Below are 57671 nucleotides of genomic sequence, written 5' to 3'. Positions count from 1 at the left end.
TTCGAAGTGAGTTTTGTTCGAAGTAATTCATGGAAGTGTATGCTTACAAAACTTTTAGGAGGCTGGTACACAATGGAACCGGATCTGCAGCTATATTCTGTGCGCACCGATTTGGCATTAGAGGCAAAGGAAATGGCTCAAGGCCCACAAAGAACGCCGATCCCTGGTGTGAACGAAGAAGTGGAAGAGTCTGATGGGATTAAAGTGACCCGTCTTGGTGTAGCTAATGCTGCCGGATCACAGGCAATAGGACGCGCAATTGGCAACTATGTAACCCTAGAGGTACCCGCTCTACGTGGCGGAGATACTGGCTTGCAGCAAAAGGTAGCTGAAGTTTTTGCCCGCGAATTTGAGGACTTTTTGATCAGAATTGGGATTGGCAAGGATGCATCTGTGTTGATTGTTGGTCTTGGTAACTGGAATGTTACACCGGATTCACTGGGTCCGTTGGTGGTGGAGAACTCACTCATTACGCGGCAGTTCTATGAGCTGGTTCCGGATCAGATCTCCCCTGGTTATCGTAAGGTGAGCGCTATTGCTCCTGGAGTGCTTGGGCTGACTGGGATTGAGTCGAGTGAAGTCGTGCAGGGAATCGTGGATCGGACGAAACCTGAGCTTATTATCGCCATAGATGCGTTGGCATCCCGGTCACTGGAGCGTATCAATACGACGATTCAAATTGCCGACATTGGGATCCATCCCGGTTCGGGGATTGGCAACAAGCGACGTGGATTAACCCAAGAAATTCTGGGTGTGCCTTGTATCGCAATCGGAGTGCCCACTGTCTGCTATGCCTCAACTATTGTAAATAATGTGCTGGAGATGATGAAAAATCACTTCGGGCAAGGAGCAAACCATACGAAGGAAATCATGGGGATGCTGGACGATATCTCTGAGCAGGAACGCTTGTCATTAGTGAAGGAAGTGCTTGAACCTCTGGGGCACGATTTGATCGTCACTCCCAAGGAAATCGATGAATTTATTGAAGGGATCGCGAATATTGTGGCCAGTGGTCTGAATGCGGCTTTACATGATGCGGTTGATCCTGAGAATGTTGGCGCGTATACCCACTAACTGAATTATGGTTTGTTTAGCCCGGCGGGATGCTGAATTAAGGTATCCTGTACGGGCTTTATGTCTATTCTCTCATTTTCGGTTCTAGTATTGCTCTTGCGCTCATAGATTTGGAGTATAAGAGATTACAGAGGGCTGGAGGAGGACATAACTACAATGAATAAAAAATGGTTTCAGCTTTGGAACATCGGCCGTTTAAGGGGAAAAATGCTGGATGTTTTATCGCTGGGGAGAACGATGCTGCTGTTAGCCGGAGGTTCGCTAGTATTTTTTATGCTGCTTGGAGCCGGTGGATTGGCCGGACAGAAGCTTAGCTCTTCACCCATTCCTTCAATGAAGGGGCTTGCTGCCTCACTGTCTAGTGGTTTTTTCATGGAGCTGCTGGGGATGGAGGTGCCGCATTTACCGCAGGGTAAAGAGCCTTCCGCTTTTTCAGGTGAAAAGGTAACTTCTTTCGTATTTCAGTTGCTAACCAGTGTGAATCCAGGTGACCCTAAGAGTCTAGTCTCTCGTGAAGTGCCGGGGATGGCGGCGGATGATCCATTTCTTTTGCGGAAAGGTTCAGGTGGATCTACAGGAGCACCAGTGGATTATCATCCTGGGACTGATGAACTGGCTGAGGGTGGTGAAGATGCAGAAACTTCTGTTCCGGACGAAGGGGACAAGCATGGAGATACTACAACACAGCAGCCTGAAGCGACGGTTGCACCATCCCCTGAACCATCAGCGGAGGAAGGGACGGATAAGAGTGATCCGCAAAGCGGCACAGACAGCACTAAGGATACCTCGATCAAACGGATTCTAATCTATCATTCACATCCTAGAGAGGCCTACAACCCTCTGTTAGGGGCAGCAAATGAAAATCCCAGCTCCGGAGTTTCAACTAAAAATGTAATGCTGGTAGGATCATATATTACGAAAAGACTGGAACAGCTCGGGATTGGTACGGTTCATGCCAAAGAAGATTTTCCAACCAAAATCACCGACTATAACTGGAACTTTTCCTATAAATATTCCCGGATCTTGGTTAAATCAGCACTCAGCGCAAATGAGGAAATGGATAGTTTTATCGACATTCACCGCGATTCGCAGCGTCATAGCAAAACAACAGCTGTTATTGACGGGAAAAGCTACGCACAGGTCTATTTTATTATTGGACATGCAAATAAAGACTGGAAGAAGAACGAAGAGTTTGCCAATAAGATTCATCAACAGCTTGAAAAGAATTACCCGGGAATATCTCGTGGGATATGGGGAAAAGCTGCGGGTAAAGGCAACAACGGAGAGTACAATCAGACCCTGTCTCCCAATAGTGTTTTGATTGAAGTGGGCGGAATTGATAACTCGGCTGAGGAATTAAAGCGTACGGCTGATATTTTGGCGGATGCTATCGCTGATGTTTACTGGAGCAGTCATGACGCTGAGAAGGTGAACGCACCTGAAAAAGTGGCGAATCCCACTACAACACCAAAGAAATCAAACGGAGCTTCTTAAAATAAATTACCAAGGATTAAAAAGGAGTGGTGTACATGTCGCGTTTCGGAAGAAAACTGGTTATGGTCGGGATTTGGGCAGGGATTGGCATCCTCTTAGGGATGCAGTTCGGCGGAAGCGGGGGGTCAACAGTCTCTAAGATTCTGCCCGGCTGGAATGCCAGTCCGACTACACCCACCAGTCAAGTAACAGGCATGCAGCCACAGCCACAACTGCAAAAGAATGGTGTGACACAGGGTGGGCAGACTTATGTATATGTGCCAATGGTGATCGATCCTGTCACAGGTGCCTATACGGCCGTCTCTCCTTTGCCTCAAAATAGCAATATAACGCCAGCCGATCCTCCTCAACAAGTTGTGGATGATTATAGTACGAAATCTCCGGAGCAAATTCTAATTCCTGAGGAGCAAAAGCCTACAGTCGATGTTCTGGCAGATAAGACGGCAGGTCTCTTGCAGCAGGCTTCCCAGAAGGGAATCCGCTGGGTAGTTTCATTGTTCGCTTCGGCAGAAAATTAACAGCAAATTTAGAAGAAACGGTTATTTCACGGGATCGTGTATAGCTGTTTCTTTTGTTTTGGGCCAGCGCGGGATTGATGGAGTAAGCTTGTACTGTTATAATAAGTGGATTAATATCAGGCTGTCTGTGGGGGTAAGGAATGACTGACGTTCAGAAAAGACAACAACAAATTCGCAATTTCTCGATTATTGCACATATAGACCATGGTAAATCGACACTAGCTGACCGCATTTTGGAATACACGGGGGCACTAACCACGCGTGAAATGCAGGAACAGGTACTCGATCAGATGGATCTGGAGCGCGAACGTGGTATCACAATAAAGCTGCAAGCCGTGCGTTTAACCTATCGTGCAGACGATGGTGTAGAGTATTATCTCAACTTGATTGATACACCGGGGCACGTCGATTTCACCTATGAAGTTTCCCGCAGTCTTGCAGCATGTGAAGGCGCACTGCTGGTTGTGGATGCGGCTCAAGGAATTGAAGCACAGACGCTGGCCAATGTGTATTTAGCACTGGATAATAACCTGGAAATCCTACCTGTGCTCAACAAAATTGATTTGCCAAACGCTGACCCTGACCGGGTAAAGCAGGAGATTGAGGATGTTATCGGGCTGGATACCAGTGAAGCGGTTATGGCATCTGCCAAAGCCGGTATCGGAATCAAGGAAATTCTGGAGCAGGTGGTGAAGCAGGTTCCTGCGCCATCCGGTAATTCAGAAGAGCCGCTTAAAGCATTGATCTTTGACTCTCACTACGATCCTTATAAAGGCGTTATCGTCTATGTGCGCGTAATGGACGGGAAGATCCGTGCAGGTTCGAAGATTAAGATGATGGCAACTGAGAAGACCTTCGAGGTCATTGAAGTTGGCGCATTTATGCCACGTATGACCATTGTCGATGAATTGAACATCGGTGATGTTGGCTTTATCGTAGCTGGGATCAAGCATGTTGGAGATACCCGTGTCGGTGATACTGTCACTGATGCAAAGAATCCTACTGCTGAGCCGCTTCCGGGTTACCGTAAGATCAACCCGATGGTATATTGCGGGTTGTATCCGATTGAGACCTCCGATTATAACGATCTTCGTGAGGCACTGGAGAAGCTCCAGCTAAATGATGCTTCGCTAAGCTTTGAGCCGGAAAGCTCAAGCGCACTTGGATTTGGTTTCCGTTGCGGTTTCCTTGGACTCTTGCATATGGAGATTATTCAAGAGCGGATTGAGCGCGAGTTCAATTTGCCGCTAATCACAACAGCGCCGAGTGTTATTTACCGAATTATGCTGACCAATGGCGAAATGATCCAAATCGACAACCCGTCACATTATCCGGAGATCGGTACGATTGACTATATTGAAGAGCCGTATGTTAAAGCAGCGATCATTGTGCCTAACGACTTCGTGGGTACTGTAATGGAACTGTGCCAGAACAAACGCGGCGAGTTCGTAAATATGGAATATCTAGATACTAATCGTGTAACAATTACGTACGAGATTCCGCTGTCAGAGATCGTTTATGATTTCTTTGATCAGTTGAAATCCGGTACAAAAGGATATGCTTCTTACGACTATGAAATTTGCGGATACCGCCGTTCTAATCTGGTCAAGATGGATATCTTGCTTAACAATGAGCAGGTCGATGCCTTGTCCTTTATCGTTCACCGCGATCGTGCCTACAACCGCGGACGTATCATTTGTGAGAAGCTGCGGGGGATTATCCCGCGTCAAATGTTCGAAGTGCCGATTCAAGCCTCAGTGGGTACGAAGGTGGTTGCGCGTGAAACCGTTAAGGCGATGCGCAAAAACGTACTTGCTAAATGTTACGGCGGCGATATTTCCCGTAAACGGAAGCTGCTGGAGAAGCAAAAAGAAGGTAAGAAACGCATGAAGCAAGTGGGTAGTGTAGAAGTACCACAAGAAGCGTTTATGGCAGTACTGAAGATCGATGAGTAGAAAATAGGTAGAGCCGGGAGAATATCCCGGCTCTATTTTTTTAAGCAGGAGCAGATTACAATAGGGGGAAGGATTGTAAGCACATACAAAGTGAGGGGAGTCCTCGTGAAGCGATTATATTTGAAACTTACGCCAAGTACCTTTAAGAATCGGATTTTGTTAGCTTTCTTGCTGTTGGTACTAACACCCATTGCCATACTCGTTCTATATAACTTTAAAGAGACAGAACAAATGCTGCAGGATAATGCGGAAACGAAGAACATAGAGCAGCTTATTGGTATTAAGAATGGTTTTGTTGATCTCATGAGTCTCGTGATGAAAACAGGGTCATTACTCGAACAAGATACGACGATTTTATCGATAATGAAGAATCCCGAGCAATCTGATGAAATCACGAGAAAAAAACTCGTTGAAAACAAGTTTGGAGCGATTGAAAATACATTCTTTATGAGTGGAGCGACGGTGTATTATACATTAATCGACCTTCATGGAAACGCATACACTTCCTTTATGCCAAAGGAAACCTTGAGCTACGACGAAATCCAATCAGAGGATTGGGTTCAAGCATTGAAGCGAGAAGGAACGAATCGATATATATGGAATCCGAATGACAAGAATAATGTGGTCCGGGAAAGTACAACAAGTAAGAAAATGCTTAGTCTTTATGAGGTTATGCGTGATAATGGTTTGAATATTTATGCCTATGCAAGATTAAGTATCGATTATGAGGAGTGGTTTACCAGATCAACGTTAGGGAGTAAACAGGAAGGGGCTTTATTTCTACTCGATGCCTTGGGGGGTGTGATGCTTAATCCGCTTAAGGATGAGACTTTTTCCCCTGATATTGCGCAGAGTATTGTGAAGAGTGCCAACCAGCGGCAGGCGGGGCGTGCTGCATCCATTGTCGACCCGAAGGAGGAGAGTTTATACACATACAGCTACATCGAGGAGTTAAATGGCTATGTAGTTAAAAAAGTGCAGCTAGCACAGCTATTTCTTGAGGTAGACAAGCAGAAACGACGGTTTTTTGGTGGATTTGGAATCATTCTGCTGCTATTTGTTCTATTAACTTTTTTCATATCATCGACGATTACAGTACCGCTTAAGAAGCTACAGAAGAAGATGGAAATGACCGCTAAGACGAATCTCAAAATGAAATTACCCGAGCAAGGGCGGGGAGAGATTCTTGCCCTGACTCAGAGTTTCAATATCATGATCCATGATTTAAATGAGCTGTTGCAGCGACTTCAGCTTGAAGAAAAACAGAAGCAATTCGTTCGATTTCAGGTATTACTTTCGCAGATGAACCCGCATTTTCTACTAAATACATTGAATACGATAAAGAGCATTGCCTTAGATAAAGATGATGATGAAATTTATGGAATTTGTGTTTCACTAGGAAAAATATTGGAGACAACCTTAAATACTGAAGTCGATTTGATCCTGTTAAAGGATGAAATCGTACTAATAGAATCTTACATGGAGATACAGCGGCAACGTTTTGGACATGGGATTGAAATTCAATATGATATCAACGAGGAACTGCAATACGCATTAATCCCTAAATTTTGTCTGCAGCCCTTAATTGAAAATAGCTTGATTCACGGCTTCGGTCAGTCTGTAAAACAAGGGAGAATTGATATCTCCGCTAAAGTGACTGAGCAACAGCTGTATCTGCAGGTTAGAGATAACGGCATGGGGATAGAAAGAGCACAGCTGAATAAGGCTACACGGAAACGTAAAGGAATCGGTGTTCAGAATATTAGGGAGAGCTTGGAGCTGTTGTTCAAGAATCAACGGACAGGTATGGACATTGTGTCATCAGACACAGGAACTGAAGTGATCATCCATTTTCCATTCCTTATTTCAAAACCTTACGATGGAGGTAAGCTCACATGTGGAGAACGTTAATTGTGGATGATGAACAACCTGCGGTTAAAAGTATACGGAAGCTATTCTTAAAGGCTGAAATTCCGTTTGAAATTATAGGTGAGGCGGAGAATGGAGAAGTAGGCTTGCAAATGATTCGTGAGCTGCAGCCTGATGTGGTAGTGACGGATATCAATATGCCGGTGATGGATGGGGTGAAGCTTCTTCAAATTGCGCGAGAGGAAGGCTTCGACTGCCGGTTTGTAATGTTGACCGCATTGAGTGAATTTGAATACGCCCGGCAGGCGCTCGTTTTTGGGGCTTCGGACTACATTCTGAAGTTATCTTTAGATCTCCAAGGTTTGAAGCAGACTATGGGTAAGGTTCAGGCCGAGCTGGAGCGAATGATGAAGATGAAGAAGGCCGATAAATGGTTTCCTGAGAAGCAACAAACGGGACCGACAGATCATGTGGAGATGAACAAAATTATAGCTTATATTGAAGAACATTATGCTGAGGACATCTCGCTCAAATCCATGTCAGAGTTGATCCGGATGGATGCCAGCTATATAAGTGACTTATTCAAGAAAAAGACAGGGAAAACGTTGACCAATTATATTCAAGAGCGTCGGATTCAGGCTGGGAAAATGCTGCTTGCAGAGACGAAGCTAACAATTAGCGAGATTGGGCAGCAAGTAGGCTTTGAGAACGATAATTATTTTATAAAAATCTTCAAAAAGTGGTGTGGTGTCACGCCAAATGAATTCCGTAAAGAACCAAAAAACGTTCTATAAGTTCCCAAATGTAGTTCATCCCCCAGAATCCGCTCTGATGATAAAGTTATAGATGTAGAGCACAACACATAATCCTTCCAAGGGGGAAGCTATCTATGAAGAAAAAGTGGTATCCTGCAGTGCTTTCTGTCTTATTAGCAGGTACGATGCTGGCTGGTTGTGGGAGTGGTGGAAGTAATGAATCGCAGGGCAGTGCAAATGGAGAACCAGCAAAGGAGAAAATAAAGCTTACGATGTGGGGGGCAGTTCCTGCAGAAGCCGGGCCTCAAGCTGTAGTTGATAACTGGAATAAAGATCATCCAGATATTCAAGTCGAGTATATCCGTAATGTAAATGACGATGCAGGCAACTTAAAGCTGGACACTGCTTTGATGACCAATCAAAACATAGACCTTTTCATGAACTACGATCTTGCTCATTTACAGAAACGTATGGATGCAGGCGTTGCCTTGGATCTAAGCACGAAAACAGATTATGATATCGACAGCCAGATCGGTGAGGACGCAGCGATGTGGAAAATCAATGATAAATACTATGGGATTCCTACAAAGAAAAACATGGCGTTTGTATGGTTGAACAAAGATATGCTGGATGCAGCAGGATTACCGATTCCTGCGGTGGACTGGACTTGGTCAGATCTTGAGGAGTATGCGAAGAAGCTAACGAAACCTGGTGTGTACGGATTATTGCAGGCAGATTCCTCCTTCGCAACAACGATGGACGGTACGCTTGCTGGAATGGGTGTGAAACAGGCGGATGGTACTTCAAACTTTGGAAATGATCTCTGGAAACAGCAACTGGAAATATTGCATAACATGATGTTCGTGGACAAATCCACACCGGAATATGGGGAGCAGCTGACCAGTAAAATGCCGGTTGACACCATGTTCCTGCAAGGCAAAGCGGCAATGCTGGCAGCAGGTGAGTTTATTTTCCGCAATGCGAACAACTTGAAGGACTATCCGCATGATTTCAAAACCGCGTTCGCCGCTATTCCAAAAGTGAATAAAGATCAAAAGGATTATAAATATTCGGGCGGTGTGGGCGACATGCTTGCTCTTAATGCAAAGTCCAAGAACCTGGATGCGGCTTGGGAGTTCGCAAAATGGTATGCGGATGGCGGTATGCTGCCAATGGCAAGCGGGGGGCGTATTCCAGCCTCTAAGAGTGTGGACAGTAAGGAAGCGATGAGCCTTCTCTTGAATGGTGTAGAAGACAAATATGATACAGATTCAATGAATAATATTGTATTCGGCAAATTCCCATCCTTCCAGCTAAATGTACCTCAACAAGCCATTGATGCACGTAAAGAAGAGTATGAAAAATACTTCTTAAATAAGCAAGATATTGATACCACGATGAAAAATATGCAAACCCGTTCGCAAGAGTTAATGAAATAAAGAAATAGCTGGCACAAAAGAGAAGGAGGAAGAATTCTTCGTTCTTCTCTTTCGTGTACCCATTTTTCAGCATACGAAAGGCGGCGATACCGTGAAGCGGAGAAGCTGGATGGACAGACAAGGCTGGATCGGCATGACTTTTATTCTCCCGAATATGATTGGTATTCTCTTATTCTTTGTGATTCCTGCAATCTTTTCCTTTGTCCTGATGTTTACGAATTATCAATTTTCAAATCCGAATTGGCAATTTACCGGGCTGGATAATCTCAAACGGTTGTTCCATGACGATAATTTCTATGCCTCGATCAAATATACGGTGATATTCCTGATATCGGTTCCAGTATCGATGGTGCTCGCTTTTATTGTGGCGCTATTTCTAAACCGCAGTGTGTATCTTAAAGGATTATTGCGTGGAATGTTTTTCCTGCCGTATATCTCTAGTGGAGTAGCCGTTGCATTTGTCTGGATGCTGCTATTTCAGCCTTCACAGGGACCCATCAATGAACTGCTTCGCTGGATTGGCATAACATCGCCGCCAGGGTGGTTTGCGGATACGGAAACCGCAATGTATGCCATTGATATCGTACAGATCTGGCTGATGCTTGGCTACAATATGATCATATATTTAGCAGCACTACAGGAAATTTCGACAGAACAGCTGGAAGCTGCCCGGATCGATGGTGCAAGCACATTCAAAACAACATGGAAAATTGTATGGCCTCTTGTTAGTCCAACAACTTTTTTATTAATGATTACCGGATTAATTATGACGATGAAATCGTTCTCGATTATTCAAGCCATTACGGCTGGAGGACCTAGCGGAAGTACGACGGTCTTATCACTATTCGTTTATAAAACAGCATTCAGTTATTACGATATGGGATACGCTTCAGTCATTTCATGGTTCTTGTTCGCCGTCATTCTCGTCATTACAGTCATTCAGTGGATCGGCCAAAAGCGCTGGGTTCATTACTAAATAACCCTACAAAGTGGTGCTTTGCGGGACCCCGAAACCATAAATTAAAGGAGCAGGCGGTATGAATGAAAAAGCAGGAAACATGAAGGTGAAGCTGCCAGTAACGATCATCATGTTTGTTCTAGGACTATTTATGATTGTGCCTTTTCTATGGATGCTCAGTACATCTTTTCAGACACCTGCCGAGGTGTTTAACGAATGGCTGCCTTCATCTCTCAACTGGAGCAATCATATTCGGGTGTGGACAGGAAGTTATGATTTTGTTCCGTATTATTTAAATTCACTTAAGATATCGATTATTGGAACTGCGGGAGCTGTGTTTCTATCTGCCCTTGCCGCTTACGGATTTTCACGTACTTCGTTTAAAGGGCGGGATGGCCTATTTGTCATATATCTATCCATGATGATGGTTCCACCGCAGGTGCTTTTTGTTCCTAAGTTTATCATGTTTAACTGGGTTGGGATTTACAATACGCATTTGGCCCTAATCCTTCCAGCCATGTTCTCGATCTTCGGTGTATTTATGCTTCGGCAGTTCTTTATGGGCATTCCTAAGGAAATTACGGAATCTGCTTTTCTGGATGGAGCCGGTCATTACAAAATATTTTTCCGCTTAATTCTGCCATTAGCGAAGCCGGCAATCGCTACGTTTGCTATTCTTGATTTCTCCTGGCAATGGAATGATTATGAGAATGCGCTTGTATTTTTGCAGAGCCCTAAGCTATATACCATTCCGCTTGGATTGCAGAATTTTATTCTTGAGAACAATGTGGATTACAACGGGATGATGGCCGCTTCGTCGGCTGCGATCATTCCAATGATTGTTATCTTCTTCATAGGTCAGAAATATATTATTCAAGGAATTTCTAGCTCGGCTGTGAAAGGCTAACTATAGGAGGGATACTGACATGAGAACAGAAACGGTTAAATCCGATGTGACAGTGGTCGGGGGTGGACTTGCAGGGATGAACGCGGCGATTGCTGCAGCACGTCTTGGGTTAAAGGTAGCACTGGTACAGAATCGTCCTGTACTTGGTGGTAACTCGAGTTCAGAGGTTCGGGTATGGGTATGCGGTGCAACAGGACATGGTGTAAATCGCTATGCACGTGAGACAGGCATTATGGGTGAGCTGTTCATCGAGAATCAATACCGGAACCCGGAAGGGAATCCATATCTATGGGATCTAACCTTGCTCGAAGCGGTGAAGGCAGAATCGAATATCAGCTTGTTCCTAAATACCGATGTACGTGAAGTGGAAGCGGAAGGTGAGGCAGAGGAGCGTACGATTCAGAGTGTGACCGGCTGGATGATGGGATCTGAGCGTTTAATCACGTTCGAGAGCGATGCTTTCATCGATTGTACGGGTGATGGTTTAGTGGGCTTCCTAGCAGGAGCGGATTTCCGATTAGGACGTGAAGCCCGTCATGAATTTAATGAGGAATGGGCACCAGAAGTGCCTGATAATATTACATTAGGCAGTACATTATTATTCTATACACAGGATACTGGAAAACCGGTACGTTATGTTGCACCCTCATTCGCGAAGGATATTACAACAACGTCTATCCCGATCCGCCGGGTCATTCGGAGTGGGGATTCAGGCTGTCACTACTGGTGGATTGAGTGGGGCGGCGAGCTTGATACGGTGGATGAGAATGAACGTATACGTGATGAACTATCCTCTGTTATTTATGGGATTTGGGATTATATCAAAAACTCAGGCCATTTTGATGCCGAGAATATGACGCTTGAGTGGGTTGGCTCGATTCCGGGTAAACGTGAATACAGACGATTTATTGGCGATACGATTCTAACGCAAAATGATATTCTCGCGCAGCGTGAATTTGCAGACCGTATTGGATTTGGTGGCTGGTCGATTGATCTACATCCCCCACAGGGGATGTACGCACAAGAGAGTGGCTCCAAGCATCTGCATGCGGACGGGATCTACCATATTCCATTTGGTTCGCTATATTCGAAGAATGTGCGGAATTTATTCTTCGCGGGTCGTAATATCAGTGCATCTCATGTGGCTTTTGGAACAACACGTGTTATGGCAACCTGTGCGATCATGGGTGAAGCAGCTGGAGCAGGTGCAGCTTTATCCGTCATCAAAGGTGTGACCCCACGTGAAATTCGCGAGCAGCATATGCATGAATTGCAACAGGTGATGTTAAAGCAAGATGCTTCGATTATTGGATTACGTAACGAAGATCCACTGGACCTCGCCAGAAAAAGCGAGATTCATGCATCCAGCACGTTGAATGGTATCCTGCTGGATCGTCCAGCCGAAGCTTATGAGCTTTCTCATGATGTAGGGATTTTGTTTCCGGTTGAAGGAAGTATCCGTGGGTTAAGGCTGCTTGTGTCAGCAAGTATTCAGACGCAGCTGACCGTGGAGATCTGGACGACTGGACGCGCGGAAAATTACGTGCCGGCGGAGTGCAAACAGGTTGATGTTATAACAGTACAGGCTGGAGAGCAGCAATGGATTGAAGTACCGATACAAGAGGAGAAATGTAGTCTTATCGGTGAATGTAATATCTTCGCTATTATTCGAGCTAATGAACACCTTCAATTGCATATTTCAGAAACCCCAATCACTGGTGTCATTACATTTGAGCGAGGTGCTAAATCCGTTGTTGATTCAGCGCTGGAGGATCATCAGCCAGATCAGCCGGTGATAGAGTGGAGCATGAAACAACTTGTACGCAGGCATTTCTGCTTTGCAGTAGAAACATCGGCATATGCTGCATCTAAAGTCATTGATGGGTATGTTCGACCTTTCGCGGGACCACATAGCTGGGTTTCTGAGCCGATGACCGCGGGTAGATCGGAGTGGGTAGAGGCGCGTCTCCCGGATGCTGCTCCAGTCTCCGAAATCCATTTCACCTTTAATGATGATGTCAATGAAGATCTCATCAACTTACATCACCATGAAACGCCATTTCTAGTGATTCCTGAACTGGTAAAGAACTATGATGTAGAGCTGCTCATTGATGGCGCGTGGCAAGTCATGCTCCGTGTCAAAGATAACCATCGCCGGAAGAATGTTCATCGATTAGAGAAGCCTGTCCTTACAGATGCTGTCCGGATCGTTATTCATGAAACTAACGGTGGAGTACATGCCGAACTTGTGGAAATGCGGATTTATCAAGAAGCAACGGCTTTGCCGTCCTTATAGGGACGGTATCCGTTTCTGCGGGAAATACAAAATATATAGGATAACGTAAAACTTATACTTTCTTATATTATAAAATAGAGTTCATTTATAAATGAACGCCCTCGGAGGGAAGCCGTCAGGCTTCCCTTTTCTTGTTTTTTAGATTACACTATTCAAACGATATTTTTATATAAAGGAGACAGCTAATGACAACGAAGACTAATGGCCGTCCCCCTGAGGCTGTATACATTCATATCCCTTTTTGTACCAATAAGTGCTTTTATTGTGATTTTAATTCCTATGTTCTCAAGGATCAGCCAGTTATGGATTATCTCGAAGCTTTGGATCGGGAGATGGAGCAGACCGTCAAGAACACCCCTCCGGGTGTTATCAAAACGATCTTCGTCGGCGGAGGCACACCCACTGTTTTAAAACCTGATGAAATGGCTTATTTCTTAAAGTCTGTTCGCACGCATTTCCCCAACTGGGATAAAGATATTGAATTCTCTATGGAAGCTAACCCTGGAACAACGGATCTGGACAAGCTGACGGTTATGAAAGAAGGCGGCGTGAACCGGGTGAGTTTTGGTGTTCAAGCATTTCAGAACGAGCTGCTCACAGGTATCGGCCGGATTCATAATGTAGATGATGTATACCGGAGCCTAGAGAATGCACGTGCAGTTGGACTAAATAATCTTTCGGTTGACCTGATGTTTGGGCTGCCTAATCAAACTGTTGAGATGTTGGGCGAAAGTATCCGCAAGGCGTTGGAGCTGGATCTACCCCACTATTCTATTTACAGCTTGAAGGTGGAGGAGAATACTCTTTTTCACACGCTGTTTAATAAGAACAAGCTTCCTCTTCCTAATGAAGAAGATGAATTGCAAATGTACCTCCTGTTGATGTCCTCTATGAAGGAAGCGGGTTACAATCAATACGAGATCAGTAACTTCGCGAAACCAGGAATGGAGAGCCGCCATAATATCACCTACTGGCGTAATGAAGATTATTATGGTCTAGGAGCAGGAGCACATGGATATGTGGGGCGTCAGCGGCATATTAATGTTAAGGGCGTAAATCCATATGTAGAAGCCACACGTAAAGGGCTGCCACGACTGGATGCATACCCAATCTCAGAAGCAGAAGCGATGGAAGACTTTATGATGGTCGGCTTGCGTATGCATGAGGGCGTCTCTAATGAAGCTTTTCAGGCGCAATTCGGGCGTTCAATAGAGGAAGTATTCGAGAAATCCTTGCATAAAATGCTGCATGCAGGGCTGTTGGAACAAGAAGCAGGGGTTTACCGACTCAGCAAGCAAGGAATCTTGTTTGGGAACGATGTTTTTGCTGAATTTGTAGGCGCCCTGACAGAAGTTTAATTTTAAAATACCCCTTGAATTGTAATTCACTCTGTTGTATATTTATTCATATTATCAACAGAGGGGTGAACCAAAGTGCTTGCCAAGACGGAAATGATTCGCCATTCGTCTCCAGCGGGAGACGCACAGGTGATTTGTAGAAATGCTGTGGTAGAAGACGTTGAGCCATTGTATCTAATGATAGAAGAGTATGCCCAGCGCGGCATCATGTTGCCCCGTTCCCGGCAGGCGCTGACACGCCAGATCGATCAATTCGTAGTTGCCGAAATCGAAGGCAGATTCGTAGGCTGTGGTTCACTTTTCAAGCTCGGGAATGATCTCGTAGAGATTCGTTCAATTGGATTGAATGATGAAGGCAAGGGTAAAGGCGTAGGCTCCATGATATTGGCGAAGCTGGTCGAGGAAGCTAGGAACCAGAAAATCCCAAAGGTAATGGCACTAACCTATGCTGTTGATTTTTTTCTTAGAAATGGATTTGAAGTCGTCCAGAAAGAGATTTTCCCTGAAAAAGTATGGACAGATTGCGTGAATTGTAAAAAGCAGCATGCCTGCGATGAAATAGCAGTGCTTAAGATACTGAACTGACTTGACAATGTCAATGTCAGTTTGGTATTTTTGTATTAGTGGTTAGCACTCATCTGAGTCGAGTGCTAACGAATCGGAGCCACAGCCGATAGGAGGGAATAACATGTTAACTGATCGCCAGAGAATGATACTAAATGCAATTGTGGATGATTATATTTCATCGGCAGAGCCAGTAGGATCTCGCAGCATTTCTAAACGGGGAGATGTAGGATACAGTCCGGCTACGATTCGAAATGAAATGGCTGACCTGGAGGATTTAGGTTATCTCGAGCAGCCTCATACATCGGCGGGAAGAATTCCTTCCCATAAAGGATACCGATATTATGTGGATCATTTGGTACCGTGGAATTCCGCCGAAACGGCAGAAATGGGCACGATCCGCGCTTTTTTTGCCGAGAAGCTAAATGCAATGGAGCAGGTAATCCAACATGCGGCGATGATTCTTTCCAATATGACGAATTATACTTCCATCCTGCTGGGACCGGAGGTTTTTCATACTTCATTGCGTCATTTTCAGTTGTTACCATTAGATGATACAACCGCTGTGGCCATTATCGTCACAAGTACGGGGCAAGTTGAGAATCGTACGGTGAACATTCCGCCGGAGATTTCTGTTTCCGAGATGGAGAAAGTGGTTAACCTACTGAATAGTAAACTGGTCAATGTACCACTCTATAAGCTGAAGACTCGGCTCTATTCCGAGCTTGGCGAAGAAATGCAGCGTCACATCTCACATTATGAAGAATTAATGCAGGTGCTGGACACCGCGCTGGAAAGCGATCAAGAGCAGCGCATCTATCTCAGCGGAGCAACGAATATGCTGACACAGCCTGAGTTCAAAGACGTAGACAAGGTGAAGAGTATTCTTGATCTGCTGGAAGAGACACCGACACTGCTCAAAATGCTGGCCCCTACAGTGGGTGGCACAGGTATTCAAGTACGAATAGGAACAGAAAACAATCACGAAGCGTTCGCTAACTGTAGTCTGATCACCGCCACTTATTCACTTGATGGGCAGGCACTAGGAAGCATTGGGATCCTTGGGCCGACCCGTATGGAATATGCAAGAGTGATGGGGATCTTGGGCATTTTATCCCGAGATTTGACAGCGATGCTGGCGCACTGGTATAAGTGAACAGAGTCAACATGATTTCGTGAATGATTTTAAGGAGGTGAAGACAACTTGAAAAAGGAACAAGTTCAAGATTCTAATGAATTCAAAGAGGAATTGATCAATGAGGAGCCTGTGGCTGAAGTAGTCTCAGATGCCGACTCATTTACAGCTGAAAACGTTAGTGAAGGTGCTTCAGATACAGGTGCTGAGGTGAAACGCCTACAGGATCTTGCTGATGAATATCAAGGTCGTGCATTGCGTGCACAAGCTGATTTTGATAACTTCCGTCGTCGTACCCAGAAGGAAAAAGAAGAGTTGGCTCAATATGCTACCTCCAAGCTCCTGACGGAATTGCTTTCCGTGCTGGACAATTTCGAGCGTGCGTTAGTCACTACTCCAGCTAATCCTGAATCCGAAGCTTTCGCGAAGGGCGTTAATATGATTTTCCGTCAGCTGGATGGGGTATTGAAGGCTGAGGGGCTTACAGCTATGGAAACAGTAGGACAGCCTTTTAATCCTGAATACCATCAGGCTATTATGCAGGTTGAGAGCGAGGAGTACGAAGAGGGTATCGTTACAGAAGAGGTTCAAAAGGGATATCTTCTGAAAGATAGAGTTCTTCGTCCGGCCATGGTCAAAGTCAGCATGTAGTCTGTCTATATAGGACGGGCAGTTTCTGCTCGCCATAAAGCAGCAGTGCGTTTGCCTACTATTTATCCGATTGCAGGCTGTTGCCCGGATAGTTTATTATCAATCGAATTTTTTTAATATTTTTATAAATTTATTGAGCTTAGGCTCCATATAACTTTAGAGGAGGCAAATTATTGTGAGTAAAGTTATCGGTATTGACTTAGGAACCACGAACTCTTGCGTTGCCGTTATGGAAGGCGGCGAAGCCGTAGTAATTCCAAATCCAGAAGGCGCGCGTACAACCCCTTCGGTTGTAGGCTTTAAGAAAGACGGCGAGCGTATCGTCGGTGAAACGGCTAAACGCCAAGCGATTACTAACCCTGATCGTACGATCAGCTCTGTTAAACGTCACATGGGTACTAACCACAAAGAAAGCATTGATGGTAAAGACTACTCCCCACAAGAAATTTCGGCAATGATTCTGCAAAAGCTGAAATCCGATGCAGAGGCTTATCTTGGCCAAACTGTTACTCAAGCAGTTATCACTGTTCCTGCTTATTTTAATGACAGCCAACGTCAAGCTACCAAAGATGCAGGTAAAATTGCAGGTTTGGAAGTTCTGCGTATTGTGAACGAGCCAACAGCAGCAGCTTTGGCATATGGTCTGGAGAAATCCGAAGATCAAACCATTCTAGTCTATGACCTTGGTGGCGGTACTTTTGACGTATCCATCCTTGAACTTGGTGATGGCTTTTTCGAAGTAAAAGCTACAAGCGGCGACAACAAGCTGGGTGGCGACGACTTTGACCAAGTGGTTATGGATTACCTGGTATCCGAATTCAAAAAAGAGCAAGGCATTGATCTGAGCAAAGATAAATCTGCTGTACAACGTTTGAAAGATGCAGCTGAAAAAGCGAAAAAAGAATTGTCGGGCGTACTGACAACAACTGTATCGCTTCCGTTCATCACTGTGGTTGACGGCGTACCTCAGCACTTAGAGATCAACTTGACTCGTGCAAAATTTGATGAATTGACTGCTGGTCTGGTAGAACGTACTTTGGGACCAACTCGTCAAGCATTGTCTGATGCTGGTATGACCCCTGCAGACCTTACTAGAATCGTTCTGGTTGGTGGTTCTACACGTATCCCAGCTGTACAAGATGCTATCAAAAAGCTTACTGGCAAAGAACCACACAAAGGTGTGAATCCGGATGAAGTAGTAGCTCTTGGTGCTGCTGTTCAAGCGGGTGTATTGACTGGTGATGTTAAAGACGTTGTATTGCTTGACGTAACTCCGCTTTCCCTGGGTATCGAAACTGCAGGTGGCGTGTTCACGAAGATGATCGAGCGTAATACTACGATTCCTACAAGCAAATCCCAAGTATTCTCAACCTTTGCTGACAACCAACCTAGCGTAGAGATTCACGTGCTGCAAGGTGAGCGTCAAATGGCAAATGGCAACAAGACACTGGGACGCTTCATGCTGAACGAGATTCCACCAGCACCACGTGGCGTGCCACAAATCGAAGTTTCTTTCGATATTGATGCCAATGGTATCGTAAATGTATCTGCAACAGATAAAGGCACGAACAAGAGCCAAAAAATCACTATCACTTCTTCCAGCGGCCTGAGCGACGCAGAAGTAGAACAAATGATGAAGGATGCCGAGCTTCACGCTGAGGAAGACCGTAAGCGTAAAGAACTGGTGGAAGCGAAGAACGGTGCTGACCAACTCGTGTATTCTACTGAAAAAGTAATTAAAGACCTTGGCGATAAAGCTGATGCTTCTGATGTTGAAAAAGCAAATGAAGCTAAAGATAAAGTTAAAGCAGCACTTGAAACTGACAATCTTGAAGAAATCAATGCAGCTACAGAAGCATTGACTGAGATTGTACAACAGTTGTCCATGAAGCTGTACGAACAAGCTGCTCAAGCTGAGCAAGGTGCTGAAGGTGGCGATGGAGCCGCTGAAGGCGCTCCTAAAAAAGATAATGTAGTTGACGCTGACTATGAGGTTGTTGACGAAGATAAGAATCAAGGGTAACCTTATACGATAAGTGTAATAGGAAACTGATAAATTCTTATATAGTTAAGAAGGGAAGGTCAAAACCGGGTCATCCCGTGTTTTGACTTTCCTTTTGTAATATCAGATTGCACACTCTTTGCGAATGCGCCTTCTGATATTGTAAGAATAAACATCGCTGAATCTGGATGGTCAGATCCTGAGGTTTTATCGTATAATGGTTTGTTTGACAGGTAATAAGGAATTTGAGTATGTATGCACGGAGGTGAAAGCAGTGGCAGATAAACGCGATTATTATGAAGTGCTTGGCCTTAGTAGAGATGCTTCAGACGATGAGGTGAAAAAAGCGTACCGGAAATTGGCGCGCCAATATCACCCAGACGTGAATAAAGCAGATGACGCTGAAGCTAAGTTTAAGGAAGTAAAAGAAGCTTATGATGTTCTTAGTGATGGACAACAGCGAGCTAGATATGACCAATATGGCCATATTGACCCTAACCAAGGTATGGGCGGCTTCGGAGGCGGCGGTGGTGGCGACTTCGGAGGGCTTGGCGATATCTTTGATATGTTCTTTGGAGGCGGCGGACGCCGTGATCCTAACGCACCGCAGCGCGGTGGGGATTTGCAGTATACCATGACCATTGAATTCAAGGAAGCGGTATTCGGCAAAGAAACCGATATTACTATTCCACGTACAGAAACTTGCGATACCTGCTACGGCTCCGGGGCTAAACCGGGCACTAAACCAGAGACTTGTTCCGTATGTCATGGTAGTGGACAACAGGAATTCGTACAGAATACACCGCTTGGACAGATGCGTAATCGTCGTCCTTGTTCACATTGCAGTGGTACAGGTAAGATTATTAAGGAAAAATGTACGACTTGCGCCGGACAGGGTAAGGTTAAAAAGCAACGCAAGATCCATGTGCGTATCCCGGCCGGTGTTGATGACGGTGCACAGCTGCGCATGACTGGCGAAGGCGAAGGCGGCTTACGCGGCGGTCCTGCTGGAGACTTGTATATTGTTATCCGTGTTAAATCGCATGATTTCTTCGTGCGTGAGAACGATGATATTATGTGCGAGGTTCCGCTTACGTTTGCACAGGCAGCACTTGGTGATGAGATTGAAATTCCAACCTTAACCGAAAAAGTGAAGCTGAAGATTCCTGCCGGAACGCAAACAGGCACTTTCTTCCGCCTCAAAGGTAAAGGTGTTCCACGTCTGCGTGGATCTGGCCAAGGTGATCAGCATGTACGGGTAATTGTTGTGACACCTAGCAAGCTCAATGAAGAGCAAAAAGAATTGCTACGCCAGTTCGCTTCTCTGAACGGAGAAAACACACATGAGCACGAGCAGTCCTTCTTTGATCGTGTGAAACGTGCGTTTCGCGGGGACTGATATCCTAACTCATTCATTCAGTAAATGAATAGAAAAAGACAGCAGAGCAGCGATCCTCCCGTTATTGGGGGATCGCTGCTCTGCGTTTTTGTTTAGCATGAGATTATGGCAGGGCCATTTAACTAACCTCATGCAATTCTTTGGATGAGCTGTGATGCTGGAACCTGCGGAATTCTGCGTGTTTGGCTAACTCGGCCAATCCCGTAACCCCGGTAAACCTGGTAACGCCGGTAAATTTGGTAACCCCGGTGACCCCGGTGACCCCGACAAGCCCGGCAACCCCGGCAACCGCGAACCGCGAACCGCGAACCGCGAACCCTGTAACCTTGAAACCCCCGACTGGTCTGCCAGCTTTTTTAACACACTATCTGTTTTGAATTATCTACGTGTGCTAACGGACCCAGTTGACGCTATTTGCAAATTAATCGCCTTTTGAGCGAAGTTTCGGACTTCAGTGCAGCTATTGCCCAGAAAAGCGCTCATATTTGGTGCTTTTCGTGCTAATAGCGACTATGGGGTCCGTTGGCATGGCAAATGTCGCATAATCCAGCGTTTAAGTGCAACAGTGTCCGATAGCGCCGAGAATAATCATCTGAGTGGATGGGACCCGGAGAAGCTGGAGGCATACGGACCCAGTTGACGCTATTTGCAAATTTATCGCCTTTTGAGCGAAGTTTCGGACTCCAGTGCAGCTATTGCCCAGAAAAGCGCTCATATTTGGTGCTTTTCGTGCTAATAGCGACTATGGGGTCCGTTGGCATGGCAAATATCGCATAATCCAGCGTTTAAGTGCAACAGTGTCCGATAGCGCCGAGAATAATCATCTGAGTGGATGGGACCCGGAGAAGCTGGAGGCATACGGACCCAGTTGACGCTATTTGCAAATTAATCGCCTTTTGAGCGAAGTTTCGGACTTCAGTGCAGCTATTGCCCAGAAAAGCGCTCATATTTGGTGCTTTTCGTGCTAATAGCGACTATGGGGTCCGTTGGCATGGCAAATGTCGCATAATCCAGCGTTTAAGTACAACAGTGTCCGATAGCGCCGAGAATAATCATTTGAGTGGATGGGACCCGGAGAAGCTGGAGGCATACGGACCCAGTTGACGCTATTTGCAAATTTATCGCCTTTTGAGCGAAGTTTCGGACTCCAGTGCAGCTATTGCCCAGAAAAGCGCTCATATTTGGTGCTTTTCGTGCTAATAGCGACTATGGGGTCCGTTGGCATGGCAAATAGCGCATAATCCAGCGTTTAAGTGCAACAGTGTCCGATAGCGCCGAGAATAATCATCCGAGTGGATAGGACCCGGAAGACGCTGGAGGCAAACGGACCCAGCTGACGCTATTTGCAAATTTATCGCCTTTTGAGCGAAGTTTCGGACTTCAGTGCAGCTATTGCCCAGAAAAGCGCTCATATTTGGTGTTTTTCGTGCTAATAGCGACTATGAGGTCCGTTGGCATGGCAAAAGTCGCATAAATCAGCGTTTAAGTGCAACGGTGTCCGATAGTGCCGAGCATAATCTTCTGCGTGGATAGGACCCGGAAGAGGCTGGAGGCATACGGACCCAGATGACGCTATTTGCACATTTTTCTCCTTTTGAGCGAAGTTTCGGACTCCAGTGCAGCTATTGCTCAGAAAAGCGCCCATGATTGGTGTTTTACGTGCTAATAGTGACTATGGGGTCCGTTGGCATGGCAAAAGTCGCATAAATCAGCGTTTAAGTGCAACTGTGTCCGATAGTTGCCTCGTATACGCCGCAGATGTGACCTTAAGACGAGAAAGCCCCAGCAGCCAAATGGCTGCTGGGGCTTTCTTTGAGAGTTCAACTAGATACTGGTTAAGAACGTAGGTCCTCAAACACACGGCTCAGAATGGTTGCTGCTTGTGCACGAGTCAGAGTGCCTTGTGGATTGAAGTTGTCCGCACCAACGCCCTTGAGATAACCTTTGCTTACAGCATAGGCTACGGCGTTTCGTGCTTCTGCAGCGATGTTATCGGCATCCTTAAAGCTCAAAGGAGTCTTAGCCACTGTAAGATCAGCGCCTAGGGCCTCAGCAATGATAAGGGCTGCTTCTTCGCGAGTCAGCACATCGCGTGAACCACTTTGTTTGATACGTGCATTCCAAGTGTCACCTTTTCCGAGTAGACGGTCGAAGAGCGTTAGCAGTTCCGCTTGATTTAAGGTGTCAGCAGGCTTGAAGCTGCCATCGGTTCCTTTGCCGGCAATGATGCCATGAGCAGCAAGAACTTCGATATCGCCTTTAGCCCAGTGTGTGCCGATATCCTTGAAGCTTACATTACGGGATGCCACGCTATAAGAGCCGTCACCAGTAACTGTAAACTGTAGAATACCTTCTTTAGAGAAAGATCCAGGTTGCAGATAGGACCATTTATGATCCTTTGTTTCTGCATAGGCGGCAGTTTTTCGAGCATCACGTAGACTGCTGTCTTTTAGATTAAGCTGAAGGGTAACCGGCTTTCCGGTTGTCCAACCATTTTTGATGGTAAGAATGGAAGAACCAATATTGATCGCAGCTGAGCTTCCTGATAACACTGCTGCATCACTAGCATCAGCCAGACTTATCGTAAGCAACAAACCACTGCTGCTAATGAAATCCGGAAGGGTTGCCGCTGGAATAAGAACATTGAACCCATTACCGTTAAGGCTGAGTGCATTCTCCGATTTCTTCAACTGTTCAGCTTGCGCCGGGGTAAGCGTAATAACAACTTGGCTATACTTATTGAAATTCACATCGCTAAGATCAAGTACAGAAGTCTTATCTTTTGCATTCTGAATCGAATTTGTTAATGCAGTATCTAAGATATTAAACACCGCTGAAGCTTTACCACCAGCTGGATCGGCTGTCTCTACTAGCTTCCCGGATTTCGAAGAAGGTCCAGGAGTGGGAGTGCTGGCTGCTGTAGGTACATACGACTCAGAAGATGGAGGCGATGTAGGCGATGGTGTCGGTGTTGGTGTTTCTGTTGGATCTGGCGTTGCTGATGGTGTTGGTGTTGGCGTTGGTGTAGGTTTTTCAGGTGTGTTTACAGTTACACTTACTGTTCTCAAACCAGATGGGATAGTTGATGTTGTGGCATCATTCCAAATCTGGACATCATATAGCTCAAAGGAATAATCTCCTGCTGTTGCTGGTTCGAAGGTTATTTGGGCTAGTGAGCCAGAGCCGTGATAAGCACCTCCTGACAGATTGACACTATATTGTGTCAGTTTGTGGCCGTCTCCAAGGTCATACGTTTGTGAATATTCTGTAAGTGGAACACTAGAGAAATGCTCCTCTTGATACGTAACCAGTTGTACGCTTGGCTGGATTACTGGTGTTTCAAGGGAATCATCGTATATGACACCGAATGAAGCCCCATAGACGCCATAAACCTCGTCTGTCACAGAATAATCTAAATCAACGGTCACAGATTGTCCTACTTCAATGGTGGATGCAGAAAGAGCCGGAGTTACTGTGAAAGTTCCGTCCCCTGTGCTATAAAGCAGCCGCTGAACGTAATCATCGTCGTCTGCACCATTGCCAACTTTATCGACCACATGGACTTTGTACTCATTTAGCCCCTCGTTAACAGGAACATCAATGGTAAAGGCACCGTTATTTGCAATCACACCGCCAAATTTATAAGCATTCCCATCATAATGTTTGCCTTCGGCATATACGGTAAACCAGTTTCCAATAGGGTTTGTATTAGAAATATAATAGGCCATTAGGTCATCATCAATGAAACCACTAATTTGTGCCACGCCAGGATCGGTTGGCGCTTCACGTTCATACTCCTCAATGGTGATGCCAGAAACTTGCGGCTTCTCGGTATCAATTGTGAACTCGGTCTTTTGTTTCTCAAGCAGTTGCCCATTGGGAAGCACAGGAATGATGTAGTAGTGACCATCTGCTAAAGTAGACTTGGCGGAGGTCTCCAGGTCTGTTAATGTTCCATCCCAATTTGGAACTTCGTATACACCACGATAGATCTTCTCATCGATCGCATAAACTTCACCTAAAACTGTTGCAGGAGCATCTTTTGAAGAGGCAACGAAACTTATGCCTTCCAACTCTTCATTGACAGAAAAGGAAAAGGTGGTGTCGTCGGAGCGACCATCACCATTAGGTGAAATTTGTGGACTTTCAAAAGAGAGCTGATTAATAGGTGCTACATTAAATTGGTCACCTACAACAACGTTAAATGGCAGACGAAGGGTTTCTGTATCAGAGGTAAGTAACAGGATGCCTTCATGTGCGCCCTCTTTTGCTGTTTTAGATACATTGAGTGTGAATTGTGCATATTGATCTGCCCCTGAGGTAACGCTGTTTGGTGCAAAATCAATACTAATATCAGTAGGAGCTTCTGTCAGCCATTTGGTGGACAGGGTGTATGTTTCTCCATTCCCTTTAAAGTCCTCTACATAGACAGCTTTCGTTACAGTAACACCCTTTGGCTGTAAGCCGAAGGATAAGGAACCTGTGTAATAAGGAATTTCAACAGTACCCGGAAGACCGCTGTTAAGGATCTCACCGACTTTAGCAATGGATTTAGCGTTTATCGACTTCTCCAGATTAATTAAACCTGCACCTTGTTGGTACAAGGAGTAAGAATTCCCATCACGGTTAAAAATAGGATCAGCATTGTTCATCAGCAGAGCTTTAATTTCATTTGGCTTCAGATCAGAGTTTTTACTCAGTAACAAAGCCACAGCTCCTACAACATGTGGGGTTGCCATGCTAGTGCCATTTTTTAAGCCGAAAGCATGGTCATAGTTCCCATCCCAGCTAGGGATCGTCGAGTTGATATTGACTCCGGGCGCTACAACATCAGGTTTTATTAGATAATCGGGCATCCCTGGACCCATAGAACTGAAGTTTGCTAACTGATTTACTTCAAGCGCTATATAGTAACTGATTATATCTTTAGCCGCAGCCATCTGAGTTTTTATTTTTTTGCCATCGGCTTGACTGATTCCGTAGGTAGGAATGTAATCCCCAGGCGCACCAAGGGTGGGGCTGATTTCACCAGGCTCATTATTGGCAATCAGCAGAAGCTTCGCACCAGCAGCTTTGGCATTAAGAGATTTGTCTGAGAAGCTCAGCGAGCCCCGATCAACAAGCACTACCTTATCTTTGACATCCAGATTTTTGTAATCGGAAGGACTCCCAAGACCAGCGAAAACGATCTTACTGCCAGCAATATTATCGATTAAATCTGGGGAGTAACTGGCTAATGTTCCGGGAATCTTTTTAACATCGCCAATATCAAAGAAAGGGGTATTTATCGGAGTAGTAGAAGCTCCAACACTAAGCGCGAGTTGGGCACCAGCGGGTTCGCCCAGTGTTCCTGCATCAGGACCAGCGTTACCGGCGGCAACAATAACGTTCACGCCCGATTTTACGGTATTGTCTATCGCGATTGAACTCGCGGAATAGCTTTGGTTGACACTAGAGCCTAGAGAAAGGTTAATAACATCTGCTCCGTCATCGACTGCTTTCTCAATACCCGCAATTACATCCGCTGTGGAACCAGATCCATAGGGACCAAGTACGCGATACGCATACAATTCTACCTCAGGTGCCACATCTAAAATTGTCCCGGCAACGTGTGTACCATGCGAGGTTTCGTAAGGAGTACCTGCTCTTGGAGGGAAGTTAGCATCAGGGGCTGTTTCAGCCGGATCATCATCCTGATCATATACATCATAGCCACCCTTATAATTATCTTTTAACAAAGGGTGATTCTTATCAATACCAGTATCGACAACAGCTACCTGTATATCTTTGCCTGTGTACCCTAAATCATGTAGTTTGTCCGCGCCTATTAGCTTGCCGCTGTCTGAATAGGAACGTGTAACAGGTAATGTCGCTACTTCAACACTGTCTGCTAGTGCATGTACTTCTTCATTTGGATAGATAGCCGCAACGCCTGGAAGCTCTAACAGCTTGTTTACTTGATTGGCTGGCAGCGTAATGGAATACCCGTTAAAAATCTCACTGTATTCAAAACCGATATCGGCATCGATTTTCTGTGTTGAGGAAATAAAGCTTTTATGCTCTGAGATAATTTTACTGCGTTGTGAGGAGACTGAGGATCGTAAAGAATAAGTTTTTGCCTCATTTACATACACACTGACTGGTTTATTAGTCAATTCCACAATTACTGAAACTGGTGCTGAACCTTTGAGTATTCCAGCATAGTTATGAGGGGTTACACTTTGAGACTGTACATCCGTAACCAGGGTTGAAGATTCAAGGGATGAGTTCGCAAATGCAGCTGATGGAAAAAGAACAGACACAGCCAGTCCGAAGCTTGCCGCTCCAATACCAAATCTTTGAATAGAGTGTTTAAAGGTACGTTTCAAATAAGTTCATCCTCCCAAATGAATTTTTTGTATTGCAATGTGTCTGTGGTTCTCCTCCTCAATTTAAAATGTAAAAAATTATGAAAATTAAATTTATTCTACAGCTATAACTTCAAATCGAATATACAACTTTAGTACCATATTGCAGCGAAGCGTTGAAGAAAATGTCGAATTCCTAGTAGATAAGTGGAATATAAGAAAATCAGAGCATAAAACAAGTGAAATTAAGACAATATAAATGAATGCAACAGATATCTGAATTTCAAGCGAGAGCGGGGATAAGATGTCGGAAAGATATATTTTGGCGTATTTTAAAAGTCCAGAGGAAGCCGAAGGCGTCGCGCGCAAGCTTCGTGCACTTCGGGCCATTGAAGTTTCCATTGATCGCTTCAGTAGATATGGAGGTACCAGCTTTAGCTCAGGGGTAAATCCGGTGACAGGCAATGTGGCCAGAATGGACTCCATGACTGCTGAGCATGCACACACAGGCATACTTGCAGCTGCGGACACCAGCTCTAGCGGGATGAGTCATGGTGGTAACGGTGGTCCAACGGGGAGAGATATTTTGCTTACGGTTATTGTGCATACGGAGTCCTACGATCAGGCTCTGCGCTTAATTGAAGAAGCAGGCGGGATGGTCTGATCAGGCACTTCATTGAGTAAGAAGAAAGGAGACGAACAATGGATAGAGAGAACTCACAAATCTTCTCCAAGACGGAGAAATTGAAAATGTTATACGAAGCTAAAGCAGAGGATGTAGAATTCTCGGCGGCGGAAGCCGATCTTGATGATATTGAAGCTCAGGATCGCGCACAAGAAGCGGACAAACGTCAGCTGAATGAGATTATGAAGAAAGAATAGCAGCTAAAAAAGCTAAGGCGGATACCTCACTTTGTGGGGTATTTTTGCGTTTGGGCATGTATAATTAGGGCGAAGAGCTTAAGTGTGGGGGGAGAAGATGGATAACGTTATTTTGTGGACTGGGTTAGCCTTATTGATCGCATTATTAACCTATTTGAACCAGAAGCAGTTGTACTCTCCAAAAGTAAAACGCGCCTATCTTGAGTTGCGGGAGCTGACAGAGAAGGTTCGTATGGAGCGCTCTGAGGCGAGCGATTTGTATCGATGGGAAGCAGAATTAACCGAACTAGAGAATCATCCGAATGAACTGAATAAATTGGATGCCGAAATTAGGTTTCATCACGCATTTTTGTTATATCTTGAACGTCACTACCCTTCAGACCCAAGGATTATTGGTTTGAAGCAAGCTGCCGCATATCAGAAGGATATGGTTTTGGGGATTAAAATAAAAGATTATAAATCCAATTGAATCGGAGGAACTTCCATACTTTGCTACATGGGATTGAGAATGATAGGAATTTGAAAATGAAATTGAGAGTTTGAACCCTAGCTGATATTGCAGCTGGGGTTTTTGTTATTAGATCAGTAAAAATGAACTGAGTTAGGCAATTTTTTAGCTTATAAGTAAGGTTACCGCTAAGAAGAATTTGGGGGTCTCATAGTCGACGTAGCTGTAGCTATTTTTCTGTTGGAATCGGGTAACATTTTCGGCATGTTTGAGGTTGGAAAATGATTAATTAGGGAAAACCTCCCTAAAAAACGCTCGAAAAGATAGAAAAAGGCCTGATTTCATGAGTTTTTGGGGAGTATTTCCCTAAATGATAGATCAACCTTCGAATCTTGCACATCATTAGGGATGTTTTCCCTAATTATCATCATTTCGAGTATATTAACGTCTGCAGATGTTATAAATATTTTAAGTAAAATAGCTAATATCACACTACAGATTAAGGATGTATAATTGTTCGAATATACTAACTACGACCAATCAACTATTGAATTTTTTCAGGGGGAATTAGAATGGGGCTGGTACACTCTCAAGGAGTTACTGATGAGCTTGTTGTTAGATCTTTAGAAAGAAATTTAGCTATTATCCGGTTTGACCTTGATCGCCGGGTAGCTTATGTGAATGAAGTTTTTGCAAATTCCATGGGATATAAAAAAGATGAAATGTACGGAATGCATCATAAAGAGTTCTGTTTTCCACATTTCGCAGATAGCCCAGGTTACGAACGGTTTTGGCAGGATCTTTTTACAGGGAAGAGTTTTCAGGATAAGATCGAACGAATGGATTCGAAAGGAAATGCGGTTTGGCTTGAAGCTACCTACATGCCAGTATTTGATGAAAGCAATGAACAAGTCATCGGAGTATCTAAAATAGCAACTAATATTACCCAAAGACAAAGTAACATGAGTAATGTTGTGCAACGGATGCAAGAGATGGCAGACAGCTTGAATCAAAGAGCAGATTTAGGTATTGAACGCAGTCAAGAATTATTACGAAGCATCAACAAAATCGCCGAAGTATCGATAGAAAATACACATACTCTAGCTAATCTTGAAAAGCAAGCTGTATCGATTCATAGCATCGTGCAAACGATTCGCGATATTGCATCGCAAACGCAATTATTAGCCCTAAATGCAGCTATTGAAGCAGCGCATGCCGGGGAGTATGGGCGAGGTTTTGACGTAGTGGCAAAAGAAGTAAGGAAATTATCTTCCATGGTACAAGATTCGATCATAAAGGTACGGGATAGTGTGAATGCGATCACGCTGGAAATTGGAAAGATCTCTATAGGTACAAATCAAGTACAAGAAAGTATAGAAGATAGTCAGCAGCAGGTTCTGGTGGCGTTGGAGGATTTTTCGAAGATTGCTTCTTCTGCACAAAATCTCGACACACAAGCGCGCGAGGTTATGGATATTCTCTAGTTGCAGTATGTATGTTGATAGATTGAATATCGGCAAAAAAGGGTCGGTCTCCTACTTGAAAGAGATGGACCCTTTTATTGTTGGTATTATCCGATTTTGTTAACAATCAAGGTAGGAATCATATATCTATGATTTGTGATGACTCCGTCTACAGTAACACTAACCTTAGTAACTCCGGTGTCCCCAATCGCCCCATCAGAGCCAGTCCCACCTTTAGCCCCCCGTCACCCCAGTCGCTCCAGTTGCCCCAGTTGCCCCAGTTGCCCCAGTTGCCCCAGTTGCCCCATCATATCCAAGTAATTCTGCTGTAGCTAATCGATGCTGGGCTACTAATTTCTCTGCACTGTCTTTACCCCAAAATGAGATTTGGATTGGATGGTCTGGCAAACTAGCAGTTGTGAAAAAAAATTCGAAGGTATCAAAATCCGCAAAATAATTTTTAGTTATTACCTGATTTGGCATCACATCTAGCAGATCGCCTACATATTGAATTCTTTCTTCATTCATGTAGTAGCCTTCGATCAGAACTGTGGAAGCAATCTGACCGCTACCATTAGCAATTTTGACCGTGACCTGTTGTGTAAGTCTTGTGTTGTTTTCTGAGTTAACATTGTTTTCTATCGGACCAGTAGTTAAAAGAGTCATTGTCCTTCCTCCATTTGCTTCATTCAGATTATTAAGCCTGTTTGATTTTCTCTATGTCTTTAAGAGTAGCGATAGTTTATGCTCAGAAAAACGAACCTTTTCCAAGGATTGGTTGTCATATAGATATCTCAGTCAAGAAAGGAGGGCGTAAAATTTGGAGAGTAACCGGGAGTTATTTGAAACCTACAATAAAGATGTATACCGGACTTGCTACTATATGGTGCATGACGCGGCGGATGCAGAGGATTTGACTCAGGATGTCTTTATTACCGTATTTCGCAGTAATCGTGAGCACGTGGAGCATATCAAGGCTTGGATTATGAAAATAACGGTCAACCATTGCCTCAATCATTTGAAACGAAAACGGACTTTACAACAGAAGATTACGGACAACCTTCATTTCTTTAATAAAACGGCAGAAACAGCTGTGGAGCAGCAGATTGAGCAGCGTGAGACGGAGGTCGAGTGGGCGCAATATATGAGCCAGGTCCCTATCAAACTTAGGATGGTGCTCACACTTAGGTATATGCATGATTTCAGTCTGGCTGAAATTTCGGATCTGCTGTCCATTCCACTTGGAACGACCAAATCTAGGCTGCATAAAGGGCTAACGGTAATGAGGAGAATCCTGCAGGAGGCTGGGGTTCAACTTGAACTAAAGGAGGGCGAAGCTTTTGAAAAAGTTAGAAAATATGCTGGAGCATCGTTTAAATGAAGATAAAGGCGTGCCTTATCCAGATTTTGAGCGCATGTGGGGACGTTTAGAGCAAGAAAACAGTACAATGACTCCCCTACAACTTCGTATGGCGAATGGTAGCGGGAACAGAGGGAGAAACTGGAGTAAAATAGCTGTGGTGGCTTCATTTTCAGTGCTTATTGCAGCGGCACCCGTATATGCAGCAGTGCATTATGATTGGGATAATTTGCTCCATGGGAGAGGAGGCGTTCAAGCAGCGCTGGCCCAAAATCTCGGACAACAACTGAACCAGTCAGTGACGCAGGATGGAGTAACTCTGAAGCTACATACAGCGATTGTGGATGAGAATCGGACGGTTATCTTATTCACTTTGGATGTAGGAAAACGCTTGGAAAATGAAAATTGGAATGTTAATGGAATGACTTTGAAGGGCGCAGATGGGGCGAATGGTCCTAGTGAGTTCAGTTATGTGTTATGGGATGAGAAAAATCAACATTACAACGGATATTTCGAGAGTGATTGGACACCGAAAAAGGATACTGTGAATGTGCAACTAGTTGCAGATAATCTGCAAGCCTTTAGCACACAGGAGTTAGATTTACCGCTGGATATCCAATCGCAGGAGACACAAAATTTTCCTATTGGACAGGAAGGAATGCGCAGCATAGAGGTGAAACCTTTTACCCAAGGACAAGAAAAAATATTATTCTCTTCAGCGATCATTTTTGATCAGCCAGAAACAAAAGAATGGGTCTTTCCAAATATAGTCGCTTACAAAAACGGAACGCTCATAAATTCGCTGGCTGGAGGTGCTTTCGGTACACCGGGAGAAAACGGGGAATATACGTCCCAGCAATATTTTAAGGCGGCTGATATTTCCAGCGGAGAAGTGAATTACAAGCTGCAGTACATGAAACAAGAGAAAAAGGTTGAGGGGCCCCTAGCTTTTGATCTTCAATTAAGCAAAAAGCAGATGGAGAGCGGAACCATAAATACTTCATTGAATCTGCCGCTAGAAGAGGGCGAACCTAATTACACGCTGGAGAAAATGGTAGTGACGCCTACTCAAATTCGAATCGCTATTAGAAGTAAAGAGAAAGGCAACAATTTCCCGTATCAAAAGTCTACTCTTGAAGTAGCAGGCAAGACGCTGGAGGGCAATTTCTGGAGATCTCCAGAAGGTGAGCCGGAATTAACAGTGCTTCGTTTTGAGCGGCCAGTTGACCTTGAAATCACAGAAGAGACGCCAATTACCTTTGTTGCTAAATACAAGGTGACTCAGCACGGCAGCTATAAAATTAACAAGGACGAAAAAACACCACTTCTGTTGACGAATATATCTGATAAGAAACAGACGCTTATCCAGCAGCTTAGCGGATATCCGGTAAAATGGACGTACTATATGCAGGGTGCCGATCTTTATGTAGAGACTGAAAGTGAAGATGCTCGCTTCGGTGGAATTAACCAGACCCATATCGGACTGGGGAAAGAGCGTATTTTAGGTAAACCTCTGACCGTTAATTTCACTGGGGATGGAAACAATAAGGCCATTGATGTTTACAAGGGTTTCAAAGGTACAGAAGCTTCTATTTATATATTCTTCTATACGACTGACGATCCGGATAAAGAAACAAGAGTGCAGCTGCGGCCATAGAAAATTTTTTTAGGGAGGAACCTTGTGTTCTTCCCTTTTTTTCGTTTACAGTGAGTAGATGCTGAGTGGACTCAGCAAGGATTAGCGTAAAGGAGAGAAAAGGATGGAAATCACTCGTTGTGCTTGGGTTAATGAGGATCCTTTATATATCGCATACCATGATGAAGAGTGGGGCAAACCTCTGTATGATGACCGGAAGCTGTTTGAATTACTTATGCTTGAAGGCATGCAGGCAGGGTTAAGCTGGTACACCGTCTTAAAAAAGCGGGCACATTACAGAGAGGTATTTGATGGATTTGATCCGGAAAAAATTGTGCATTATGATGAGCCGAAAATTGCTGAGCTGATGAACGATCCCGGGATTATTAGAAATCGCTTAAAGATTGATTCTATCATTCGTAATGCAAAAGTATATTTGCAAATTAGTGCGGAAACAGGCAGCTTTTCAGATTATCTCTGGAGTTTTGTGGGGGGCGCGCCTACGCTTAACCATTGGAAGACACGTGCGGATGTTCCTGCTTCGACGGCTCAGTCTGACGCAATGAGTAAAGCATTAAAAAAGCGAGGCATGAAGTTTGTCGGCTCTACCATATGTTATGCTTTTATGCAGGCATCGGGGATGGTAGATGATCATTCGCTCGATTGCTTTTGCAGGAGCAGCCCGGGCATGGCAGAGCGTTGATCTGTAGTTTGGCGTTACCCCAAGAAGAAATGTTATACTATGAAGCGAATGCTCACAAAACTAAGCCTATGCTTTCGAAGTAAGTTTTGCACGAAGTCAATCAATGAAGCTAACGCTCACAAAACTAAGTCTATGCTTACGAAGCCAGTTTTGCACGAAGTCAATCAATGAAGCTAACGCTCACAAAACTTTAGGAGGATCACATAAAGATGTTATGGCATGAAGTGACGATACATACAACAGAAGATGCACAAGAAATGATTTCGAATTTTTTATATGAAGCAGGAGCGGGTGGGGTTTCTATTGAAGAATCCGGAACACTCAGTAAAGAGCGGAATACGCGTTACGGTGAATTATACGACCAACCTTTGAATGATATCCCAGAAGGGGAAGCGGTAATCAAAGGTTATTATGCCGATTCCACGGATATGGATGCTGTTATAGAAGAGCTGACTCCACGGGTAGCAGAATTGCGTGAGTACGGCATTGATCCGGGCAAATCGCTGATTTCTTGGAAAACCGTAGATGAAGACGAATGGGCGCATGCTTGGAAGCAATATTTTAAACCGCTCAGGGTATCGGAGCGTCTCACGATTAAACCAACTTGGGAGGAATATACGCCTGAGAGCCCCGATGAAGCAATCATTGAGTTGGACCCTGGTATGGCATTTGGTACAGGGACTCACCCTACAACAGCTTTGTGCCTGCGTGCGCTCGAGAAGAATATTAGCGGCGGCGAAGAAGTAATCGATGTTGGTACGGGTTCAGGAATATTGGCTGTAGGTGCAATGCTGCTCGGTGCGAAATCCGTGCTGGCGTTAGATTTGGACCCTGTAGCTGTTGAAAGTGCGCGGGAGAATGTAGCACTGAATAAACTTGAAAAGTTCATTACGGTAAAAGAAAGCGACCTGCTCTCCTTGCTAGGCGGTGAAGGTGTAGCTGACACGGCTGCTGGAGAAATGTGGCCATCCGCTAGACCGGGTCACACTCTTGAGGGAACACCTGCGGAGCAAGTAACAGAGGATAGCCTCGGTGTTACACTCCCGGTGAAGATTGTAGTTGCGAATATTTTGGCAGAAATCATCGTATTGTTTACGGATGATGTGTATCGTGCACTTCAGCCAGGAGGCTTTTATATTACCTCTGGTATTTATAAGGATAAAGAAGGACTTGTGGCTAACGCACTACAAGAGTCCGGCTTTGAGATTATGGAAGTATCCCGTGAAGAAGATTGGGTGGCATTTACAGCCGGAAAGAGGTAAAAATGGATATATTGCAAAGTATAATACGTGTAGATCTGGATCAGCTTCCTTTTCTGCTCATTACGATTTTAATTGCTTTTACAGTACATGAATTCAGTCATGCTTATTTCGCAAATAAGTTCGGTGACCCTACCGCTAGATTATTAGGACGCATGACGCTTAACCCTGCTGTACACTTCGATTTTTTTGGTATTTTACTGCTGCTGGTTGCTGGTTTCGGGTGGGCACGTCCAGTTCCTGTAAACCGTGATAACTTTAGCCGCCCCCGTCTGATGGGAGTCATTGTGTCTGCTGCGGGCCCAATCAGTAACCTGTTACTAGGGATTATTGGTGCTTTAATATATGGGGTGCTTGCGGCAACCGGTGTATTAGAGTCGATCTCCAATGATCGCGTTTTAGAGGCAGTGTATCTGTTCTTTGGCACCTTTATTCAATGGAACTTCTTTTTATTCTTGTTCAATCTGATTCCATTGCCTCCGCTGGATGGCTACCGGATTGTGGAGGATATTGCTCCTCGCTCCATTCGGGGCAGATTACAGCAATTTGAGCAATGGGCTGTATTTATCTTTTTATTAATTCTGTTTATTCCAGGGTTACGAACCTATACCATCGATCCTCTTGGCCACTGGGCTAGTGAAATGTCGAGAACATTTGTGCAGCTATTCCTAAGAATGTTTGGCAGCTAAGGTAGGGACTGAAGTCTGGTCAACCCTGCTTAAACATTGTATTATGTAATTTGTTGAAAAATAGGATAGTTAAATTTCGCCTGATCCATAGTTATATTTCTCTAAGAAACGGGTGACGTCTTTATTAAGGCGTCTTTACCGTTTCTTCTTACTGAATTCATGAACAGGATGATGAAGAGATGCAGCGATATTTTGTTACACCAGAGCAGTTTGGTGCAGATAACGTTAGAATTGACGGGGAAGATGCAAGGCATATTGCCAAAGTCATGCGCGGTAAGGTTGGGGACAAGCTTATTGTCAGCGATGGCGTCTCCCGTGAAGCGTTAGTGGAGATTGCTCAGATCGAAATAGGGGAAGTGACAGTGAACATCCTGGAAACCCTGGAGATGACGCATGAACCGCGGATAAAAATCACAGTGGCTCAGAGCTTACCCAAGGCCGATAAGATGGAAACTGTCATTCAAAAGTGTACAGAAATTGGAGCCGTTGGTTTTATTCCTTTTCTGTCGGAGCGCACGATTGTACAATACGATGAACGCAAGGAAAGTAAGCGGCTGGACCGCTGGCGTAAAATTTGTAAAGAAGCTGCCGAGCAGGCACACCGGAACATCGTTCCGGCTGTAGGCTCACCGTTATCCTGGAAGCAGCTGCTACAGACTTTTAGTGAATATGATGCTGTTTATTTCTGTTATGAAAAAGAAGAAGGCTTGCAGCTTCGCAGCAGTGTTGCCCCTTGGTTATCCTCGCTTTCACCGCAGGCTGGTGGGAAGGTACTGATTGTGGTAGGTCCTGAAGGGGGCTTTACACCAGAGGAATGCCAAAAGGCAGAAGAAGCTGGTGCGGTTTCCGTAGGACTAGGACGGCGTATTCTGCGCTGTGAGACAGCGGGCATGGTTGCCGCTGCTTGTATTTTATATGAATCGGGAGAAATGGGAGGAGCTTAAGAGATGCCATCCGTAGCATTTTATACTTTAGGTTGTAAAGTGAATTTTTATGACACCGAAGCCATCTGGCAGCTATTCAAAAATGAAGGTTACGAGCAGGTCGATTTCGAGGGACCCGCCGATGTATATCTGATTAATACTTGTACTGTAACTAATACAGGTGACAAAAAAAGCCGTCAAATGATTCGTCGTGCCGTTCGCCGCAATCCGGAAGCTATCGTGGCGGTTACTGGCTGCTATGCGCAGACCTCTCCTGGTGAGATTCTTGATATTCCTGGTGTCGATCTTGTTATTGGTAACCAGGACCGCGATCAGATCATGACGCATGTAAAGAACATTGAAGCCTCACGTCAGCCGGTCAACGCTGTTCGTAATATTATGAAGACACGTGAATTCGAAGAGATGGATGTACCTGGCTTTGCGGATCGGACGCGTGCTTTTATGAAGATTCAGGATGGCTGCAACAACTTCTGCACATTCTGCATCATTCCATGGTCGCGTGGACTTTCCCGCAGCCGTGATCCCAAAAGTATCGTAACCCAGGCACATCAATTAGTAGAAGCAGGGTATAAGGAATTTGTGCTCACGGGTATTCATACCGGTGGTTACGGTGACGATCTTGATAATTACCGTCTAGCCGATTTGCTGTGGGATCTAGATAAGGTGGATGGACTGGAGCGGGTACGTATCAGTTCTATCGAAGCTAGCCAGATCGATGAGAAGCTGCTGGAGGTGCTGAACCGTTCCTCTAAAATGTGCCGTCATCTGCATATCCCGCTGCAAGCCGGACATAATGATGTGCTGAAAGTGATGCGCCGTAAATATACGACAGAAGAATATTACGCCAAAATGCAGCTGATCCGTCAGGCGATGCCAGATGTCGGGATTACTACGGATGTTATCGTTGGGTTCCCGGGGGAGACCGATGAAATGTTCCGTGCCGGCTACGACTTCATGAAGGCTATTAATTACTCCGAGATGCACGTATTCCCTTACTCCAAGCGGACGGGCACTCCGGCAGCGCGGATGGAGAATCAGATCGACGAAGAAATCAAAAATGTACGCGTGCAGGAACTGATTGATCTTTCGGAAGAAATGCAAATAGCTTATGCTCGCAAATTTGTAGGCCAGACATTAAGTGTTATTCCGGAAAGAGCTGCTAAAGGGGCGCCGGGGCGCAATATCCAGCATGGATTTAGCGACAACTATTTGCAGGTGTTCTTCGATGGTGAAGATTCACTCCAAGGAGAACTTTGTCAGGTGAAGATAACGGAAGCTGGCGTGAACGAATGCCGCGGTGAGTTGGTCGGGGTTAGTCAGACTGGGCTTCAGCAGGCTGTCCGTTAAGCAATTGATATCCGTTAAGCAATAGATAGTAGTAAAAAGACAACAGAGCAACCATTTTCCCGTTAGCGGGGAAGGGCTGCTCTGTTTTTAAGTTGTTGCTGTCTACACCACCAATTCATAACAATCTCATGATGCTTTCGGACCCAGCTGGCGTTATTTGCATTTTTTTTGCCTTTTATGCTTAGTTTCGGACTCCAGTGCAGCTATTCCTCAGAAAGTAGTTCATGATAGGTGTTTTTCATGACTATAGCGACTATGGTGTCCATTAGTGTTCCAAAAGTGGGATAATGCTGCGAATAAGGTCAACTGTGTCCGATAGTGACTTCATACGCGTAGAAGTGGATCAAAAAAACATCCGTAGAATCATGATTGAAACAATCCCCGCCAGTACAGTGCCAAGCAAGCTCCGGGTTTTTATCGCAACCAAAAAAGTAGGCAATGCCGCAAAAAGCTCAATGTTATTAGCTAAAGACGAAAATTTCCCATCATTCAAAAATATCTCCTGACCTATTAATGCTGCCATAACAGAGATAGGAACATAGTTTAACCAGCGCATTCCCCATTCTGGCAATTCAAACCGGCTAAGGATCATGAGCGGAACCACCCTGGGAATAAAGGTCACAAAAGCTGCTCCTAGAATGATCAGAAATACATCCCATCTCACTTCCATTTTTCAAACACCATCCCTATCGTTGACGCAATGACTGTTGCGATAATCACTCCAACACTGCTGGAGAATAGGAAGGAGCTTCCTACTGCTATGATCACGGCAAGGATTGCGACAACCAAATCTAGTTTGATTTTATTACGGTCAATCATGGAAATTACAAGAATGCCAATAAACATCGCAGGTAAGGCAAACTGTAAACCGAATTGATCAGGGTCTGAGATCCACTGGGCTAAAAAAGCTCCCGCTACATTCGCAAGAAACCAATTTAAATAAGCGGTGAGATTTAGACCGTGCATCCATTTTTCACTGATTTGCTGCTTATTCAAAGCTTGATTGATGGCAACTCCAAAGGTCTCATCAGTCAATAAAGAACCTACCAGCATATTTCTCAGTGGGGAAAGATGGCGGAAATAAGGTGAAAGAGCTGCACTAAGCAAAATATGGCGAAGATTCACGATAAATATCGTAATAATAATGGCCGCAGGCGAGCTGCTGACAGCTATCATTCCAGCAGCTATAAACTGAGCTGAGCCCGCGTAAAGAATCAAGCTGATTAAGGCAATCTCAGCAATGCTGAGCCCGGCTGTCTTTTGAACAACACCTGCTGCGAGTCCGATGCTTAAGTAGCCTAGTAGTGTGGGAATACAATCTTTTACCCCTTTAAGGAAGCTATCTTCCTGTTTAGGAGACGGGATTGCTTCTAGTTGGACGTTCTCTGCACTCATCGTAGCCCCCTTGTTTCAAGAAAGAATTTAGTAGTTAGCATATTACTTCCTAATATTTTGATCAACCTTTACCGTATTATCTAGTCTGAAAGTCCCGAATTTCGCTTTATAGAGCCAGGGGGTAAACACTTAGGGTACAATTGTCGATATAAGTAAAAGAGTGTGGGGATAAACCACCGAACGACATTATAGCCTAAGGGAGAGAACAAATGACTGTGTACAGGAAAATGACGAAAATGCTCCTCATCATGATATTGTTAGCTACTGCGGTTTTTCCGGTAAGTGTCTTTGCAGCGACCGGCGATATCAACTCGATTGAATTCGAAAGCTCCGCTAAAGTAGAGCTTACGGTTGGACAAACGCCAAAGCAACTTAAGGTATATGCGAATGTGGAAGGGTCCTCATCTAAAAGAGATGTGACAGGTGCAGTTGTATGGAATTCTTCTAACACAAACGCTGTAAAGGTAGTAAATGGCCTATTGACTCCGATTGACAGTGGAAAAGCTATTATTACAGCGACTTATAATCATGCACTTGCTACCATTGAAGTTGAGGTAGCCCATCCAGTTAAAGAACTGAAGCTCGAATATAGTTCTGAAGGGAACTACAAATTGGGTGATGATGAGGATAAACTGCTGGTCAAAGCCAATGCGATTGGTGGAGAAACAGCGACTTCTGCTAAGGATGTAACGGCTGATACTACTTGGAGCAGCTCCAACACAAGCGTGTTGACCATTGCAGAAGGTAAGATCACTTTGGCTGGTGAAGGTACAGCAACGATCACTGCCAAATACAAGACCTTAACAGCAACCTTTAAGGCTGTAGTGAAATTGCCTTATTCTGAAATTGAGCTTAAACATGACGACAAAATCGTTAAAGAACTAGAGATGCTAGTCGGAGATGCACCTTTGAAGTTGGTTGCAGAGACTAAAGAAACTACAAAATCCAGCGCAAATGATATTTCAGAGAAAGCGGAATGGTCCTCTTCTAGTGCTAGTGTAGCTACAGTAGACAAAGGCGAGATCAAAGTGTTGTCTGCTGGTAAAGCTGTAATTACAGTATCCTATCTAGGGATTACACAAACAGTAGACGTATATGTACGTGCTCCTTATGAAGCGCTACTACTTACTCCTACAGGAGATCAATTCCTGTTTATGGGCGAAACCCTGAACGTTAAAGCTGAGGTTCGCGATGCTGCGAATTCTACTCCGAACATTTCAGGCAGCGCAGTATGGACTTCGGATAACCAATTGGCGGCAACCGTTACGCCTGGTAGCGATACTGCGGCAGTGACTGCTAAAGCAGTGGGAACTTCGGTTATTAAAGCAGAGTACAGAGGAATTAATAAAAGCTTTAAGCTGACAGTGTATCCTACGATCACAGAACTGGCAGCCGACAAGACGGAATTGGAGCTTTACACAGATGACACCGTAAGCCTTCCAAAAGTAAATGGTACAAAGCTTGACGGAACAAAGCTAGATCTTAGCAGTGATATTGAGTGGACCTCTGCGGATGATGAGATTGCCACCATTAAAGACGGCAAGATTGTTGCTGAATCGGCAGGTATTGTGAAGGTTATCGGTAAAATAAAATCAGAAAACCCAACGACTTCAAAAACTGCTGTAAGAGAAAAAAGTGTTGAAGTAAAGGTTACAGTGAAAGATAAAGTCCTTGTCCTGCTTGGACCAGAAGAAAACCTGGTGATTGTTACTGGTGAAGAGAAGGCTGTTCCTGAAGTAAAAGCTGTGATGGAAAACGGCAGTGAACTTGATGCTACTGCAACTATGGAATGGGAGCTTACCGGTACGAATGCGATTATCAAGACAACAACTTCCGGTAAGGTAATCAAAGGACTGGTGAAGGGTTCTGCTACTTTAAAGGGAACTTACGCTAATAAAACCATCAGTATCCCAGTTACCATTGAACAAAAGGTTACTAAGCTAGTTGTAGAACCTACTGCTATCGAAATGAACATTAAAGGCTCTAAAGCGATAAAGGTAACGGCTTATTATTCTAATGGTAAGACAGGGAATGTCTCCAGCAGTATGAATTGGGAGTCCTCGAACGAAGCGGTTGCTACGGTTAAAGCTACAACCGTTAAAGCAGTAACAGAAGGTACTGCTACGTTGACAGGATCTTACCAAGGGATTGCTGCTAGTGTCAAAATTACTGTAGTTCCTAAATTAACAAAGCTGACCGTTAATGAGAGCAGACTGAAAATGGCTCCGGGAGCGGTTCAGAATGTAGTCGTGACTGCACAGTATGATACTGGTAAGACTGCTGTTGTTACTGGAAGTGCGGTATGGACCAGCTCCAAGCCTTCTGTAGCGAGAGTATCTGCAAGTGGTCAGATTGTAGCTGTGAGTAAAGGAACGACATCCATTAAAGGAAAGCTAGGCGGCAAAACAGTTACAGTATCAGTGACAGTGAAGTAATAGAGAATACGATCTGAATTATCAACTATGAATCTGCAAAGCCAACATTATGTTGCTTTGCAGATTTTTTTATTTGGATTCTATAGTAATTCCGACTATTCCGATGTATAATCACATAAAACATAATAGATGCGGTGGGGGAGATGAAAACATGGCAAAACAAAAGGTGTTGTCGATCAAGACGATAGTAGCGATTGGTATTGGTTCTGCTTTATTCGTTATATTGGGGAGATTCGGCTCGATTCCTTCGGGTATTCCAAACACTAACATCGAGACTACATACGCATTACTGGCATTGTTCTCTCTATTGTACGGCCCGTTTGCCGGATTATTTATAGGCCTGATCGGGCATACCCTGAAGGATACGATATCTTATGGATCGCCATGGTTCAGTTGGGTCATATCATCAGGAATTGTAGGGCTGGTTATTGGCTTGTTAGTAGCTAGAATCGCTATTCATGACGGGGAATTCGGACGGAAGGAAATAATACGCTTTAATCTGGCTCAGATTGCAGCGAATGCTGTAGCTTGGTTCCTTGTAGCCCCAGTGTTGGATATTCTGATCTATGCAGAACCCGCTAATAAAGTATTTACGCAAGGACTGACCGCAGGTGCATTAAATATAGCTTCGGTGGCAGTGATCGGATCTTTACTAGCCATTGCGTATGCTAAGACAAGAACGAAACAGGGCAGCTTGACTAGAGAAGCTTGAGTGGAATACATATCCAAGCTAAAAAGCCGGTGGAAATCACCGGCTTTTTTCTCTTCACATTAACCCAGAGGAAGGTCTCAGATGAAAAAAGTAATGATTGAATTTAAGGATTTCAGCTTTCAATATCGGGCGCAGCAGGAACCCACACTACAGGGGATTAACTTAACGATTGTTGAAGGGGAGAAGGTGCTTATCGTGGGACCCTCAGGTTCTGGGAAAAGTACACTGGCTCATTGCATTAATGGTCTCATCCCTTTTGCTTACAGAGGGGAAATATCAGGTTCATTACGGGTTATAGGCCAGGAGCAGAAGGATCTGAGTATCGCAGAGCTGTCCAATCAGGTAGGTACCGTATTGCAGGACCCGGATGGACAATTTGTAGGATTAACGGTTGGTGAGGATATCGCCTTCAGTTTAGAGAACCATGTGGTTCAACAGACAGAAATGAAGAGCAAAGTGGCGGCTGCCGCAAGAGCGGTGGATATCCACGAATTTCTGGCCTCTTCTCCTCAGGAGTTATCGGGTGGACAAAAGCAAAAAACGTCCTTGGCAGGTGTTCTGGTAGGTGATGTGGACATCCTGCTCTTTGATGAACCGCTGGCAAGCTTAGATCCTTATACAGGTACAAAAGCGATTGAGCTTATTGATCGAGTGCATAAAGAGACAGGTAAAACCGTTATTATGATCGAGCATCGTCTTGAAGAGGTGCTGCATCGGGCGGTGGATCGTATTATTGTGATCCATGAAGGACGTATTGCGGCGGATATGCCGGCTGCAGAACTGTTGAGCACAACGTTGCTTTCAGAAGTTGGCATTCGGGAACCTCTCTATTTAACGGCTTTGAAGTATGCCGGATGTTCGATTACAGCAAATATGAATCCGCAGCATGTGAACGATATAGAGTTGGAGGCGTGTTCTAATAAACTTAAGATCTGGTATGAGTGCAATCAGTCACGCCAGGATAAGCTGGAGAACCCACCCATCCTTGAGCTAAGAGATATTTCTTTTGGATACGAAAAAAATCAGCAGGTGCTGGATAAGCTCAATCTCTGTATTCATAAAGGAGAGATGGTCTGTATAGCGGGGCGAAATGGGGCTGGGAAATCTACAGTTTCTAAGCTTATTTGTGGCTTCTATAAGCCTTCTTCCGGATCGATACGGATGCATGGGCGTGATATTGCTCAGGACACGATTAAGGAGCGGGCAGAGCGGATTGGTTTTGTTATGCAAAATCCCAATCATATGATTTCTAAGACACTTTTATATGATGAGGTTGCTCTAGGACTAAGACTCCGAGGTTGCCCTGAGGAGCTCGTTCGTGAACGCGTCCATCAAGTCTTGAAGGTGTGCGGACTTTATGTTTTTCGCAGCTGGCCGATCTCGGCGCTCAGTTACGGCCAGAAGAAACGGGTCACGATTGCCTCCATTCTGGTACTGGAGCCGGAAGTGATCATTTTGGATGAACCGACTGCTGCTCAGGATTACAGGCATTATAACGAAATGATGGAGTTTCTCTTGACGCTGCGGGGGCAGGGGATGACGGTCATTATGATTACGCATGATATGCACTTGATGCTGGAATATGCCGATAGAGCTATAGTGTTAGCTGATGGCGTGAAGCTTGCGGATGATAGCCCTGAGCGAATATTAACGAATACTGATGTGGTGAAAAAAGCGAACTTGAAAGAAACCTCGCTTTTTGCCCTAGCTATAAAAGCTGGATTGAAACAACCGGAGGAGTTCGTTAGAAGGTTTATTGCGTATGATAGGAGGAGCCGAGGCGGATGAAGGCCAAAATGTTAACTTTTACGAAGCAGGATTCACCTATTCACCGTCTTACCGGCGCTACGAAGTTGATTTTATTTGTAGTGTGGTCTGTGACGGGGATGATTACATATGATACAAGATGTCTAATTGTGATGCTGTTATTTAGTTTGCTTGCCTTTAGAATTTCCAAAGTTCAATTTCAGGATTATGCTTTCGTATTATATTTTATCTTGATTTTCTTTTTGCTTAATCATATAGCTATCTTTATCTTTTCTCCTTTGGAGGGCGTACGTGTTTACGGGACACGTCATGATATTATGCATATTGCAGGCCGGTATACGGTAACTTGGGAGCAGCTATTTTATCAATTCAATATTGCCCTGAAATATGCGGTGGTCATTCCTATGGCATTATTATTTCTTCTAACGACCAATCCCAGTGAATTTGCAGCATCCTTAAATAGAGTTGGAGTGAACTATAAAATTGCATATTCTGTATCGCTGGCACTGCGGTACATTCCGGATATTCAACGAGATTATGAGAATATATCGTTTTCTGCTCAAGCAAGGGGAATAGATATTTCTAGAAAAGAAAAGCTGCCTAAGCGGCTAAAAAATATCATTTCGATTCTGATGCCCCTAATTCTGACTAGTATCGAGCGGATTGAAAATATCAGTACCGCTATGGAGCTGCGCGGCTTTGGCACTGAGACCAAACGAACTTGGTATAGCCGTCGCCCGTTCACGAGAGACGATTATTTTGCATTGGCTTTGTTTGCGCTGATTGGAATTTTCTCGACGGTGATCACTTTTTACGACGGTTCGCGGTTTTATAATATTTTCGATTGAAGTATAATAGTACAGTTGTGGAAAGCTGGGATTATAATAAACGGCACCTTTTTGTTAAGACTGAAGACGTTTCTCCAGTTTTGACCATATAGGCAGGTAGCATAATGGCAGTGCTAGAAGTGAGCAGACTACGTTGAAAATGGTCTGGGCGTGGGCGATTTGTGAAGCAGGGCCTCCACCAATCCATGCAGCACTTGCTTGTAGCAGCCCGATCATGGGCAAGAATAGTAGTGCACCACCTACATTAAGCGCAACATGGGACCAAGCGACGAAGACGCCGGATGGCGTGCCGCCGATGGAAGCGATGACTGCTGTAACACAGGTGCCCACGTTGGCGCCCAGCACTATGGCTATACCTAGCTCAGGCGGCATGGCACCCGAGGCGGCAATGCTCATAGCCATAGCTATGACAGCAGCGCTGCTATGGAGCATGGCTGTTAGGCACGCTCCAGCGGCGAGCCCCCATAAGGCACTAGTAGCGGCATGGTTTAGGAACCAGAGGAATAAGCCACTTTCCTGAAGTATTCCGCCGATAGACTGCATGACAGCGATGCCCCATAGGACGAGGGCGAAGCCTGATACAGCCAGACTGATAAATTGCAGCGGCGGGGATATTTTGTGGCAGAGCTCTGCCACTCGCGATGTAGGCGGCAGTTCGCCTGCAATAACTGCCGCTGCCCACAGACTGAGCGAGGCTGCCAGCAAGGGCGTGGCCATGGTATTGATCTGAAGTCCGATCAATTCTGTAGTTAATGTGGTGCCGATGTTGCTGCCCAAGATAATGCCAAGTGTGCGGGCATAGGTAAGCAGGCCGGCATTGACCATGCCGATAGTCAACACCGTTACAGCAGTACTGCTCTGGAGTAAGGCGGACAACAGGCTGCTGGCAATCATTCCTTTAATAGGGGTTGAGGTAGCTCTATTTAGGCTTGTAGTTAATAGAGGGCCTGCTAGCTTGGACAACGCCGTTTCCATCAGCTTCATGCCGGCTAGAAAGATAACAAGACCATATATGATAGGGAACAGCAAATCACTGAACATAGGGCATACTCCTTTGGACGAGGGTTGTACACCAATATATGAATGTATTGCATGGGACATGTATAAAAACATTTTTAGAAAAACAGGGAGTTGAAGTCATTGCCATCGGTTATTTTAGAACGCAATCGCAAAAAAAGACTGGAACAGGGCCATCCGTGGGTCTATGCAGGTGAAGTCGCATCGGTAGAAGGAAATCCGGAAGCGGGGGGATTAGTAGATGTCCTTAATCATCAGGGCCGATTTTTGGCCGTGGGATATTACAATCCAGCGTCACAGATTCGGGTAAGAATTGTATCGCAGGGACCCCTTGCGATCATGGATACAGCCTTTTTTGCAGAACGGTTTGCGAATTGTCTGCAACACAGAAACCGGTTCCTTCCGGGTGCGGATGCTTATCGCTTGGTTTATGGTGAAGCGGACTTTTTGCCGGGGCTTATTGTAGATCGATTCGGAGATATTTTGGTTGTGCAGCTGCTTACCCTCGGAATGGACAAGCGGCGTGCAGAAATCGTCGAAGCATTGGTGCAGGTTATGGCACCGCGCGGAATCTATGAGCGCAGTGATGTTAGTGTGCGCGAGCTTGAAGGTATGGAGCAGACAACGGGTGTGCTGTACGGGGAATGTCCAAGGCATGTAACCGTGAGCGAGAATGGCCTGAAGCTGGTCGTTGATATTGAAGAGGGCCAGAAGACAGGTTACTTCTTTGACCAACGTGAGAATAGAGCTTCCATTGCTCCGCTCATGAAAGGCTGGGGAGGACGAAGCGGCATTACGCTTCAGGAAATTGAAACTGAGGATGGTTCACTACAGACCTTACCAGTTAATAAGAGCGGCAAACATGTAACGTTCCCTTATTGGGACGGTGCGACAGTGCTGGAATGCTTCTCGCATACGGGCAGCTTCACGCTGCATGCCTGCAAGTATGGCGCGAAAAAAGTAACCTGCCTTGACGTTTCAGCACACGCCATTGAGAGTGCCAAAGTGAATGTGGAGCTGAACGGCTTTAGCGATCGTGTTGAATTCGTAGTGGATGATGCTTTTGCATATCTACGGAATCAGGTTAAAGGACTAGAGGAACGTTCTGAACGGGCGACAGTTGCCAGTGGAACAGAGACGGCAGCAGCTGCTACAAATCCTAAATCCGGAGGCAAAACAGCCAAAACCGACACATCCAAGCCGATGACGGCAGGTGGAGGAAGAACTTGGGATGTAGTCATCCTAGACCCTCCGGCGTTTGCCAAAACCAAAAGTGCAGTAGCTGGCGCTTGCCGTGGTTACAAGGATATCAATCTGCACGGGATGAAGCTGGTGAACGAAGGCGGCTATTTGGTTACCGCAAGCTGTTCTTACCATATGCAGCCAGATCTGTTCCTCGAAACGATTGCCGATGCTGCTAAAGATGCTGGCAAGGTGTTGAGACTTGTAGAATGGCGGGCCGCAGGCAAAGACCACCCACAAATACTTGGCGTTAACGAAGGACACTATCTGAAGTTTGCGATTTTTGAAGTGCGGAGTAAAAAATAAGCCTGAAGATCAAAAGGTCTACAGTGCCAAGTAACAAATAAGATAAAAGGGCTGGTCGTAGGGTGGCCGTGAGTCGGCTGTAAGGCAAGTAGTGGCCAACGGACTCAGATGACTCTATTTAGCGTAAACAGCCCATTAATGAATTCTTACGGACCCTAAAGGCGCTATTGCCCCAATAACACCCGTAATGCAGCACATTTTCGAAGAATAGCGTCAGTGGGGTCCGAAAAGTTGCCATAACAGCACTGAATCCACGAATAACGGCTCCTGGGTCCCTAAGTAATTAATGAAACAAGCCTAGCCGAAATGTTGAGTGTTAAATTCGGAATACTAAATAGTAAACAACGAATGATGCTTATTGAATTATGATATGCGGAATGCGGATTACAAAACGATCGGCGTAGAGTGCTAATGTTGAGTGCGGGGTGTTGAGTATTGAACGCTGGATGCTGAACGCCGAACGCTGAACAGTCTAACATTGACCCTATGCTCCGACATTGGCAGCTCCTATCTAACGTTGCACAACTGGCATTAAAAACAAACTAAACACTCTAAAAAGCAAGCCGCCAAAATCCGGAGGTTTGCTTTTTTTATTTGTACTCATAGCTGTTTATCCTTTGTAAAACATTAGAAAATACTAGCAAACACATGTTCCGATTAGTGTGGTTATGATATACTGAGGGGACGAGGAATCACTGAACTTTTTTAAATGGAGTGTAATCAATGGGTGGATATTTCACCCTGTATTCTATATATTTTCTCCGCTACGGAAGGAGTCTATCATTTATGCCGGTAACCTTTTTACTAGGCCGCTCGGGCAGTGGCAAGACAACAAAAATATGGGAATCTATCTCTTCTTCCTTAGAAAAGGAACCGCTTGGTGCGCCGATTATTATTCTTGTGCCAGAGCAAGGTTCTTTTGGAGCAGAACGGGGGCTTCTGACCGTAGGGAATGTGAAGGGAAGCCTTCGGGCGCAGACACTGAGTTTTTCGCGGCTTGCCTATCGTGTGAAGCAGGAAACTGGTGGCAGTGCAAGTCTGCCAATCAGTGAAGAAGGTAAGAAAATGTTAATTTACAAAATCATCAGTCGCCGCAAAGAGGAACTGAAATTATTCGGTGCCTCAGCAGACAGACCGGGTTTTGTGGAACGTCTGAACCAACTGCACACGGAGATGAAACGTTGCTGTTTGGGTTCCACTGATTTAGAGGAACAGCTGTCCGCTATGCGAGGATCTATTGCAAGAAGTCCTATTCTTGAGGGTAAGCTGGATGATTTGCAGCTGGTTTTTAGCGATTTAGAGAATGAAATGTCCCGTCTTTATATCGATGAAGAGGATCGTTTAGCAGAACTGGCTGAGCATATTCCAGATTCCTCTTACATTCGCGGGGCAGAGATTTGGGTAGATGGGTTCCATGGATTTACTCCGCAGGAATTCGTAGTGCTTCGAGAATTGATGCAGCAAGCTTCGAGGCTGACGGTTTCGCTTACAATTGATCGTCCTTACCCCTATGGAGATCAGTTGAATGAGCTTGAATTGTTTCACCCAACTGCGGTTACTTACATTAAACTGCGTGGAATTGCTGAAGAGCTGGGCATTGATGTATGGGACGAGCTGCTGGAGCCAACGGTTCTTCCGCGTTTTGAAGAAAGTCCAGTACTTGCTCACCTTGAACGGGGATATGATCGCCGGAAGGCTTGGATAGATGCGGATGAACTGGCAAGAGAGGCTATATCCATAGGCGCCGCAGTTTCGCACAGAGCAGAGGTTGAGGGAGCCCTGCGCGAAATGACTAGACTGGCGCGGGATGAAGGTGCAAAATATGGCGAAATGGCCGTATTGATGCGCAATATTGGCGATTACGAGCAGCTGGTTCAGCCGTTGTTCCAAGATTATGGAGTGCCATTTTTTCTGGACCAGAAGGTGAATGAGCTGCATCATCCGCTAGTGGAGTTTATACGTTCCGCATTGGATGTAGTGCGTCGTCGCTGGCGTTATGAGGATGTATTCCGTTGCGTAAAGACGGAGCTTCTGCTTCCGCTAGACGGTAGTATTACGCGTGAAGATATGGATGCTTTAGAAAACTATGTGCTGGCTTGTGGGATTCAGGGGTACCGCTGGACAGATGGCCGCTCCTGGAAAGGTATTCCTAGCTTGTCGCTGGAAGGCGGCAGACAGATGGATGATGAACTGCTTGCTACTATGGAACGATGCCGTGCTAGTATAACAGGTCCATTATTTGCTTTTGAGAAAAGAATCCAGAAAAGTCGTAGCGGTCTTGAACTTTGTACGGCATTGTACAAGCTGCTTGAAGAGACGGATGTTGCGCGAAAGCTGGAGAAACTCAGTGTTAAGTCTATGGAGAAGGGCCAACCCGAGAAGGCTAGGGAACATAGCCAGTTGTGGGGTGCGGTACTTGATCTTCTAGATCAGATAGTAGAAATGATGGGCAATGAAAGACTTGAGTTTGAAGTGTTCACTGGAGTTCTAGAGACAGGTCTTGCTGAACTTAAAATGGGACTAGTTCCGCCCGCACTGGATCAAGTATTGGTCGGCAATATGGATCGGACTCGCCCAACGGGGGTTAAATACGCTTTTTTGCTTGGATTTAATGAAGGTGTTGTGCCTGCGCAGTTTAAGGAAGATGGAATTCTCTCGGAAGGTGAACGCTCCGTACTAGAGAATGCTGGAATGGAGCTTGCTCCCGGCGCTTCTCGTAAACTGCTGGACGAGCGGTTTCTGATCTATAATGCACTAACGACAGGAAGCCGAAAGCTCTGGATTAGCTACGCTACAGCGGATGATGAGGGCAAAGCTCTCCTTCCCTCTGAGGTTATCCGGCATTTGCATAGAATGTTCCCAAGGGTTCAAGAGCACAGCTTGTCAGCACTTCCCCCTTCGGGACTACCTATAGAAGTCGGAAATCCTATCCATCTCGGTTTCATTGGTCAACCAGAACAGAGTCTTCGCGCATTGATTATGCAGCTGCGGCAGTGGCGCCAAGGAACAGAAATTCCGGAGCTATGGTGGGATGTGTATAACTGGTTTACTAAGAACGAAGATCGTAAATTTCAACTGGAACGTTTGCTAAGTTCACTGTTCTATCGTAATGAGGGAACGAAGCTAAAGCGTGGCACAAGCCTCAGATTGTATGGTGGCTCAACACTGCGGGGCAGTGTGTCCCGGATGGAGAAATTTGTTGCGTGCTCATTTTCCCATTTTGCGTCCTACGGACTAAGACTGAAAGAGCGCCAGTTATATAAGCTGCAAGCACCTGATATTGGACAGCTGTTCCATGCTGCGTTAAGTGATATGGCGATAAGACTGAAACAAGAGGGACGGGGCTGGGGCAGCTTATCTCCGGATGAATGTCGGCGTGAGGCCAGTGAGACAGTAGAACGGCTATCTCCGATGTTGCAGGGTGAAATTCTAATGAGCTCCAAACGTTACGGGTACATCTCCCGTAAGCTTAAGAATATTGTTGGACGTGCTTCTGTGATTCTGGGCGAGCACGCCCGCCGGGGCAGCTTTGAGCCAGTAGGGCTGGAGCTGGATTTTGGACCGGATAAGGAGTTGCCGCCTTTAAGAATTACGCTGCCGAATGGCTGTGTGATGGAGGTCGTTGGCCGGATTGACCGTGTAGACATGGCTCGTGGAGAGAACGGTATTCTTCTGCGGGTAATTGATTATAAATCGAGCCAAAAGGATCTCAAGCTGCATGAGGTGTATTATGGATTGTCGCTGCAAATGCTGACTTATTTGGATGTGCTGCTGACATATTCGGAGCAATGGCTGGGGCAGCCGGCACTTCCAGCAGGCACGCTTTATTTCCATGTGCATGATCCGTTGTTAACCTCATCCAACGGGATGAACAAGGAACAGGCTGAGCAAGAGCTGTTGAAACGCTTCAAGATGAAAGGACTGCTTACAGCTGATCGTGAGGTTGTCTCCCTGATGGATACCACTTTAGACAAAGGGTATTCTTCTATCGTGCCTGTAGCAGTAAAAGCTGACGGCAGCTTTTATAGCAGTGCCTCAGTAGCTACACCAGAGCAGTGGAGCCATCTATTATCCTCCGTTAGAGGGACGATCTCGGATATCGGGACACGGATTACAGAGGGTGATGTGGCGATTGAGCCGTACCGAATTGGGCAGGAGACCGCCTGCACATTCTGTTCCTTTAGACCTGTCTGCCAGTTCGATGAAGCTGTGGAAGGCAACAGCTATAACAATCTGGGTAAGCCAGGGAAGGATGTTATATGGGATCTGCTGTCCCGCAAAGGAGGAACTACACCTTGAGTATGAAGGCTGAAATAGAAGCGAAACCGGAAGGAAGTATATGGAGTGATGACCAGTGGCGCGCCATTGCGGAGAGCGGTGATGACATCCTCGTTGCTGCGGCAGCAGGTTCCGGCAAGACGGCGGTGCTGGTAGAACGGATTATTCGAAAGATCAGTAAGGAAGAGAACGGCTTCAGTGTAGACAGGCTACTAGTAGCCACGTTTACCAAAGCTGCGGCTGCCGAAATGCGGCAGCGGATCAGGGAAGCCCTTGATCGGGAGCTGGAGGAGAACGGGGAGAACGACCATTTGCGCCGTCAGCTATCCCTGCTGGGCAAAGCTTCGATTACAACGTTGCACTCCTTCTGTCTGGAAGTGATCCGGCGTTATTATCAAATGATTCCGATTGATCCGGGTTTCCGCATATTAAATGAGCATGAAGCGGAGATGATGCGGCAGGAGCTGCTTGAAGAGTTGCTGGAGGAAAAGTACGGTGAGGTAGGTGCGGATGGCGAGGATAGCATATTTGTGCAGCTCGCTGATTGGTTCAGTGGTGAACGCAGTGATGATGCAGTGCATGCGCTCATACAGCGATTGCATGATTACGCCCGCAGCCATCCTTGGCCAGCGCAATGGCTCCGTGATACTGCAGCTGATTTCTCATTGCCAGACACCGAAAGTCTGGGTGGAACGCCATGGGTGCTGAGCATTCTTGAAGAAGCGAAGCTGACACTTGCGGGTGCAGCCAGTCAGCTGATGCAAGGCCGGGAGATTGCACTACAACCGGGTGGTCCGGCACCCTATGCTGAGAATTTAACCACTGATCTTGAGATGGTAAATGCACTGCAGGATGCCGTTAACGAACGACCTTGGGCAGAATTATATGATATTTTTATGGAAGTATATTTTGGAAAATTAAAGGCTTGTAAGAAGGATTCGACAGATCCTGGACTGCAGGAGATGGTGAAGGAACTGCGCGACAGTGTGAAGAAGAGTATTTTAGATCTTCAGAAAGCATTGTTTGGCCGTCCGCCTGAGGTTTTTTTGAAAGAGCTGAACGAAGCGGCTCCACTGATGGCAGAGCTTGCAGAGACAGTGATAGCATTCGGTGAACGTTATAGAATTGAAAAAGCAGGAAGAGGTCTAGTCGACTTCAGTGATTTGGAGCATTATTGTCTGCAAATTCTACGCCATCCGGACTCTACGCCCGGTCATTCCCTGCCTTCTGATGCAGCTATGGAATACCGTGCTCAATTCGATGAGGTTCTGCTGGATGAGTATCAGGATACGAATAGTGTGCAAGAGGAGATTGTGCGGCTAATATCCCGTGAAACACCCGGTAACCGGTTTATGGTCGGAGATATGAAGCAAAGTATCTATCGATTCCGTCTGGCGGAGCCGGGGCTATTCCTGGATAAATACCGCAGCTTTGGCTCACACCCAATCGATGATCCATCTGAAATTACTAATGAATCGTCTAGCGGTTCGGTTATCGATCTGGCCCGTAATTTTCGCAGTCGCATGGAGGTTGTGAATGCCGTTAATATGATCTTCCGGCAGATTATGAATGAGACGGTAGCGGAGATTAATTATGACGAACGCGCTGAGCTTGTTTACGGAGCGAATTTCCCAGGTGCAGCAGAGAAGGGTCCTGATACCTTTTTTGCACCGGAGTTATTATTGATAGATCGTGGTTCAACAGCAGGGAAGTCAGAAGAGACTTCTGAAGACGGTGAGGCGCCACTTCAGGAGAGTGAAGCCATTGAGAGCGAGACGGCGCAGCTGGAAGCACGGGCAATTGCCCGGCGTATTTCACAAATGACGGGGATGACCGGTGGATCGCCGCTGCTTATCTACGATAAAGGACTCAAGATTATGCGCCCGGTTATTTACGGTGATATCGTAATCCTGCTTCGCTCGGCAAGAATCTGGACCCCTCTAATCATCGAAGAGCTTCGGATGGAAGGAATCCCTGCTTATGGTGATCTGAATAAAGGTTATTTTGAAGCTACAGAAGTGGAAATTGCACTCTCCCTCTTAAAAATAGTTGATAATCCTCAGCAGGACATTCCGCTGGCTGGCGTACTTCGTTCACCTGTGGTCGGATTAACGGAAGAAGAATTGGCTACGGTGCGTATGTGTAGTCAGGGTCCTTATTTTCAAGCAGTACAGATGGCGGTGGATATGCAAGATGCAAAAGAGGCTGAAGAAGAGTATGACCTCTTCTCGGCTCATGTGATTGAATCCGCAAGCACCGTCGAGAATAATGTTTTACCTGATAAAGATCTGCCGCAGATCAGTCCAGAACTGAAGCGCAAGCTTAGACATTTCCTAGAACAGCTGGAAAGCTGGAGAAATGCGGCTAGACAAGGTAGTCTCAGTGAGCTGATCTGGCGTATCTATGGGGAGAGCGGCTATCTGGAATGGGTTGGAGGACTGCCTGGAGGCTCGCAGCGCCAGAACAATCTTAAAGCTTTGTATGATCGGGCTGTGCAATTTGAGAATGACACCGCAGCGCGTGGATTGTTCCGTTTTCTGGTGTTCATTTCACGGCTTCGTGAGAACGGCGGAGATCTGGGTGTAGCTGGCGGTGGCGGTGAAGAAGGCAATGGCGTCAGAATCATGACCATCCATAAATCCAAAGGGCTGGAGTTCCCTGTTGTTTTTGTAGCCGGGATGGCAAAACAGTTCAATCGACAAGATTTGCATTCGCCATTTCTTATGCACAAAGAGCTTGGCTTTGGGCCGCGTTTTGTGGAACGGGAAACGCGAGTTAGCTACCCAACACTTCCTTATCTGGCTATTAACCGGCGTACACGGCTTGAATTATTAGCGGAGGAGATGCGTGTATTATATGTAGCGTTAACTCGTCCGAGAGATAAAATGATTCTAGTAGGCACTGTAAGAGATTTGCCGCGCAAAATCGCTAGCTGGAGCAGCGTACAGAACCGGGATGAGCTGCTGCTTGCAGATCATCTGCTGGCCCGAGGGCGCAGCTATTTGGACTGGGTTGGACCGGCATTGATCCGGCACCCTGCGGCGGCGATTCTTCGTAAGCTGGGCGGTTCAGAAGGTACCGTCTCCACGGTGCTGCACAACGATGTCTCCAACTGGAGCATCAGTGTGCAAAATGCTTCCGAACTTAATTCTGGGGCGTTCCTGCCAACGGATCAGACTGAAGAGAAGGTAGAGGAACGGCAAGCTGTACTCGAAGCACTGCATAAGGGTGAAGCTGTAAATATATATGAAACAGAGACTAGCGATGAAATTGCTAGAAGACTGGAATGGAATTATCCGTATGCGGCAGCCTCAGGTATTCCGGCTAAAACTTCTGTTACGGAGTTAAAAGCGTTGTTGTCGTTGCAGGAGCAGCCCTCTTTTGATCTGCTGGAAGAAGGCAATTCTACAACCTCAATAGAAACCGATAAACGTCCAAGTGTTGCAGGTGCGGACAGTCTTCATTTGCGGCGTCCAAAATTTATGGAAAAACGCAGTCTAACCCCAGCGGAACGCGGGACAGCATACCATACAGTCATGCAGCATATTCCGCTGGAGGGTTCAGTTGATCCTAGGGTTGTGGAAGAAACCTTAGCCCGACTTCAGAGAGTGGCTATTCTAACTGCTGAGCAGGTGGAGGCTGTAGCTCCCGATCAGATAGAAGCTTTTTATACTAATGAACTGGGACGTAGATTAATAGCTTCTTCTTGGAAGCTTAGAGAAATGCCGTTCAGTTATATGGTTCCCGCAGGTGAGGCTTATCGAGGGCTCGATTATATGAATGAAGCCGTCTCGGAGCTTTCCCCTGAGAACAATAAGGAAGGCTTTAGTGAGGCTGTACTGATTCAAGGGGTCATTGACTGCCTGTTCCGTGAAGAGGACCGGATTATTCTGCTAGACTATAAGACGGACTCTGTATTAGAACATCAGGGCGGCTTAGAGGCACTTAAGGAAAAATATCGTTTTCAGCTAGAGTTATACAGCAAGGCATTACATGATATTTTGGGAGAACCGATCAGCGAGATTTGGCTGTACTTTTTTGACGGCGATCATGCTGTGAAATTATAAATTATTCATTGCCGCATAGGAGCGGGGAAAGAGGACGAAGATGCGGATATTGCATACGGGGGATTGGCACTTGGGCCGTACGCTGGAGGGAAGAAGCCGCCAGAAGGAGCAAGAGCAGTTCATAGATGAATTGGTGGAGATCGCCGATTTTCATAAGGCGGATTTGATTATGATGGCGGGAGATGTGTACGATTCCGTTAATCCGCCAGCGGCTTCGGAGCAATTATTCTATGAGGCTGCTGCCAGGCTGACTTCAGGGGGCAGGCCCCTTGTGGTGATTGCCGGCAATCATGACCAACCGGAGCGCGTATCTTCAGTCTCCCCGCTTGTATTAAGGCAGGGGATTACCTTGGTAGGACTTCCAACCTCAGAGCCAGTGACAGTTCATGCTGCGCGGACAGGTGAGATTGCCAAAATCGCAGCCCTTCCCTATCCCTCTGAGGCACGTCTCGGTGAGTTGCTTGCTGGGGACAGCGGGGAAGAGGAGCTTCGACTAGCTTACAGCGCACGGGTAGGCAAACTTATGCAACTGTTGGGACGGGAATTTACGCCACAAACCGTGAATTTGGCGATGAGCCATATTTATGTGCTTGGAGGTGTAGAGAGTGATTCGGAACGCCCAATTCAGGTGGGCGGGGCTTACACTGTAGACCCTTCTGCTTTATCCTGTGGAGCGCAATATACTGCACTAGGCCATCTTCATCGCGCTCAGCGTGTAAAAGGGGAAGGGATGATCCGTTATAGCGGATCCCCGCTGGCATATAGCTTTTCGGAAGCAGGACAAGCCAAGTCGGTGACGCTGATTGATGTTGCGCCGGGCGGTGAGCCGACCTTCGAAGAAATCTATCTTCGCTGTGGGCGTCCACTTGTAAGATGGAGCTCTACGGGGGGATTGCAAGAGGTATATAACTGGTTGGATGAAGGTAGAGATGCTTCCGCTTTTATAGATTTGGAGATTCGGCTCAGTGAAGCTATGTCGATGAATGATATTCAGCGCCTGCGTAAATCACGTGAGGGGATCATTCATATTCGTCCGATTTATCCGCAAATGGAGCTGGAGCTCGAACAAATTTCCCGTTCACGTATGCCTGTACAAGAATTGTTCCGTAAATTCTATCAGCGCCAGACGGGCGGGGCGGAGCCGGAGGATCGTTTGATTGAGCTGTTCTTACAGCTAACCGAAGAAGAACGGCAGCAGCCGGAGGAAGGAGAGGAGAACTAAGGTGAAGCCTATTTTATTAAAAGTGGCAGGATTGCAGAGTTATAGAGAAATGCAGGAAATAGATTTTGAAAGTCTGTGTGAGACCGGGCTGTTTGGGATTTTTGGACCTACGGGCAGCGGCAAATCCAGTTTGCTGGATGCTATTACTTTGGCGATGTATGGCAAAGTGGAGCGCGCCGTTAATGGAACACAGGGGATTATGAATCACTCTGAGGATTCACTCAGCGTGGCGTTTACCTTTGAGCTCACTTCTTCCGCTGGGGCACATCGTTATCGCGTTGAACGTAAGTTCAAGCGGACAGGTGAGCAAACAGTCAGTAACACCATTAGCCGTTTCATTGAAGTTACACCTGACGGGGATAACGTTATGGCGGATAAACTCGCAGATGTTACACGTTGTGTGGAAGAGCATATTGGGCTCAAAATGGATGACTTCACGCGAGCAGTTGTATTGCCGCAGGGGAAATTCGCCGAATTCTTATCGCTTCGGGGCGTAGACCGCCGACAAATGCTGCAGCGCCTGTTCCATTTGGAACAGTATGGCGATCAGCTTGCGTTGAAGCTTAGCCGACGGGTGAAGGAGAATGAGGCTGCGCTCCGCGCACTCGAAGCGGAGCAGCAGGGGCTTGGCAGCGCAGGCAAAGAGGATGTAAAGGCAGCGGCGGAGCGCCTCGAACAAGCAGCCCAGCATGCTGCGGAATGCCGCCGCAAGCTGGAGGCGGCGCTGCAGGTCGCGGAGCGTTTCACGCGCATTCGCGAGCTGCAAGAGGAACGGACCCGCCGCGAATTGCAGCGGCAGGGACTGCTCTCCAAGGAGGAGGAGATTCTCCTCCTTGAACGGAAGCTCGGCCAAGCTGACGAGGCCGAGGCTAGGCTTCCCGCGCTGAAAGCATGGCGAAGCGCGGAAGACGCCTTCAAGAGCCGATTGAC

At 45.7% G+C, this 57671-nt stretch carries 41 protein-coding genes (1 of these 41 cut by a window edge); 36 read left to right on the top strand and 5 right to left on the bottom strand.

What is annotated here, in order from left to right; all coding sequences use genetic code 11:
- The first annotated feature begins 72 nt into the window (after positions 1-72).
- The 16 genes from gpr to dnaJ all read left to right on the top strand — a co-directional run bounded on the left by gpr (position 73) and on the right by dnaJ (position 20374).
- On the top strand, positions 73-1074 hold the full coding sequence (gene gpr, locus MHI51_RS23870; RefSeq protein ID WP_036677518.1) for a GPR endopeptidase: 1002 nt from the start codon (positions 73-75) through the stop codon (positions 1072-1074).
- A gap of 156 nt (positions 1075-1230) precedes the next feature.
- On the top strand, positions 1231-2568 hold the full coding sequence (locus MHI51_RS23865) for a stage II sporulation protein P (RefSeq protein ID WP_076129693.1): 1338 nt from the start codon (positions 1231-1233) through the stop codon (positions 2566-2568).
- A gap of 35 nt (positions 2569-2603) precedes the next feature.
- Positions 2604-3086, top strand: coding sequence for a hypothetical protein (locus tag MHI51_RS23860; protein WP_405173303.1), 483 nt, complete (start codon positions 2604-2606; stop codon positions 3084-3086).
- Positions 3087-3226: 140 nt separating this feature from the next.
- Positions 3227-5041: a translation elongation factor 4 gene (lepA, locus tag MHI51_RS23855; protein ID WP_036677511.1), complete on the top strand. Its 1815-nt coding sequence runs from the start codon at positions 3227-3229 to the stop codon at positions 5039-5041.
- A gap of 105 nt (positions 5042-5146) precedes the next feature.
- Positions 5147-6952 (top strand): histidine kinase, encoded by a 1806-nt coding sequence (locus tag MHI51_RS23850; RefSeq protein ID WP_341003612.1) that lies wholly within the window; start codon positions 5147-5149, stop codon positions 6950-6952.
- The gene (locus MHI51_RS23845; RefSeq protein WP_405173302.1) at positions 6937-7704 is read left to right on the top strand and encodes a response regulator; all 768 of its coding nucleotides are present in this window, start codon (positions 6937-6939) and stop codon (positions 7702-7704) included. The genes MHI51_RS23850 and MHI51_RS23845 overlap by 16 nt, the downstream gene beginning before the upstream one ends.
- A gap of 95 nt (positions 7705-7799) precedes the next feature.
- Entirely contained in the window at positions 7800-9104 is a 1305-nt protein-coding gene (locus tag MHI51_RS23840) for an ABC transporter substrate-binding protein (RefSeq protein ID WP_076141557.1), read from the top strand.
- A 91-nt stretch (positions 9105-9195) separates the two neighbouring features.
- Complete coding sequence (locus MHI51_RS23835) at positions 9196-10080, top strand: carbohydrate ABC transporter permease (RefSeq protein ID WP_249267723.1); 885 nt, start codon at positions 9196-9198, stop codon at positions 10078-10080.
- Positions 10081-10141: 61 nt separating this feature from the next.
- Entirely contained in the window at positions 10142-10969 is an 828-nt protein-coding gene (locus tag MHI51_RS23830) for a carbohydrate ABC transporter permease (RefSeq protein ID WP_076129699.1), read from the top strand.
- A 19-nt stretch (positions 10970-10988) separates the two neighbouring features.
- Positions 10989-13265, top strand: a complete 2277-nt coding sequence (locus MHI51_RS23825; protein ID WP_340392636.1) for an FAD-dependent oxidoreductase — start codon at positions 10989-10991, stop codon at positions 13263-13265.
- 185 nt (positions 13266-13450) lie between these two features.
- Positions 13451-14623 carry a radical SAM family heme chaperone HemW gene (gene hemW, locus MHI51_RS23820; protein WP_076105910.1) on the top strand — a complete coding sequence of 391 codons (1173 nt, stop codon included), beginning with the start codon at positions 13451-13453 and terminating at the stop codon, positions 14621-14623.
- A 93-nt stretch (positions 14624-14716) separates the two neighbouring features.
- Positions 14717-15208 carry an N-acetyltransferase gene (locus MHI51_RS23815; RefSeq protein ID WP_051490987.1) on the top strand — a complete coding sequence of 164 codons (492 nt, stop codon included), beginning with the start codon at positions 14717-14719 and terminating at the stop codon, positions 15206-15208.
- 103 nt (positions 15209-15311) lie between these two features.
- Positions 15312-16343 carry a heat-inducible transcriptional repressor HrcA gene (hrcA, locus tag MHI51_RS23810; RefSeq protein WP_036677493.1) on the top strand — a complete coding sequence of 344 codons (1032 nt, stop codon included), beginning with the start codon at positions 15312-15314 and terminating at the stop codon, positions 16341-16343.
- Positions 16344-16391: 48 nt separating this feature from the next.
- Positions 16392-16973 carry a nucleotide exchange factor GrpE gene (gene grpE, locus MHI51_RS23805; protein ID WP_036677491.1) on the top strand — a complete coding sequence of 194 codons (582 nt, stop codon included), beginning with the start codon at positions 16392-16394 and terminating at the stop codon, positions 16971-16973.
- A gap of 175 nt (positions 16974-17148) precedes the next feature.
- Positions 17149-18996 (top strand): molecular chaperone DnaK, encoded by a 1848-nt coding sequence (gene dnaK / locus MHI51_RS23800; protein ID WP_076220088.1) that lies wholly within the window; start codon positions 17149-17151, stop codon positions 18994-18996.
- Positions 18997-19249: 253 nt separating this feature from the next.
- Positions 19250-20374 (top strand): molecular chaperone DnaJ, encoded by a 1125-nt coding sequence (gene dnaJ, locus MHI51_RS23795; protein ID WP_036677487.1) that lies wholly within the window; start codon positions 19250-19252, stop codon positions 20372-20374.
- Between the two features lie 1835 nt (positions 20375-22209).
- On the opposite strand, the gene MHI51_RS23790 is transcribed toward dnaJ, so the two are convergent.
- On the bottom strand, positions 22210-26742 hold the full coding sequence (locus MHI51_RS23790) for a S8 family serine peptidase (RefSeq protein ID WP_342410071.1): 4533 nt from the start codon (positions 26740-26742) through the stop codon (positions 22210-22212).
- Between the two features lie 283 nt (positions 26743-27025).
- On the opposite strand from MHI51_RS23790, the gene MHI51_RS23785 reads away from it, so the two are divergent.
- The 4 genes from MHI51_RS23785 to MHI51_RS23770 all read left to right on the top strand — a co-directional run bounded on the left by MHI51_RS23785 (position 27026) and on the right by MHI51_RS23770 (position 29535).
- Positions 27026-27385 (top strand): hypothetical protein, encoded by a 360-nt coding sequence (locus MHI51_RS23785; RefSeq protein WP_036683926.1) that lies wholly within the window; start codon positions 27026-27028, stop codon positions 27383-27385.
- A 38-nt stretch (positions 27386-27423) separates the two neighbouring features.
- Positions 27424-27603, top strand: coding sequence for a YfhD family protein (locus tag MHI51_RS23780; RefSeq protein ID WP_036683923.1), 180 nt, complete (start codon positions 27424-27426; stop codon positions 27601-27603).
- Positions 27604-27700: 97 nt separating this feature from the next.
- Entirely contained in the window at positions 27701-28072 is a 372-nt protein-coding gene (locus MHI51_RS23775; protein ID WP_076220487.1) for a hypothetical protein, read from the top strand.
- A 551-nt stretch (positions 28073-28623) separates the two neighbouring features.
- A complete protein-coding gene (locus tag MHI51_RS23770) occupies positions 28624-29535 on the top strand; it encodes a methyl-accepting chemotaxis protein (RefSeq protein ID WP_076220488.1) in 912 nt (303 codons plus the stop codon).
- A gap of 213 nt (positions 29536-29748) precedes the next feature.
- Here the strand turns inward: MHI51_RS23770 and MHI51_RS23765 are convergent, their stop codons facing one another.
- Positions 29749-30180: a hypothetical protein gene (locus MHI51_RS23765; protein ID WP_405173301.1), complete on the bottom strand. Its 432-nt coding sequence runs from the start codon at positions 30178-30180 to the stop codon at positions 29749-29751.
- Between the two features lie 154 nt (positions 30181-30334).
- On the opposite strand from MHI51_RS23765, the gene MHI51_RS23760 reads away from it, so the two are divergent.
- The 7 genes from MHI51_RS23760 to mtaB all read left to right on the top strand — a co-directional run bounded on the left by MHI51_RS23760 (position 30335) and on the right by mtaB (position 37452).
- On the top strand, positions 30335-30895 hold the full coding sequence (locus MHI51_RS23760; protein ID WP_076128962.1) for an RNA polymerase sigma factor: 561 nt from the start codon (positions 30335-30337) through the stop codon (positions 30893-30895).
- Positions 30855-32531, top strand: coding sequence for a DUF4179 domain-containing protein (locus tag MHI51_RS23755; RefSeq protein ID WP_143761906.1), 1677 nt, complete (start codon positions 30855-30857; stop codon positions 32529-32531). Before MHI51_RS23760 ends, MHI51_RS23755 begins: the two co-directional genes overlap by 41 nt.
- 103 nt (positions 32532-32634) lie before the next feature.
- On the top strand, positions 32635-33213 hold the full coding sequence (locus MHI51_RS23750) for a DNA-3-methyladenine glycosylase I (protein ID WP_076220294.1): 579 nt from the start codon (positions 32635-32637) through the stop codon (positions 33211-33213).
- Positions 33214-33422: 209 nt separating this feature from the next.
- The gene (gene prmA / locus MHI51_RS23745) at positions 33423-34475 is read left to right on the top strand and encodes a 50S ribosomal protein L11 methyltransferase (protein ID WP_076220293.1); all 1053 of its coding nucleotides are present in this window, start codon (positions 33423-33425) and stop codon (positions 34473-34475) included.
- Positions 34476-34477: 2 nt separating this feature from the next.
- Positions 34478-35161: a site-2 protease family protein gene (locus MHI51_RS23740; protein ID WP_076128966.1), complete on the top strand. Its 684-nt coding sequence runs from the start codon at positions 34478-34480 to the stop codon at positions 35159-35161.
- 179 nt (positions 35162-35340) lie between these two features.
- Positions 35341-36105: a 16S rRNA (uracil(1498)-N(3))-methyltransferase gene (locus MHI51_RS23735; RefSeq protein ID WP_076185272.1), complete on the top strand. Its 765-nt coding sequence runs from the start codon at positions 35341-35343 to the stop codon at positions 36103-36105.
- Between the two features lie 3 nt (positions 36106-36108).
- Positions 36109-37452, top strand: coding sequence for a tRNA (N(6)-L-threonylcarbamoyladenosine(37)-C(2))-methylthiotransferase MtaB (gene mtaB, locus MHI51_RS23730; protein WP_076276740.1), 1344 nt, complete (start codon positions 36109-36111; stop codon positions 37450-37452).
- Positions 37453-37795: 343 nt separating this feature from the next.
- Here the strand turns inward: mtaB and MHI51_RS23725 are convergent, their stop codons facing one another.
- Both MHI51_RS23725 and MHI51_RS23720 read right to left on the bottom strand, forming a co-directional pair.
- On the bottom strand, positions 37796-38122 hold the full coding sequence (locus MHI51_RS23725; protein ID WP_036683900.1) for an AzlD domain-containing protein: 327 nt from the start codon (positions 38120-38122) through the stop codon (positions 37796-37798).
- On the bottom strand, positions 38113-38847 hold the full coding sequence (locus MHI51_RS23720; RefSeq protein ID WP_036683898.1) for an AzlC family ABC transporter permease: 735 nt from the start codon (positions 38845-38847) through the stop codon (positions 38113-38115). Before MHI51_RS23720 ends, MHI51_RS23725 begins: the two co-directional genes overlap by 10 nt.
- A 209-nt stretch (positions 38848-39056) precedes the next feature.
- Between MHI51_RS23720 and MHI51_RS23715 the strand changes: the two genes are divergently transcribed.
- The 4 genes from MHI51_RS23715 to MHI51_RS23700 all read left to right on the top strand — a co-directional run bounded on the left by MHI51_RS23715 (position 39057) and on the right by MHI51_RS23700 (position 44609).
- Positions 39057-41282: a hypothetical protein gene (locus MHI51_RS23715; protein WP_076128972.1), complete on the top strand. Its 2226-nt coding sequence runs from the start codon at positions 39057-39059 to the stop codon at positions 41280-41282.
- 151 nt (positions 41283-41433) lie between these two features.
- On the top strand, positions 41434-41994 hold the full coding sequence (locus MHI51_RS23710) for an ECF-type riboflavin transporter substrate-binding protein (RefSeq protein ID WP_076128974.1): 561 nt from the start codon (positions 41434-41436) through the stop codon (positions 41992-41994).
- An 81-nt stretch (positions 41995-42075) separates the two neighbouring features.
- Entirely contained in the window at positions 42076-43782 is a 1707-nt protein-coding gene (locus MHI51_RS23705; protein ID WP_405173300.1) for an ABC transporter ATP-binding protein, read from the top strand.
- Positions 43779-44609 carry an energy-coupling factor transporter transmembrane protein EcfT gene (locus MHI51_RS23700; RefSeq protein ID WP_076128979.1) on the top strand — a complete coding sequence of 277 codons (831 nt, stop codon included), beginning with the start codon at positions 43779-43781 and terminating at the stop codon, positions 44607-44609. Before MHI51_RS23705 ends, MHI51_RS23700 begins: the two co-directional genes overlap by 4 nt.
- A 54-nt stretch (positions 44610-44663) precedes the next feature.
- Here the strand turns inward: MHI51_RS23700 and MHI51_RS23695 are convergent, their stop codons facing one another.
- Positions 44664-45650, bottom strand: coding sequence for a Na/Pi cotransporter family protein (locus tag MHI51_RS23695; RefSeq protein ID WP_076218327.1), 987 nt, complete (start codon positions 45648-45650; stop codon positions 44664-44666).
- Between the two features lie 99 nt (positions 45651-45749).
- On the opposite strand from MHI51_RS23695, the gene MHI51_RS23690 reads away from it, so the two are divergent.
- The 5 genes from MHI51_RS23690 to MHI51_RS23670 all read left to right on the top strand — a co-directional run.
- Positions 45750-47174 carry a class I SAM-dependent rRNA methyltransferase gene (locus tag MHI51_RS23690; RefSeq protein WP_076276742.1) on the top strand — a complete coding sequence of 475 codons (1425 nt, stop codon included), beginning with the start codon at positions 45750-45752 and terminating at the stop codon, positions 47172-47174.
- A 786-nt stretch (positions 47175-47960) separates the two neighbouring features.
- Entirely contained in the window at positions 47961-51473 is a 3513-nt protein-coding gene (addB, locus tag MHI51_RS23685) for a helicase-exonuclease AddAB subunit AddB (RefSeq protein ID WP_405173299.1), read from the top strand.
- A 2-nt stretch (positions 51474-51475) separates the two neighbouring features.
- A complete protein-coding gene (gene addA / locus MHI51_RS23680) occupies positions 51476-55519 on the top strand; it encodes a helicase-exonuclease AddAB subunit AddA (protein ID WP_341004307.1) in 4044 nt (1347 codons plus the stop codon).
- Positions 55520-55559: 40 nt separating this feature from the next.
- Positions 55560-56741, top strand: a complete 1182-nt coding sequence (locus MHI51_RS23675; RefSeq protein WP_076218330.1) for an exonuclease SbcCD subunit D — start codon at positions 55560-55562, stop codon at positions 56739-56741.
- Position 56742: 1 nt separating this feature from the next.
- Positions 56743-57671, top strand: the start of a protein-coding gene (locus MHI51_RS23670) for an AAA family ATPase (RefSeq protein ID WP_405173298.1). The gene runs 2488 nt beyond the window's last position; only the first 929 of its 3417 coding nucleotides appear in the window; its start codon is at positions 56743-56745; its stop codon lies beyond the right edge, outside the window.

It is taken from the genome of Paenibacillus sp. FSL H8-0260, assembly GCF_045040625.1.
Classification (GTDB): domain Bacteria; phylum Bacillota; class Bacilli; order Paenibacillales; family Paenibacillaceae; genus Paenibacillus_AQ; species Paenibacillus_AQ odorifer.
The sequence above is the reverse complement of the archived record's forward strand: the minus strand, read 5'-3'. Positions and strand labels throughout refer to the sequence as shown.

Excerpts from the sequence above, each read along its gene's own strand:
- gpr (WP_036677518.1), top strand. The coding sequence starts at position 73 with ATGGAACCGGATCTGCAGCTATATTCTGTGCGCACCGATTTGGCATTA.
- MHI51_RS23865 (WP_076129693.1), top strand. The coding sequence starts at position 1,231 with ATGAATAAAAAATGGTTTCAGCTTTGGAACATCGGCCGTTTAAGGGGA.
- MHI51_RS23860 (WP_405173303.1), top strand. The coding sequence starts at position 2,604 with ATGTCGCGTTTCGGAAGAAAACTGGTTATGGTCGGGATTTGGGCAGGG.
- lepA (WP_036677511.1), top strand. The coding sequence starts at position 3,227 with ATGACTGACGTTCAGAAAAGACAACAACAAATTCGCAATTTCTCGATT.
- MHI51_RS23845 (WP_405173302.1), top strand. The coding sequence starts at position 6,937 with ATGTGGAGAACGTTAATTGTGGATGATGAACAACCTGCGGTTAAAAGT.
- MHI51_RS23840 (WP_076141557.1), top strand. The coding sequence starts at position 7,800 with ATGAAGAAAAAGTGGTATCCTGCAGTGCTTTCTGTCTTATTAGCAGGT.
- MHI51_RS23830 (WP_076129699.1), top strand. The coding sequence starts at position 10,142 with ATGAATGAAAAAGCAGGAAACATGAAGGTGAAGCTGCCAGTAACGATC.
- MHI51_RS23825 (WP_340392636.1), top strand. The coding sequence starts at position 10,989 with ATGAGAACAGAAACGGTTAAATCCGATGTGACAGTGGTCGGGGGTGGA.
- hemW (WP_076105910.1), top strand. The coding sequence starts at position 13,451 with ATGACAACGAAGACTAATGGCCGTCCCCCTGAGGCTGTATACATTCAT.
- MHI51_RS23815 (WP_051490987.1), top strand. The coding sequence starts at position 14,717 with ATGATTCGCCATTCGTCTCCAGCGGGAGACGCACAGGTGATTTGTAGA.
- hrcA (WP_036677493.1), top strand. The coding sequence starts at position 15,312 with ATGTTAACTGATCGCCAGAGAATGATACTAAATGCAATTGTGGATGAT.
- MHI51_RS23785 (WP_036683926.1), top strand. The coding sequence starts at position 27,026 with ATGTCGGAAAGATATATTTTGGCGTATTTTAAAAGTCCAGAGGAAGCC.
- MHI51_RS23780 (WP_036683923.1), top strand. The coding sequence starts at position 27,424 with ATGGATAGAGAGAACTCACAAATCTTCTCCAAGACGGAGAAATTGAAA.
- MHI51_RS23775 (WP_076220487.1), top strand. The coding sequence starts at position 27,701 with ATGGATAACGTTATTTTGTGGACTGGGTTAGCCTTATTGATCGCATTA.
- MHI51_RS23770 (WP_076220488.1), top strand. The coding sequence starts at position 28,624 with ATGGGGCTGGTACACTCTCAAGGAGTTACTGATGAGCTTGTTGTTAGA.
- MHI51_RS23765 (WP_405173301.1), bottom strand. The coding sequence starts at position 30,180 with ATGACTCTTTTAACTACTGGTCCGATAGAAAACAATGTTAACTCAGAA.
- MHI51_RS23750 (WP_076220294.1), top strand. The coding sequence starts at position 32,635 with ATGGAAATCACTCGTTGTGCTTGGGTTAATGAGGATCCTTTATATATC.
- prmA (WP_076220293.1), top strand. The coding sequence starts at position 33,423 with ATGTTATGGCATGAAGTGACGATACATACAACAGAAGATGCACAAGAA.
- MHI51_RS23740 (WP_076128966.1), top strand. The coding sequence starts at position 34,478 with ATGGATATATTGCAAAGTATAATACGTGTAGATCTGGATCAGCTTCCT.
- MHI51_RS23735 (WP_076185272.1), top strand. The coding sequence starts at position 35,341 with ATGCAGCGATATTTTGTTACACCAGAGCAGTTTGGTGCAGATAACGTT.
- mtaB (WP_076276740.1), top strand. The coding sequence starts at position 36,109 with ATGCCATCCGTAGCATTTTATACTTTAGGTTGTAAAGTGAATTTTTAT.
- MHI51_RS23725 (WP_036683900.1), bottom strand. The coding sequence starts at position 38,122 with ATGGAAGTGAGATGGGATGTATTTCTGATCATTCTAGGAGCAGCTTTT.
- MHI51_RS23720 (WP_036683898.1), bottom strand. The coding sequence starts at position 38,847 with ATGAGTGCAGAGAACGTCCAACTAGAAGCAATCCCGTCTCCTAAACAG.
- MHI51_RS23715 (WP_076128972.1), top strand. The coding sequence starts at position 39,057 with ATGACTGTGTACAGGAAAATGACGAAAATGCTCCTCATCATGATATTG.
- MHI51_RS23710 (WP_076128974.1), top strand. The coding sequence starts at position 41,434 with ATGGCAAAACAAAAGGTGTTGTCGATCAAGACGATAGTAGCGATTGGT.
- MHI51_RS23705 (WP_405173300.1), top strand. The coding sequence starts at position 42,076 with ATGAAAAAAGTAATGATTGAATTTAAGGATTTCAGCTTTCAATATCGG.
- MHI51_RS23700 (WP_076128979.1), top strand. The coding sequence starts at position 43,779 with ATGAAGGCCAAAATGTTAACTTTTACGAAGCAGGATTCACCTATTCAC.
- MHI51_RS23695 (WP_076218327.1), bottom strand. The coding sequence starts at position 45,650 with ATGTTCAGTGATTTGCTGTTCCCTATCATATATGGTCTTGTTATCTTT.
- addB (WP_405173299.1), top strand. The coding sequence starts at position 47,961 with ATGCCGGTAACCTTTTTACTAGGCCGCTCGGGCAGTGGCAAGACAACA.
- addA (WP_341004307.1), top strand. The coding sequence starts at position 51,476 with ATGAAGGCTGAAATAGAAGCGAAACCGGAAGGAAGTATATGGAGTGAT.
- MHI51_RS23675 (WP_076218330.1), top strand. The coding sequence starts at position 55,560 with ATGCGGATATTGCATACGGGGGATTGGCACTTGGGCCGTACGCTGGAG.